Origin of the sequence: Neisseria sp. P0014.S002 (assembly GCF_051958295.1) — a bacterium.
GTDB classification, from domain to species: Bacteria; Pseudomonadota; Gammaproteobacteria; order Burkholderiales; family Neisseriaceae; genus Neisseria; species Neisseria flavescens_B.
In genome coordinates, this window is sequence record NZ_JBQCVO010000010.1 from 1 (window position 1) to 51,065 (window position 51,065).

General features: G+C 48.8%; 50 protein-coding genes and 1 pseudogene. 28 read left to right on the forward strand and 23 right to left on the reverse strand.

Annotated elements, in window-relative coordinates:
• Positions 1-264 precede the first annotated feature (264 nt).
• The 4 genes from gyrA to ACTHSX_RS09200 all read left to right on the forward strand — a co-directional run bounded on the left by gyrA (position 265) and on the right by ACTHSX_RS09200 (position 6,423).
• Positions 265-3,036 carry a DNA gyrase subunit A gene (gene gyrA / locus ACTHSX_RS09185; RefSeq protein WP_440377463.1) on the forward strand — a complete coding sequence of 924 codons (2,772 nt, stop codon included), beginning with the start codon at positions 265-267 and terminating at the stop codon, positions 3,034-3,036.
• Between the two features lie 64 nt (positions 3,037-3,100).
• Positions 3,101-4,942, forward strand: a complete 1,842-nt coding sequence (uvrC, locus tag ACTHSX_RS09190; protein ID WP_440377464.1) for an excinuclease ABC subunit UvrC — start codon at positions 3,101-3,103, stop codon at positions 4,940-4,942.
• Between the two features lie 27 nt (positions 4,943-4,969).
• Positions 4,970-5,719, forward strand: a complete 750-nt coding sequence (gene aroD / locus ACTHSX_RS09195; protein ID WP_440377465.1) for a type I 3-dehydroquinate dehydratase — start codon at positions 4,970-4,972, stop codon at positions 5,717-5,719.
• Positions 5,720-5,853: 134 nt separating this feature from the next.
• Positions 5,854-6,423 carry an acetate uptake transporter gene (locus tag ACTHSX_RS09200; protein ID WP_204787980.1) on the forward strand — a complete coding sequence of 190 codons (570 nt, stop codon included), beginning with the start codon at positions 5,854-5,856 and terminating at the stop codon, positions 6,421-6,423.
• Positions 6,424-6,499: 76 nt separating this feature from the next.
• Here ACTHSX_RS09200 and yfaE read toward each other — a convergent pair whose 3' ends face one another.
• The 5 genes from yfaE to nrdA all read right to left on the reverse strand — a co-directional run bounded on the left by yfaE (position 6,500) and on the right by nrdA (position 11,800).
• Positions 6,500-6,799, reverse strand: a complete 300-nt coding sequence (yfaE, locus tag ACTHSX_RS09205) for a class I ribonucleotide reductase maintenance protein YfaE (protein ID WP_003686421.1) — start codon at positions 6,797-6,799, stop codon at positions 6,500-6,502.
• A gap of 61 nt (positions 6,800-6,860) precedes the next feature.
• Positions 6,861-7,238: a DUF6979 family protein gene (locus tag ACTHSX_RS09210; RefSeq protein ID WP_440377466.1), complete on the reverse strand. Its 378-nt coding sequence runs from the start codon at positions 7,236-7,238 to the stop codon at positions 6,861-6,863.
• A 75-nt stretch (positions 7,239-7,313) separates the two neighbouring features.
• Positions 7,314-8,447: a class Ia ribonucleoside-diphosphate reductase subunit beta gene (nrdB, locus tag ACTHSX_RS09215; protein ID WP_107831932.1), complete on the reverse strand. Its 1,134-nt coding sequence runs from the start codon at positions 8,445-8,447 to the stop codon at positions 7,314-7,316.
• A gap of 213 nt (positions 8,448-8,660) precedes the next feature.
• Positions 8,661-9,341, reverse strand: coding sequence for a hypothetical protein (locus ACTHSX_RS09220; protein WP_293276420.1), 681 nt, complete (start codon positions 9,339-9,341; stop codon positions 8,661-8,663).
• 179 nt (positions 9,342-9,520) lie between these two features.
• Complete coding sequence (gene nrdA, locus ACTHSX_RS09225; protein WP_440377467.1) at positions 9,521-11,800, reverse strand: class 1a ribonucleoside-diphosphate reductase subunit alpha; 2,280 nt, start codon at positions 11,798-11,800, stop codon at positions 9,521-9,523.
• 403 nt (positions 11,801-12,203) lie between these two features.
• Here nrdA and ACTHSX_RS09230 point away from each other — a divergent pair, with 403 nt between their 5' ends.
• On the forward strand, positions 12,204-12,536 hold the full coding sequence (locus tag ACTHSX_RS09230) for a stress response protein (protein WP_315112858.1): 333 nt from the start codon (positions 12,204-12,206) through the stop codon (positions 12,534-12,536).
• Positions 12,537-12,587: 51 nt separating this feature from the next.
• Here the strand turns inward: ACTHSX_RS09230 and ACTHSX_RS09235 are convergent, their stop codons facing one another.
• Together ACTHSX_RS09235 and ACTHSX_RS09240 are read right to left on the reverse strand one after the other, a co-directional pair.
• Entirely contained in the window at positions 12,588-13,322 is a 735-nt protein-coding gene (locus ACTHSX_RS09235; protein WP_004520363.1) for an epoxyqueuosine reductase QueH, read from the reverse strand.
• 113 nt (positions 13,323-13,435) lie between these two features.
• A complete protein-coding gene (locus ACTHSX_RS09240; protein ID WP_440377468.1) occupies positions 13,436-14,878 on the reverse strand; it encodes a patatin-like phospholipase family protein in 1,443 nt (480 codons plus the stop codon).
• A gap of 140 nt (positions 14,879-15,018) precedes the next feature.
• Between ACTHSX_RS09240 and recO the strand changes: the two genes are divergently transcribed.
• The 10 genes from recO to ACTHSX_RS09290 all read left to right on the forward strand — a co-directional run bounded on the left by recO (position 15,019) and on the right by ACTHSX_RS09290 (position 27,005).
• Complete coding sequence (gene recO / locus ACTHSX_RS09245; RefSeq protein ID WP_440377469.1) at positions 15,019-15,762, forward strand: DNA repair protein RecO; 744 nt, start codon at positions 15,019-15,021, stop codon at positions 15,760-15,762.
• A 67-nt stretch (positions 15,763-15,829) separates the two neighbouring features.
• Positions 15,830-16,558, forward strand: a complete 729-nt coding sequence (gene pdxJ / locus ACTHSX_RS09250; RefSeq protein ID WP_440377470.1) for a pyridoxine 5'-phosphate synthase — start codon at positions 15,830-15,832, stop codon at positions 16,556-16,558.
• An 89-nt stretch (positions 16,559-16,647) separates the two neighbouring features.
• Entirely contained in the window at positions 16,648-17,025 is a 378-nt protein-coding gene (acpS, locus tag ACTHSX_RS09255) for a holo-ACP synthase (protein ID WP_440377471.1), read from the forward strand.
• Positions 17,026-17,179: 154 nt separating this feature from the next.
• The gene (locus ACTHSX_RS09260; protein WP_440377497.1) at positions 17,180-17,980 is read left to right on the forward strand and encodes an NUDIX domain-containing protein; all 801 of its coding nucleotides are present in this window, start codon (positions 17,180-17,182) and stop codon (positions 17,978-17,980) included.
• 1 nt (position 17,981) lies between these two features.
• Entirely contained in the window at positions 17,982-18,404 is a 423-nt protein-coding gene (locus tag ACTHSX_RS09265) for a hypothetical protein (RefSeq protein ID WP_440377472.1), read from the forward strand.
• A gap of 765 nt (positions 18,405-19,169) precedes the next feature.
• Positions 19,170-20,045, forward strand: a complete 876-nt coding sequence (gene prpB / locus ACTHSX_RS09270; RefSeq protein WP_039862334.1) for a methylisocitrate lyase — start codon at positions 19,170-19,172, stop codon at positions 20,043-20,045.
• An 84-nt stretch (positions 20,046-20,129) separates the two neighbouring features.
• Positions 20,130-21,284 (forward strand): bifunctional 2-methylcitrate synthase/citrate synthase, encoded by a 1,155-nt coding sequence (prpC, locus tag ACTHSX_RS09275; RefSeq protein WP_440377473.1) that lies wholly within the window; start codon positions 20,130-20,132, stop codon positions 21,282-21,284.
• Between the two features lie 402 nt (positions 21,285-21,686).
• The gene (gene acnD, locus ACTHSX_RS09280; RefSeq protein WP_440377474.1) at positions 21,687-24,293 is read left to right on the forward strand and encodes a Fe/S-dependent 2-methylisocitrate dehydratase AcnD; all 2,607 of its coding nucleotides are present in this window, start codon (positions 21,687-21,689) and stop codon (positions 24,291-24,293) included.
• 117 nt (positions 24,294-24,410) lie between these two features.
• Positions 24,411-25,580, forward strand: a complete 1,170-nt coding sequence (gene prpF, locus ACTHSX_RS09285) for a 2-methylaconitate cis-trans isomerase PrpF (RefSeq protein ID WP_440377475.1) — start codon at positions 24,411-24,413, stop codon at positions 25,578-25,580.
• Positions 25,581-25,793: 213 nt separating this feature from the next.
• A complete protein-coding gene (locus tag ACTHSX_RS09290; RefSeq protein WP_311457626.1) occupies positions 25,794-27,005 on the forward strand; it encodes an acetate kinase in 1,212 nt (403 codons plus the stop codon).
• A gap of 74 nt (positions 27,006-27,079) precedes the next feature.
• Here the strand turns inward: ACTHSX_RS09290 and purM are convergent, their stop codons facing one another.
• On the reverse strand, positions 27,080-28,114 hold the full coding sequence (gene purM / locus ACTHSX_RS09295) for a phosphoribosylformylglycinamidine cyclo-ligase (RefSeq protein WP_314460774.1): 1,035 nt from the start codon (positions 28,112-28,114) through the stop codon (positions 27,080-27,082).
• Positions 28,115-28,318: 204 nt separating this feature from the next.
• On the opposite strand from purM, the gene ACTHSX_RS09300 reads away from it, so the two are divergent.
• Entirely contained in the window at positions 28,319-29,389 is a 1,071-nt protein-coding gene (locus ACTHSX_RS09300) for an AI-2E family transporter (RefSeq protein ID WP_440377476.1), read from the forward strand.
• 66 nt (positions 29,390-29,455) lie between these two features.
• The gene (locus ACTHSX_RS09305) at positions 29,456-30,172 is read left to right on the forward strand and encodes an S-methyl-5'-thioinosine phosphorylase (protein WP_440377477.1); all 717 of its coding nucleotides are present in this window, start codon (positions 29,456-29,458) and stop codon (positions 30,170-30,172) included.
• A gap of 46 nt (positions 30,173-30,218) precedes the next feature.
• Here the strand turns inward: ACTHSX_RS09305 and ACTHSX_RS09310 are convergent, their stop codons facing one another.
• The 3 genes from ACTHSX_RS09310 to ACTHSX_RS09320 all read right to left on the reverse strand — a co-directional run bounded on the left by ACTHSX_RS09310 (position 30,219) and on the right by ACTHSX_RS09320 (position 32,593).
• Positions 30,219-30,713, reverse strand: a complete 495-nt coding sequence (locus ACTHSX_RS09310) for a hypothetical protein (RefSeq protein WP_223168681.1) — start codon at positions 30,711-30,713, stop codon at positions 30,219-30,221.
• Between the two features lie 145 nt (positions 30,714-30,858).
• The gene (locus ACTHSX_RS09315) at positions 30,859-31,293 is read right to left on the reverse strand and encodes a hypothetical protein (protein WP_049322347.1); all 435 of its coding nucleotides are present in this window, start codon (positions 31,291-31,293) and stop codon (positions 30,859-30,861) included.
• Complete coding sequence (locus tag ACTHSX_RS09320; protein ID WP_440377478.1) at positions 31,286-32,593, reverse strand: homoserine dehydrogenase; 1,308 nt, start codon at positions 32,591-32,593, stop codon at positions 31,286-31,288. Before ACTHSX_RS09320 ends, ACTHSX_RS09315 begins: the two co-directional genes overlap by 8 nt.
• Positions 32,594-32,799: 206 nt before the next feature.
• Here ACTHSX_RS09320 and ACTHSX_RS09325 point away from each other — a divergent pair, with 206 nt between their 5' ends.
• Positions 32,800-33,174 (forward strand): Mth938-like domain-containing protein, encoded by a 375-nt coding sequence (locus ACTHSX_RS09325; RefSeq protein ID WP_440377479.1) that lies wholly within the window; start codon positions 32,800-32,802, stop codon positions 33,172-33,174.
• A gap of 254 nt (positions 33,175-33,428) precedes the next feature.
• Here ACTHSX_RS09325 and ACTHSX_RS09330 read toward each other — a convergent pair whose 3' ends face one another.
• The 5 genes from ACTHSX_RS09330 to ACTHSX_RS09350 all read right to left on the reverse strand — a co-directional run bounded on the left by ACTHSX_RS09330 (position 33,429) and on the right by ACTHSX_RS09350 (position 37,046).
• Positions 33,429-33,695, reverse strand: coding sequence for a zinc-binding dehydrogenase (locus tag ACTHSX_RS09330; RefSeq protein ID WP_440377480.1), 267 nt, complete (start codon positions 33,693-33,695; stop codon positions 33,429-33,431).
• Positions 33,658-33,909: a hypothetical protein gene (locus tag ACTHSX_RS09335; protein ID WP_440377481.1), complete on the reverse strand. Its 252-nt coding sequence runs from the start codon at positions 33,907-33,909 to the stop codon at positions 33,658-33,660. Before ACTHSX_RS09335 ends, ACTHSX_RS09330 begins: the two co-directional genes overlap by 38 nt.
• A 156-nt stretch (positions 33,910-34,065) precedes the next feature.
• The gene (locus ACTHSX_RS09340; protein ID WP_440377482.1) at positions 34,066-35,583 is read right to left on the reverse strand and encodes an ABC transporter permease/substrate-binding protein; all 1,518 of its coding nucleotides are present in this window, start codon (positions 35,581-35,583) and stop codon (positions 34,066-34,068) included.
• A gap of 102 nt (positions 35,584-35,685) precedes the next feature.
• Entirely contained in the window at positions 35,686-36,510 is an 825-nt protein-coding gene (locus tag ACTHSX_RS09345; protein WP_440377483.1) for an ABC transporter ATP-binding protein, read from the reverse strand.
• A gap of 80 nt (positions 36,511-36,590) precedes the next feature.
• Complete coding sequence (locus tag ACTHSX_RS09350; RefSeq protein WP_440377484.1) at positions 36,591-37,046, reverse strand: MarR family winged helix-turn-helix transcriptional regulator; 456 nt, start codon at positions 37,044-37,046, stop codon at positions 36,591-36,593.
• A gap of 231 nt (positions 37,047-37,277) precedes the next feature.
• Here ACTHSX_RS09350 and ACTHSX_RS09355 point away from each other — a divergent pair, with 231 nt between their 5' ends.
• From ACTHSX_RS09355 to ACTHSX_RS09370, 4 genes are read left to right on the forward strand one after another with little or no spacing between them, the layout of a single operon-like run.
• A complete protein-coding gene (locus ACTHSX_RS09355) occupies positions 37,278-37,715 on the forward strand; it encodes a cytochrome b (protein WP_440377485.1) in 438 nt (145 codons plus the stop codon).
• Positions 37,716-37,743: 28 nt separating this feature from the next.
• Positions 37,744-38,193, forward strand: a complete 450-nt coding sequence (locus tag ACTHSX_RS09360; protein WP_440377486.1) for an antibiotic biosynthesis monooxygenase family protein — start codon at positions 37,744-37,746, stop codon at positions 38,191-38,193.
• 37 nt (positions 38,194-38,230) lie between these two features.
• A complete protein-coding gene (locus ACTHSX_RS09365) occupies positions 38,231-38,749 on the forward strand; it encodes an alpha/beta fold hydrolase (RefSeq protein ID WP_440377487.1) in 519 nt (172 codons plus the stop codon).
• 15 nt (positions 38,750-38,764) lie between these two features.
• Positions 38,765-39,466, forward strand: coding sequence for a glutathione S-transferase family protein (locus tag ACTHSX_RS09370; protein ID WP_159068464.1), 702 nt, complete (start codon positions 38,765-38,767; stop codon positions 39,464-39,466).
• A gap of 106 nt (positions 39,467-39,572) precedes the next feature.
• Here the strand turns inward: ACTHSX_RS09370 and ACTHSX_RS09375 are convergent, their stop codons facing one another.
• Complete coding sequence (locus ACTHSX_RS09375; protein WP_440377488.1) at positions 39,573-40,424, reverse strand: MBL fold metallo-hydrolase; 852 nt, start codon at positions 40,422-40,424, stop codon at positions 39,573-39,575.
• Between the two features lie 97 nt (positions 40,425-40,521).
• Between ACTHSX_RS09375 and ACTHSX_RS09380 the strand changes: the two genes are divergently transcribed.
• Both ACTHSX_RS09380 and ACTHSX_RS09385 read left to right on the forward strand, forming a co-directional pair.
• Positions 40,522-41,508: a GlxA family transcriptional regulator gene (locus ACTHSX_RS09380; RefSeq protein WP_440377489.1), complete on the forward strand. Its 987-nt coding sequence runs from the start codon at positions 40,522-40,524 to the stop codon at positions 41,506-41,508.
• A 94-nt stretch (positions 41,509-41,602) separates the two neighbouring features.
• Positions 41,603-42,364 (forward strand): annotated as a pseudogene (locus ACTHSX_RS09385) (ATP-binding cassette domain-containing protein); the annotation flags it as partial.
• An 88-nt stretch (positions 42,365-42,452) separates the two neighbouring features.
• Here ACTHSX_RS09385 and ACTHSX_RS09390 read toward each other — a convergent pair.
• The 6 genes from ACTHSX_RS09390 to ACTHSX_RS09415 all read right to left on the reverse strand — a co-directional run bounded on the left by ACTHSX_RS09390 (position 42,453) and on the right by ACTHSX_RS09415 (position 46,175).
• Entirely contained in the window at positions 42,453-43,664 is a 1,212-nt protein-coding gene (locus ACTHSX_RS09390) for an NADH:flavin oxidoreductase/NADH oxidase family protein (RefSeq protein ID WP_440377490.1), read from the reverse strand.
• Between the two features lie 73 nt (positions 43,665-43,737).
• On the reverse strand, positions 43,738-44,049 hold the full coding sequence (locus tag ACTHSX_RS09395; RefSeq protein WP_250590030.1) for an ArsR/SmtB family transcription factor: 312 nt from the start codon (positions 44,047-44,049) through the stop codon (positions 43,738-43,740).
• A gap of 267 nt (positions 44,050-44,316) precedes the next feature.
• Positions 44,317-44,652 carry a thioredoxin family protein gene (locus ACTHSX_RS09400; RefSeq protein WP_440377491.1) on the reverse strand — a complete coding sequence of 112 codons (336 nt, stop codon included), beginning with the start codon at positions 44,650-44,652 and terminating at the stop codon, positions 44,317-44,319.
• Positions 44,653-44,744: 92 nt separating this feature from the next.
• Positions 44,745-45,245 (reverse strand): OsmC family protein, encoded by a 501-nt coding sequence (locus ACTHSX_RS09405; protein ID WP_440377492.1) that lies wholly within the window; start codon positions 45,243-45,245, stop codon positions 44,745-44,747.
• Between the two features lie 46 nt (positions 45,246-45,291).
• A complete protein-coding gene (locus tag ACTHSX_RS09410; RefSeq protein ID WP_440377493.1) occupies positions 45,292-45,597 on the reverse strand; it encodes an aldo/keto reductase in 306 nt (101 codons plus the stop codon).
• On the reverse strand, positions 45,597-46,175 hold the full coding sequence (locus ACTHSX_RS09415) for an NAD(P)H-dependent oxidoreductase (RefSeq protein ID WP_039862395.1): 579 nt from the start codon (positions 46,173-46,175) through the stop codon (positions 45,597-45,599). The genes ACTHSX_RS09410 and ACTHSX_RS09415 overlap by 1 nt, the downstream gene beginning before the upstream one ends.
• A 178-nt stretch (positions 46,176-46,353) precedes the next feature.
• On the opposite strand from ACTHSX_RS09415, the gene ACTHSX_RS09420 reads away from it, so the two are divergent.
• The 4 genes from ACTHSX_RS09420 to ACTHSX_RS09435 all read left to right on the forward strand — a co-directional run.
• Entirely contained in the window at positions 46,354-47,244 is an 891-nt protein-coding gene (locus ACTHSX_RS09420; protein WP_440377494.1) for a LysR family transcriptional regulator, read from the forward strand.
• A 164-nt stretch (positions 47,245-47,408) separates the two neighbouring features.
• Positions 47,409-47,825, forward strand: coding sequence for a hypothetical protein (locus ACTHSX_RS09425; protein WP_223168683.1), 417 nt, complete (start codon positions 47,409-47,411; stop codon positions 47,823-47,825).
• A 146-nt stretch (positions 47,826-47,971) separates the two neighbouring features.
• Positions 47,972-50,524, forward strand: coding sequence for a DUF4132 domain-containing protein (locus ACTHSX_RS09430; protein ID WP_440377495.1), 2,553 nt, complete (start codon positions 47,972-47,974; stop codon positions 50,522-50,524).
• A gap of 263 nt (positions 50,525-50,787) precedes the next feature.
• Positions 50,788-51,065: transposase (locus ACTHSX_RS09435; RefSeq protein ID WP_440377496.1), on the forward strand; the 278-nt coding region annotated here is incomplete at its 3' end.

The following is a 51,065-nucleotide window of genomic DNA, read 5'->3' on the forward strand; positions in this document are numbered from 1 at the left end:
AAGCCGCCAACAGGCTAAGTGCGCCTGTTGCCGCCTAAAAAGCGGCCGGATGCCTGATTATCAGGTATCCAAGGGGGGATTAAGGGGGTATTTGAGTAGGATCAGTGGATCTTTGAAACAAAAACAGCCGAAAATCTTTATTTAGGTTTCAGCTGTTGGGGAAAAGGAATTTTGCAAAGGTCTCGGCCTTCACGCAAAAGCCATAAACTGCTTGTTTTGTGGTAGAATCAACAAGATTTTTGCCATACGAAATTACAGATAATCATGACCGACGCAACCATCCGCAACGACCATAAATTTGCACTTGAAACCCTGCCTGTCAGCCTTGAAGACGAAATGCGCAAGAGCTACCTCGATTACGCCATGAGCGTGATTGTGGGTCGAGCCCTGCCGGATGTCCGCGACGGTCTCAAGCCGGTACACCGCCGCGTGTTGTACGCGATGCACGAGTTGAAAAACAACTGGAATTCCGCCTATAAAAAATCGGCGCGTATCGTCGGCGACGTTATCGGTAAATACCACCCCCACGGCGATATAGCTGTTTACGACACCATCGTCCGCATGGCGCAAGATTTTTCCATGCGTTATGTACTGATCGACGGTCAGGGCAACTTTGGTTCCGTTGACGGATTGGCCGCGGCAGCCATGCGTTATACTGAAATCCGCATGGAAAAAATTTCCCATGAAATGTTGGCGGATATTGAAGAAGAAACCGTCAATTTCGGCCCCAACTATGACGGCAGCGAACATGAGCCGCTGGTATTGCCGACCCGTTTCCCTGCATTGTTGGTAAACGGTTCGTCCGGTATTGCCGTCGGTATGGCAACCAATATCCCGCCGCACAATTTGGGCGATACCATCAATGCCTGCCTGCGCTTGTTGGATGAGCCTGAAACTGAAATCGACGAGCTGATCAACATCATCCAAGCGCCCGATTTCCCGACCGGCGCGACTATTTACGGCTTGAGCGGCGTGCGCGAAGGCTATAAAACCGGCCGCGGCCGCGTGGTCATGCGCGGTAAAACCCATATCGAGCCTATTGGCAAAAACGGCGAGCGCGAAGCCATTGTAATTGATGAAATCCCATATCAAGTAAACAAAGCCAAGCTGGTTGAGAAAATCGGCGAATTGGTGCGCGAAAAAACGTTGGAAGGCGTATCCGACCTGCGCGACGAGTCCGACAAATCCGGTATGCGTGTTGTAATCGAATTAAAACGCAATGAAAATGCCGAAGTCGTTTTGAACCAACTCTACAAACTGACCCAGCTGCAAGATAGCTTCGGTATTAATATGGTGGCCTTGGTTGACGGCCAGCCGCGTTTGCTGAACCTGAAACAAATCCTGTCCGAATTCCTGCGCCACCGTCGCGAAGTCGTTACCCGCCGTACCCTGTTCCGCCTGAAAAAAGCGCGTCATGAAGGCCACATTGCCGAAGGTAAAGCGGTAGCCTTGTCCAATATCGACGAAATCATCCGTCTGATCAAAGAATCTGCCAATGCGCCGGAAGCCAAAGAAAAATTGCTGTCCCGCCCATGGCGCAGCAGCTTGGTTGAAGATATGCTCAGCCGTACGGATTTGGACCTGCAAATGATGCGTCCTGAAGGCTTGCCTGAAAATTTGGGTCTGCACAGTCAAGGCTATTATCTGAGCGAATTGCAAGCCGATGCCATCCTGCGCATGAGCCTGCGCAACCTGACCGGCCTCGATCAGGAAGAAATTGTCGGCGAATATAAAAATTTGATGAGCAAAATCATTGATTTCGTGGATATTCTTTCCAAACCTGAACGCGTTACCCAAATCATCCGCGAAGAATTGGCAGATATTAAAGCCAACTTCGGCGATGAACGCCGCAGTGAAATCAATCCGTTTGGCGGTGATATCGCCGATGAAGACCTGATTCCGCAACGTGAAATGGTCGTTACCCTGACTCATGGCGGCTACATTAAAACCCAGCCGACAACCGATTATCAGGCGCAACGTCGTGGCGGCCGCGGCAAACAGGCAGCGGCAACCAAAGACGAAGACTTTATCGAAACCCTGTTTGTTGCCAACACGCATGATTATTTGATGTGCTTCACCAATTTGGGCAAGTGCCATTGGATTAAAGTGTACAAACTGCCGGAGGGCGGCCGCAACAGCCGCGGTCGTCCGATTAACAACGTCATCCAATTGGAAGAGGGCGAAAAAGTCAGCGCCATCTTGGCCGTCCGCGAGTTCCCGGAAGACCAATACGTTTTCTTCGCCACTGCACAAGGCATGGTGAAAAAAGTCCAGCTGTCTGCGTTTAAAAACGTCCGCAGCCAAGGCATTAAAGCCATCGCGCTTAAAGAAGGCGATTACTTGGTCGGCGCAGCGCAAACCGGCGGTGCGGACGACATTATGTTGTTCTCCAACTTGGGCAAAGCCATCCGCTTTAACGAATATTGGGAAAAATCCGGTAACGATGAAGCAGAAGATGCTGATATCGAAACCGAAAACGAAGATTCAGACGGCCTGGATGATGAAAATGCCGAAAACGCATTGCCAAGCGGCAAACATGGTGTCCGTCCGTCCGGTCGCGGCAGCGGCGGTTTGCGCGGTATGCGCCTGCCGGCCGATGGCAAGATTGTCAGCCTGATTACCTTCGCCCCTGAAGCCGAGCAAAGCGATTTGCAAGTATTAACCGCTACCGCCAACGGCTATGGCAAACGCACCCCGATTGCCGATTACAGCCGTAAAAACAAAGGCGGCCAAGGCAATATCGCCATCAATACCGGCGAGCGCAACGGCGATTTGGTTGCCGCGACTTTGGTCAGCGAAACTGACGACCTGATGCTGATTACCAGTGGCGGCGTCCTGATTCGTACCAAAGTTGAGCAAATCCGCGAGACTGGCCGTGCTGCCGCAGGTGTCCGCCTGATTAATCTGGATGAAGGCGAAACTTTGGTCAGCTTGGAACGCGTGGCTGAAGAGGCTGAAGATGAATCCCCTTTAGAAAGCGATGCAGCTGAAAACCAAGTGGTAGAAACTGAAGATACTCCATCTCAAGAATCTTAAACGTCAATGAAAAAGGCCGTCTGAAAAATTTTCAGACGGCCTGCTTATTCCAAAAGAAAATCCCGTGAGCGCAACCGAACCGTTCGATTTACCTCTTTTTCTGAAAAATCTGCCTAATCTGCCGGGCGTGTACCGTTTTTTTGACGAAGACAATAATGTTTTGTATGTCGGCAAAGCGGTCAATCTCAAGCGGCGCGTTTCCAGCTATTTCCAAAAAAATGACCATTCGCCGCGCATCGCATTGATGGTAAAACAGGTTCACCATATCGAAACCACCATCACTCGTTCTGAAGCCGAAGCGCTGATTCTCGAAAACAACTTCATCAAAGCCCTGTCGCCGAAATACAATATTCTTTTCCGCGATGACAAAAGCTATCCATATTTGATGCTCAGCGGCCATCAATATCCGCAAATGGCGTATTACCGCGGCACGCTGAAGAAGCCTAATCAATATTTCGGTCCGTATCCAAACAGCAACGCCGTGCGCGACAGTATTCAAGTGTTGCAAAAAGTCTTTATGTTGCGTACCTGCGAAGACAGTGTGTTTGAACACCGCGACCGTCCTTGTCTGCTTTACCAAATCAAACGCTGTACTGCTCCTTGTGTCGGCTACATCAGCGAAGAAGATTATCGCGACAGCGTGCGTGAAGCCGCGACTTTCCTCAATGGCAAAACCGATGAACTGACGCGCACCTTGCAACACAAAATGCAAACCGCCGCCGCCAATCTACAATTTGAGGAAGCCGCCCGTTACCGCGATCAAATTCAAGCGCTCGGTATTATGCAGAGTAATCAGTTTATCGACAGTAAAAATCCGAACAATCCCAACGATATCGATTTGCTCGCGCTGGCGGTTTCAGACGGCCTGGTATGCGTACACTGGGTCAGCATCCGCGGCGGCCGGCACGTCGGCGACAAAAGCTTTTTCCCCGACACCAAAAACGATCCCGAGCCCAACGGACAAGATTACGCCGAAGCCTTCGTCGCCCAACATTATCTGGGCAAAAGCAAACCCGACATCATCATCAGCAACTTTCCTATTCCTGATGCGCTGAAAGAGGCTTTGGAAGGCGAACACGGCAAGCAGATGCAGTTTGTCACCAAAACCATAGGCGAACGCAAAGTCTGGTTGAAAATGGCGGAACAAAACGCGCAAATGGCGATTGCACAACGCCGACTGCAACAAAGCAGCCAGCAACACCGTATTGATGAATTGGCCAAAATCCTCGGCATGGATTCAGACGGCCTCAACCGCCTTGAATGTTTCGATATCAGCCACACGCAAGGCGAGGCCACTATTGCGTCCTGCGTTGTGTATGATGAGCAAAACATCCAGCCTTCGCAATACCGCCGCTACAACATCACAACCGCCAAGCCCGGCGACGACTACGCCGCTATGCGCGAAGTGTTGACGCGCCGTTACGGCAAAATGCAGGAAGCCGAAGCCAACGGCGAAAGCGTCAAATGGCCGGATGTCGTGTTGATTGACGGCGGCAAAGGGCAAATCGGCGTAGCCGTATCGGTATGGGAAGAGCTCGGGCTGCATATTCCTTTGGTCGGTATCGCCAAAGGCCCCGAGCGCAAAGCAGGTATGGAAGAACTCATACTGCCTTTTACCGGCGAAGTTTTCCGCCTGCCGCCCAACAGCCCGGCGTTGCATTTATTGCAAACCGTACGCGATGAGTCGCACCGCTTTGCTATTACAGGCCACCGCAAAAAACGCGACAAAGCACGTGTTACTTCCTCACTCAGCGAAATCCCCGGTATCGGCAGCAAACGCCGCCAAGCATTGCTCACCCGATTCGGCGGTCTGCGCGGCGTGATTGCGGCCAGCCGCGAGGACTTGGAAAAAGTGGAAGGCATTAGCAAAGCATTGGCGGAAACCATTTACGAGCATCTGCACTGATTGGCTTGAATAGCAAAAAGGAACAATATGAAACCTGTCATCATCAAAAATATCGAGATCGGCAAAGGCCTGCCTAAAATTGCCGTACCGCTGGTGGCCGCCAATACGCAGGAATTGGAGCAGGCTTTGCGCGTATTGAAAGAGACGGCTTTTGACATTATTGAATTTCGTGCGGATTTTTTCCAAGAGGCGCTTGATGCCGATTTTATTGCCGAGCAATTAGGCATTGTCCGACAGGCTTTTCCTGACAAGCCTTTACTGTTTACGTTTAGAAGGGCGCAAGAGGGTGGCAATGCACCTTGTTCTGACGACTATTATTTTGAATTATTGGAAAAAATCATCTGTTCCAAACAAGCCGATATGATCGACATCGAGCTTTTTGCCGAGGAAAGCAGCGTAAAACAAGCCATTGCTTGGGCGCATGAGTATCAAACTGCCGCTTTACTTTGCAATCACGATTTTCAAGCTACGCCATCTTTGGCAGACATTACAGGCCGTCTGAAAACAATGGCCGAGTGGGGAGCGGATATCTGTAAAATTGCCGTGATGCCGCAATCTCCGCAAGATGTATTGACTTTATTGCAGGCAACGTATGAAGTTTCACAAAGTATAAACTGCCCGATTATTACTATGTCTATGAATAAAATCGGTGCGATCAGTCGTCTGGCCGGCTCGGCTTTCGGCTCAGCCGTAACCTTTGGTGCAGCAGGAAAAACGTCGGCTCCCGGTCAAATTGATGCCAATGAATTGAGGAAAATCCTGGCTATTTTAGGATAATTTAATTATTAACATTTAAGTCCATTTGAAAAATATTTTTCAGATGGACTGATTTTTTATCATTTTTTTCTTTCAATTCTAAATAAAATAGGTAACAATAGGCTTCCTATTTTAATAACTAGAGGAGAAATAAAATGACTACTACTAAAGAAAACCTGGCGAACCCAGGTCCAGTAGGCCTGTGTGGCTTTGCATTGACAACTTGGTTGCTCAGTCTGATTAACGGCGGCTTTTTTACTGCTCAAGAGGGTGTCGGCTTAGTTTTGGGCATGGCTCTCGCCTTTGGTGGTATCGCCCAAGTTATTGCCGGTATGTTTGAGTTCAAGAAAGGCAATACGTTTGGCTTTACCGCTTTTATCAGCTATGGTGCCTTCTGGTGGACATGGGCTTTGTTTACCATCTTTTTCAAAGGTGAAACAGCTCCGGCATTTATCGGCTGGTATCTCTGCGCATGGGGTATGTTTTCGCTGATGATGTTTGTGGCCACTTTGACCAAGCCTAAAGTATTGAGCGGTATTTTCTTTTGCTTGACGCTGACTTTCTTTGCTTTGGGTATTGGCGATGGTATGCAAAACCACAGCATCGTCCATATCGGCGGTTGCTTAGGCTTGGTAACTGCACTTGGCGCGTTCTACTTGGCAGCGGCAGAGGTCATCAACGAATCTTTCGGCCGTACTGTTTTGCCGGTTGGCGAGCGTAAATAAGCTTAACTATAAAAATGCCGTCTGAACGGTGGAAATGAAATCAAAGATTTCGACCGCAATGTTCAGACGGCATTTTTTATTTGTCTTCAAATAAATCGACATCAAATAAATCCGGCTCTTTGATGCGCTCTCGACAATCGAGCTTAATGTCTTCAGTAACCCGGCAGCAGCACGGCAAAATTTCTCCGGGCGCGACAAAAGCGAGTGGAAAATTATCATAAGAGACTTTTCCATCCAAGATTTTGACCCGGCATGAACCGCAATAACCGCTGCGACATTGGTATTCAACCTCGTGTCCGGTGCGCTCCAAGCCCTCCAATAAGGTTTCGCCTTGTTGGAGTTGGAAGGTTTTGTCGTGTGTGCTGATGAGTGCCATGTGTGTTTTAGGGCATAGAAGCCGTCTGAACAATGTTTCAGACGGCCTTAAATATATAAATTCAAATAATCAAGCCTTTTTCCCACAAGGCCAAAACGACATGAAGCTGGCTGTTATATTTTTTTTCATTACCCACAATTTCGCGCCAGAAAACGGATTTTTTCTGATTTGCCCATTCGGGATCATTTTTTAAAAGGCTGACCGCTGTAACGGCATATTCTCCGTTTTTGGAATGTTTGGTTTTGACTTTTTCCGGGTTGATTCCTTTAACCAACCCCGCACGACACAATCCCAAAAATGCATTCTTTGGGCATCCTTTTTTTCTAATTGACTCCTTGATGGGAAATGATGCCGCAATCTCTGTCCAAGCTTGTTCCATATCTTCATATTTAGAATATGATTCAGCTGCTTTTACCGCAATGTCGCCATAAATCTTCATTTTTGGTTATACCTTGAGGATTGAAAAGAGATTTTCAGACGGCCGGTTACGCCCAAAGGCCGTCTGAAACGCGGTTTACAGCTCGAAATCGCCCAAATCGTCGGCATTGACTTCCGAATCAATCTGACCAATCAGGTAAGAGGAAATTTCCACTTCTTGCGGCGCAACCTGTACATTGTCAGAAGACAGCCATGCGTTGATCCAAGGAATCGGATTTTGGGTCGCACCTTCAAATCCGGCAGGAAGACCAACCGCCTGCATACGCAGATTGGTAATGTATTCAACGTATTGAGCCAGAATTTCCTTGTTCAGGCCAATCATTGAGCCGTCTTTAAACAGATAGGCCGCCCATTCTTTTTCCTGCTCGGCTGCTTTTTTGAAGAGGTTGAAACACTCGTCCTGCAATTCATTCGCAATTTCAGCCATTTCAGGATCATCGGCACCGGCACGCATCAGGTTGAGCATATGCTGGGTGCTGGTCAGGTGCAGGGCTTCATCACGGGCAATCAGTTTGATGATTTTGGCGTTGCCTTCCATCAATTCGCGCTCGGCAAAGGCGAAAGAGCAGGCGAATGAAACGTAGAAGCGGATGGCTTCCAATACGTTGACGCACATCAGGCAGAGATAGAGTTTTTTCTTCAACTCGCGCAAAGATACGGTAACAAGCTTGCCGCCGACATTGTGCGTGCCTTCACCCAACAGATTGTAATACTGAGTGTATTCAATCAAATCATCGTAATAGCAGGCAATGTCTTCAGCTCGGGCGATAATGTATTTGTTTTGCACAATATCATCAAACACGACTGAAGGATCATTCACGATATTACGGATGATATGAGTGTAGCTGCGCGAGTGGATGGTTTCGCTGAAGCTCCACGTTTCAATCCACGTTTCCAGCTCGGGAATAGACACCAAAGGCAAGAAAGCAACATTCGGGCTGCGGCCTTGGATCGAATCGAGCAGGGTTTGGTATTTCAGATTGCTGATGAAAATATGTTTTTCGTGTTCGGGCAGATTGGCGTAGTCAATACGGTCGCGCGACACGTCGATTTCTTCCGGCCGCCAGAAAAACGACAGTTGCTTTTCAATCAGTTTTTCAAATACTTCGTATTTCTGCTGGTCATAACGGGCGACATTTACCGGCTGACCAAAAAACATCGGCTCTTTCAACGCGTCGTTTTTGGTCTTGGAAAAGGTGCTGTATGACATAGTTAGGTGTTCGCAGGACATGGGGTGGCTTTCTATTCGGTTTGTTTGTTTCGAGCTTGGCAAAAGGTCGTCGGTAACGGGGGAGGGAACGGCTTTCAGACGGCCTTTGCGGGTCTGTAGGTTGGGTTGCAAACCCAACATTTGGTTTGTGTTTTGCGGTTTTGTTGGGTCAAGCCCCAACCTACTTTGCTGTTAATGTGAGCCGTGGGTTTGTTAGTAAGTATTTAAGTTTTCTATTGTAACAACTGGAGGTTTAGGAACTTTTTTGGCCCCTCTACTAACAAAATAAACAAGGCCAGCAAAAAGAGCAGCACTCAAAGAGGAAAGAAAAGCGGGAACTAATAAGACTCCCATTGCTGATGAAAAATCAATAATTTGCTTATTAATAGGAAAAACTAGCCATATAAATACAATAATCCAAAATAGTATTCCCCAAACTGCTGCATTCTGTTTTTTTAGGCATTGATTTAATTTATCCCAATTATTCTTAGGCTCTAATGACAATAAGTTTAATTGAATTTTACTTTCTTGATAAATCGGTTCCGCGCTACTGAGGACACTTAATACTTTTTTTCCAGCATTGCTTCTTGCAGAATATCGACCATCCTTATTTTTACTGACATTATTTTTTATAGCATATAAATGTGCAGCCGCTATTATTTCTTTCTGTTTTTGAACTTCATTATTTAAATTGATAAATTGATTTTTTTCAAAATCATCTAGCCAAAAAGTAGAATCCCCAGTAAGCATTCCCCTCAACCTATATACACCTGATTTTGATTGGAAATAGATATACAAAAAAATAACTGGTACAGCAACAGCAAAAATAATACACATCAAGCCAAGTACAAACAGGGCTACTGCTGTTGCATCATCACTTTTCTTTTTTCCCATTATATTTATCTACTTTTCAGTTTGGTAATAACAAGATTTTCTATAAAACAGTACAGCTTCAACGCAAATTATTGGATGTCGGATACAAGTATCCAACCTACGAGCGACTAATTTAAGAAAATCCTTAAAGCCTTCTATTATCTAGAAGCCTTGGATATACTTTCAAAAATTAACCTGTTTTAAATCTTACAAGCCCCACCTGCGCAGCCATCATCTTGAATATCGGCCTGCGTATCGTCCGCACCGTCGCGGGTATTGTGGTAGTACAGGGTTTTGACGCCGTATTTATAGGCGGTCAGCAGGTCTTTCAGCATTTGTTTCATGGAAACTTTGCTGCCTTCAAATTTGTTCGGGTCGTAGGCGGTATTGGCAGAAATTGATTGATCGACAAATTTCTGCATTACGCCGACGAGTTTCAGGTAGCCTTCGTTGCCGGGAAGCTGCCACAAGGTTTCGTAGGCATCTTTCAGGGTTTCAAATTCCGGTACGACTTGTTTCAAAATACCGTCTTTTGATGCTTTAACACTGACCAGGCCGCGTGGAGGCTCGATGCCGTTGGTGGCGTTGGCGATTTGCGAACTGGTTTCAGACGGCATGAGTGCGGTCAGGGTAGAGTTGCGCAGGCCGTATTTGACGATGTCGGCGCGCAGGCTTTCCCAGTCGTAGTGCAAAGGCTCGCTGCACACGGCGTCCAAGTCTTTTTTGTAGGTATCGATAGGCAGTTTGCCTTGCGAGTAAACGGTTTGGTTGAAGAGCGGGCATGCGCCGTATTCTTTGGCAAGGTTTACCGATGCTTTGAGCAGGTAATACTGCATGGCTTCAAAGGTGTGGTGGGTCAGGCCGAGGGCGGAGTCGTCGCTGTAACGTACGCCGTTTTTCGCCAGATAGTAGGCGTAGTTGATGACGCCGATGCCGAGTGTGCGGCGGTTCATGGTTGCGGTGCGTGCTGCTGCAACCGGATAGTCTTGATAATCCAGCAGGGCATCAAGTGCGCGTACGGTCAAATCGGCAAGCTCTTCCAGTTCGTCCAAGTTGTTCAATGCGCCTAAGTTGAAGGCGGACAGGGTACACAAGGCAATTTCGCCGTTCGGATCATTGATATTGTCCAGCGGTTTGGTCGGCAGGGCGATTTCCATACACAAGTTGGACTGATGAACAGGCGCAACGCGCGGATCAAACGGGCTGTGCGTGTTGCAGTGGTCAACGTTTTGGATATAGATACGACCGGTACCGGCACGCTCCTGCATTAGAGTGGAGAACAATTCTGTTGCCGGCAAAGTACGTTTGCGGATATTCGGGTCTTGCTCGTATTGAGTATAGAGGCGCTCGAATTCATCTTGGTCGGCGAAGAAGGCATCATACAAACCCGGCACTTCATTCGGCGAGAACAGGGTAATGTTGCCGCCTTTGATCAAACGGGTGTACAGCAGGCGGTTGATTTGTACGCCGTAGTCCAGTTGGCGGATACGGTTGTCTTCTACGCCGCGGTTGTTTTTTAATACCAACAGGCTTTCGGCTTCAATGTGCCACAATGGGTAGAACAAGGTTGCCGCGCCGCCACGTACGCCACCTTGCGAGCAGGACTTAACGGCCGCTTGGAACATTTTGAAGAATGGGATACAGCCGGTGTGTTGTGCTTCGCCGCCACGGATTTCGCTGCCCAAGCCACGGATACGGCCGGCGTTGATGCCGATGCCTGCGCGTTGGGAAACGTATTTTACAATCGCGCTCGTGGTAGCGTTGATGGAGTCGAGGCTGTCGTCGCATTCAATCAATACGCAGCTTGAGAATTGACGGGTAGGCGTACGCACGCCGCTCATGATAGGTGTAGGCAGCGATACTTTGAATGTGGAAACGGCGTCGTAAAAGCGTTTGACGTAATCCAAACGGGTCTCTTTCGGATATTTGCTGAAGAGACACATGGCTACCAAAATGTATAAAAACTGCGGCGTTTCATAAATTTGGCGGGTAACGCGGTTTTGAACCAGATATTTGCCTTCTAGCTGTTTTACGGCAGCATAAGAGAAGGTCATATCGCGGCTGTGGTCGATATAGGCATTCAGCTCGTCAAATTCTTCGCGACTGTAATCTGCGATGATGTGGCGGTCGTATTTGCCTGCTTCGGTCAGTTTTTTAACGTGATCGTAGAGGTGAGGCGGTTCGAATTCGCCATAAGCGATTTTGCGCAGATGGAAAATGGCGAGGCGGGCGGCCAGATATTGATAATCGGGCGTATCTTGTGAGATCAGGTCGGCCGCGGCCTTGATGATGGTCTCATGGATGTCGTCTGTACGGATACCGTTGTAAAACTGAATATGTGATTTAAGCTCGACTTGCGATACGGAGACGTTTTGTAAGCCTTCCGCCGCCCAAGTAACAACACGGTGGATTTTGTCTAAATTGATATCTTCCAAGCGTCCGTCGCGTTTGGTTACTTTAATATTCGTTGCTGCATTCATTATTCAGTCTTCCCATTAAAAAACACAAGATACGGTATTTGATTGCTTTGAACGGCACAATATAATGTATTTTTTTTTGTTTAACTAGACTTGACAATGCGCTTTTTTCGGGGGCTGATTAAGAAGGGGGAAGGCTCAGACTAGGTTTCATGTGGCTTTGTGGCGATTCGGCATTATTTTGTATTTGCATCACATTTGGTTAAACATTGGCTAGAGGCTTATGAAATAAAGAAATTTATCTTCGGTGTCTGTCTAAATAGAAGGTGTGTTAAATTTTGCAAAGCAAGAAGGATAATGTCGTAATTGATGACAATCGCCTGTCATGCAACACATTAGGCGGTTTGTTGATGTATCAGCGAGGCATATAATTGAGAAACTATCCGACCTAAACCGGGAGCGAATCATGTTGACACTGAAAACTTTAGGTTCTGCACTGGCAGCGGTTGCCGTATTGAGCTTGGGTATTTATTCTGTCGAAGCAGCGGCCCAACCGCATGGCCATCATGTGAGCAAACACCAGCAGGTAAAGAAAAACAAATTGCATCCTGCTTGTAAGAGATACCTTGAACGTCGTGCCGCTTGGTATCGCTACAAAGGCAACAAGGCCGAGTTGAGGGAAAACCGTAAAGCGGCAAAAGCGTTCCGCGGTTTGCCTTATGCCGAGCAAAAAATTCAATGCCAAGCTGCTTATCAGGCATTTGATGATTTTGATCACGGCAAATTCCGCCGCCGTTAATCGTCTGATTTAAACAAAGGCCGTCTGAATGTTTCAGACGGCCTTTGATATTTATTTCTCAACAATGATTTTGTTTTCGGCTTGAGGCTCGTATTGGGTGGATTCATCACCGTAATACAACACGCCCAGCTTGATGGGGATGCGGCCTTGCGATTTGCGGTGGGCATTGGAGTCACGCAGGGAGTAGGCGCAACCGCAATATTCTTGTTGGTAGAAATGCTCGCGCTTGCTGATTTCAATCATGCGTGCGCTGCCGCCGCCTTTGCGCCAGTTGAAATCCCAATAAACCAAGTCATCGTACGGCTCGGCAGCGCGATGGCCGCAGCCGTTAATTTGTTTCATGTCTTTCCAGCGTGAAATGCCCAGTGAGCTGGTGAAGACATGAAAGCCGTTTTCATGGGCGTATTGCGCCGCTTTTTCAAAACGCATGTCGAAACACATGGTGCAGCGGATACCGCGTTCGGGTTCGAATTCCATGCCTTTGGCTTTGGCGAACCATTCTTTACGGTCGTTTTCGTAGTCATCGTCTTTATCGACAAAAGGGATGCCAAATTTGTCCGCAAAGCGCATATTTTCTTCTTTGCGCAACATATATTCTTTGTGTGGATGGATATTGGGGTTGTAAAAATAAATGGTGTATTCGATGCCGCTGGCAAGCATGGCTTCCATCACTTCGCCGGAACATGGGGCGCAGCAGGAATGCAGCAGGACTTTTTTATGGCCGCCGGGCGGAACGAGAATAGGGCGGTCAATATCGGTAACGATAGGCGTGGTTTTTTCGGTCATGGTTGTATTCTGTTTTTGATATTTTTTCAGACGGCCTTTATCTCTGAGGCCGTCTGAAGGGGTTGAAATCTATTTGTCTATTTTAACAGAGCAATACTTTATGGAACAGTTTGTTACTGCTTTTTCTTTTCGTTCAATGGCTTGAACTCTTGTTCATCCAGAGGCGGGGCTGCGAAGATGGTGTCTGGATTGGGGTGTGCCGCAAATTCTGCCAGCAGGTTGCGATAGTCCAGCGACTGCTTCATCAGTTCGGCCGCGGCGGTGCGCAGGTTGTCCACATCTTCTGGTGGCAGATAAAAACTGGTCGGAATGTTCAATACTTTTTCCCTCAACTCGGAAGGAGGGAGGTCTTTGAGGTTGAGGCTGACGAAGGAGAAGCTGATGCCGTCGGTTTGTTTGTCTTTATTCCACTGATCGACGAAGGCACGGAAACGGCGCAGGGATTCTTGCGAGTTTTGGTCAATGGGGATATTGACGATGGAGGAGACGACGTCGCGGAAACCGGGAACGGCCGCAGTTTTGTCCAAATTGCTGCTGACTTGGTTTTGCGCATTGACGTTGATGACGACGATATGGCGGATGTTGTTTTGCAGGATTTTGTTTGTCAGGATTTTTTCCGGGTACATTTCCGTCATATCCAAAAGGCTACGCATACCCAGATTGTCGGTCAGGCGGCCGTCTATCAGGTGGATGTAGGGTCGGTTTTTCCCGTCTGCGTATTTTTGGAAGCGCTCGTAAAATTCTTTTATGGTGCGGCTTTGTTGTCTGCCTGTTTCGCTGTCGTCTGCATCTTCGATTTTGATCGGCGGTGTGTAGTTGCAGCGTCCGCCGTTGTTGTTTAGGGTAATCGGTGCAAATACCATAGGCACGGAGCTTGAAGCTGCGACGGCGCGGGCAAGTCGCAAGTCGCCCAAGTCGATACACATCGGGTCGAAATATTCTTGCGTGAAATTAAAACGCTCGCCTATGCCCATATCGGTGGCGGAAATGATGGCAAACGGGCCTTTGCGGTTCATTTCCAAATCGCGGAAAGTGGTTTTGCCGAAAAGGTAGTTTTCAAACTGCTCCTGTAACAGATCACCGCGTCCGTATTCAGGCGAGGCCAGTCGGGGCAGGTTGGACATGGAAAATGCTTGTTTGACAACTTGGCGTTGGAAGTTTTGGTGTAGGAAACGTTTATAAAACAAGGGAATGGTTTCTTCGCCCTTGAGTGCAAAATAAGCCGCCAAAACCGAGCCTCCGGATACGCCGACCACCACATCGACATTCGACATCAAAGACTGTTTTTTGCCACCGATGGTAATCTGTTGCTTATGAAGCTGCTCCAACACGCCATAACCCAATGCCGCCGCGCGCGTACCGCCGCCGGAGAACATCAACACAACAAGCGTATCGTCTTCATCGTTGTGCTGAAGCCGGCTGGTTTCAAAGCGATAGCCGCGTTTCAGGTCGACCGTATCAATACCGGCGACAGGCTGATATTTCACCAGCGAGCAGGCGGATAATAGGGCTGCGGAGAGCAGGGAAATGGCGGATTTAAAAGGAAATTTTGGCATAAACACAGGAAAGTCGGTTGTTCATTCAAAATGGATTATAAAGGTTTTCAGACGGCCTTTATAGAAGGCAGATTTGCAGACGGCCTTTTTGCATCGATTTTCCGTTATAATCGACATACTCTTTATCTTTCCAAACCCTTATGGCGCAACCAAACCGCATCAACCACGAACCTATCTTTCTGCTTGCTTCTGCCCCGTGGCGCGAGAGCAGCTTGTGGGTGGAAGCTTTCAGCCGCCGTTATGGACGGGTGGCTTTGTTGGCAAGAAGCGCGCGTAAACGGCAAAGCGAGTTGCGTGGCGTGTTGGTGCCGTTTGTGCCGGTGAGCGCATCTTGGTATGGCTCGCAAGAGTTGAAGACCCTGCATCGCGCCGAATGGATAGGCGGTTGGCCGCAGCCGCAGAGCAGGGCTTTGTTCAGCGGATTGTATGTGAACGAGTTGATGCTGAAATTGACCGTCCGCGAAGACTCGTTGCCCGAGCTTTATGATGTTTTGGCAGAGACCATGAAAACCATCTGTTGCGAGGCCAACCATATTGCCGCTTTGCGCCGTTTTGAATGGTCGTTGTTGACACGCTTGGGCTTTGCCCCCGATTTGTTCCATGACGGCAACGGAAATGAAATCAACGGTGAAGAAACTTATTGGCTCACACCAGAAGAGGCTGTGGTGCCTTTGGCCGAGGCCGACCGTTTCCATACGCTCAATAAAGGCGTTGCCGTATCGGGGGCGACTTTAATCGATTTGAGGGAAGGTAGTTTCGTTCATCAGGAAAGTCTGGGGCAGGCTTTGAAAGTAACGCGGCTTTTGATTGACAACCTTCTCCCCGAGGGCATCAAATCAAGACAGGTTTTGCAGCAGTTGCAGCAGTTTGGTTTGGGCAGTTGAATTTTTTCAGACGGCCTTTGTAGGTAAAGGCTTAGGTCGTCTGAAACCTTAAAGAAAGGACATTATTATGTTGTTAGGCGTAAATATCGACCATATTGCCACCGTCCGCAATGCGCGCGGTACGATTTATCCCAGCCCTGTCGAAGCGGCGCTGATTGCGGAAACCCACGGCGCTGATTTAATTACCATGCACTTGCGTGAAGACCGCCGCCACATTAAAGATGCGGACGTGTTCGCCGTTAAAAACGCCATCCGCACGCGTCTGAATTTGGAAATGGCGCTGACGGAAGAAATGCTGGAAAACGCGCTCAACGTCATGCCGGAAGATGTGTGCCTCGTGCCTGAAAAACGTCAAGAAGTAACCACAGAAGGCGGTTTGGACGTATTGGCGCAACAGGATAAAGTGGCTGAGTTCACTAAAATCCTGACCGACGCAGGCATCCGCGTGTCCTTGTTTATCGATGCCGACAACGCGCAAATCCAAGCCGCTTATGATGTCGGCGCGCCCGTTATCGAGTTGCACACCGGTGCATATGCCGATGCGCACAGCCACGCCGAGCAAATGAAACAATTTGAGCGGATTCAAAACAGCGCGCATTACGCCAGCGATTTGGGTTTGGTCGTTAACGCCGGACACGGCCTGACCATTCACAACGTTACGCCGATTGCCCAAATTCTCGCCATCCGTGAGTTGAACATCGGCCATTCGCTGATTTCCCAAGCACTCTTCCTCGGCCTGCCTGAAGCTGTCCGCCAAATGAAGGAAGTCATGTTCAGAGCCAGAATGCTGCCTTAACGGCATCAGCCATACCGGCTAAGGCAATTTGCTTGGGCCGGTAGCCGCATTTTTCAGACGGCCTGACTATTTAAACAAGGAGCAGACCCATGATTTACGGAATAGGTACAGATATTGTTTCCCTCAAACGCATTATCCGCCTAAACAAAAAATTCGGACTGGCATTTGCGCAACGCATTCTCAGCCCGGAAGAGCTGTTGGAGTTTCCTCAGGCAGGCAAACCGGTCAACTATCTTGCCAAACGCTTTGCCGCCAAAGAAGCTTTTGCTAAAGCCGTCGGTACGGGCATACGCGGCGTGGTGTCTTTCCGCAATATCGGTGTCGGACATGACGCATTGGGTAAACCTGAGTTGTTTTTTGCACCGGCTTTGACCAAATGGCTGGAGGAGCAGGGCGTCCGAAGCTGTCATCTCAGTATGAGCGATGAAGAGGATACCGTCATGGCTTTTGTCATTGCGGAAAAATAAGGCCGGATTTAGGTATTCTGAAATAGAGCATCCTTTTCAGACGGCCTGAAGGGTTAGATATTTGTTGAAGGTCGGGCGTATAGGCCCGACATCGTTTTTTTTACGCATAAATTGGCAGGTATCTCTGCCTGTTGCATATAAGAATAAGCTCATGATGACTGAAGACACACGTCCATTGGTACAAGTGGTTGCCGGAATTTTGCTCGACCAAAACGGCCGCTACCTGCTCAGTTCCCGCCCAGAGGGTAAACCGTATGCCGGTTATTGGGAATTTGCCGGCGGCAAGGTTGAGGCAGGCGAAAGTGATTTTCAAGCCTTGCAGCGCGAGTTTGAAGAAGAACTCGGTATCCGTATCCTTGCTGCTACGCCGTGGCTGACGAAAGTCCATTCCTACGAACACGCACATGTACACCTGCATTTTTTATGGGTGGAAGCCGACCAATGGACGGGCGAAATCCAATCGAGGGAAGGGCAGAAATGGGCATGGCAAAAGGCAGGGGATTTTACCGTTGCGCCGATGTTGCCTGCCAATAGCGCATTATTACGTTCCCTCTCTATTCCGCGCCAGCTTCAAGGCCGTCTGAACAGCGGCTTGAGCGGTCAAAACAGCATGGGCGAATATCATGTTGCGCCATATGGATTGGCTCATCAAACCGCCTCTGCCGTATTGCTGGATTTTGCCGATTGGCAACAAGGCAAGCCGATAGAAGCGCCCAGCGTGTGGCCAATCATTGAAAATGCCGAACAATGGCAGCAGGTGCAAAATGCCGATGCTGTCGTATGGAAAGTAGCGAATGAAGCGGCAGCCAAGCAAGTTGTCGATATTTTGGCGCAAGGCGTGGCTATGCCGCTGATTGTGGCAGCTCCGGAAAGCATGGTTTCCATTTATCGCGAACAGTGGCAGAGCATGGGTGTGCATGCCGTTTTGACCGATAATGACATTGAGGCCGTCTGAAATGAGTAAAAATCAAAAACTACTGATTGCCGCTGTTTTACTGATTGTGTTTGCGGTGGCCAAACTGCTGCTTTTGGATTGGTGGCAGCGGCAACAGACAAAAGCGAATGTAGTCGAATGTAGTTTGACACAAGGCTGCGTCCTGCCTGACGGTTCAAAAGTGCGAGCGACCTCTATCAATACACACGAGCCTTTTGATATTGTGGTAGAAAATGTGCCGAAGAATACGGGCTCGGTTAGTATCAGTTTCAGTATGAAAAACATGGACATGGGCTTCAACCGCTACAACCTGACGCAACAATCGCCACAAAGTTGGCAGGCTGCGCAAATCCGCTTGCCGTTTTGCGTCGAAGGTCGCCATGATTACACTGCCGACATTACCATTGGCAAGCAGACTTTTCAGACGGCATTTAGTGCAGAGTAGTCATCATGCAAAGGCCGTCTGAAAATTTAAAGGCAAAAAATTTTAATTTTTTTAGACGGCATATTTAAAAGTTCTTTATAAATGAATCAATTATAAATTATTTTTAGATAGATTGTTTACAATTATTCTGACTATCAGCCAAAAACACAAAACGGACAGAAGCTAGGCCACACAAGGGTTTGATGTGGTACAGCCTGTCCGTTTTTTACATTTGTTGTGAAAAAATCGTTTATTAATAACTGAATTTTTTATAATTTTTTTGAAAAAAGTGTTTGACAAGACCGGTTTTATTTTTTAAATTTGTTTCCATAAATAAAAACTACATCGCACTACAAAGGAACATCATCATGAATCTGTATCAAACCACTCTCTCTTGTTATAGATTTTCTCCCATCTCTGCCGCTCCCGTCGCTGCCAGCTTATTGGCAGTCGCAACGGTCTGAAGGCTCTCGACCCGAATCCAGTTTCCGCATTCCTACAAACGTTTCGGGTTTTAAAATATCTGTATCTCCAATCGAATTCATATTTTGATTAATAAAAATTAAAAAACGTACGCCTCCGCTTCAGCCTTATTGTATTTATTGGTTTTGATAACTATTTGTATTTATTGATTTTAAATTTTCAGATGGTTGATGATTGAAATTTTACAGGCCGTCTGAAAACAGTTTTTAGAACGATTGTTTCTTTTTAAACGGGTCGTTTCAAGTTGTGAAAAAACGAGCCGTCCGATTAATACTGAAAAAAAGTCTATAAAGGAGAAATATGATGAGTCAACACTCTGCCGGAGCACGTTTCCGCCAAGCCGTGAAAGAATCGAATCCTCTTGCCGTAGTCGGTTGCGTCAATGCTTATTTTGCACGATTGGCCACTCAAAGCGGTTTCAAAGCAATCTATCTGTCTGGTGGCGGCGTGGCAGCCTGCTCTTGCGGTATCCCTGATTTGGGCATTACCACAATGGAAGACGTACTGATCGACGCGCGACGCATTACGGACAACGTGGATACGCCTCTGCTGGTGGACATTGATGTGGGTTGGGGCGGTGCATTCAATATTGCCCGTACCATTCGCAACTTTGAACGCGCTGGTGTTGCAGCGGTTCACATCGAAGATCAGGTAGCGCAAAAACGCTGCGGCCACCGTCCGAACAAAGCCATCGTTTCTAAAGATGAAATGGTCGACCGTATCAAAGCTGCCGTAGATGCGCGCGTTGATGAGAACTTTGTGATTATGGCGCGTACCGATGCGCTGGCGGTAGAAGGTTTGGATGCTGCTATCGAACGCGCCCAAGCTTGTGTCGAAGCCGGTGCAGACATGATTTTCCCTGAAGCCATGACTGATTTGAAAATGTACCGCCAATTTGCAGATGCAGTGAAAGTACCTGTATTGGCCAACATTACCGAGTTTGGTTCTACTCCGCTTTATACTCAAAGCGAGCTGGCTGAAAACGGTGTGTCACTGGTTCTATATCCGCTGTCATCATTCCGCGCAGCAAGCAAAGCCGCTCTGAATGTTTATGAAGCGATTATGCGCGATGGCACTCAGGCCGCAGTGGTTGACAGTATGCAAACCCGTGCCGAGCTGTACGAGCATCTGAACTATCATGCCTTCGAGCAAAAACTGGATAAATTGTTTCAAAAATAAGTAACCGCTTTCAGACGGCCTTTCAACAAATCCGCATCGGCCGTCTGAAAAATAAAACCCATAAAAATACAAAGGAGAAATACCATGACTGAAACTACTCAAACCCCGACCTTCAAACCTAAAAAATCCGTTGCGCTTTCTGGCGTTGCGGCCGGTAATACCGAATTGTGTACCGTTGGCCGTACCGGCAACGATTTGAGCTATCGCGGTTACGACATCTTGGATTTGGCACAAAAATGCGAGTTTGAAGAAGTCGCCCACCTGCTGATTCACGGTCATCTGCCCAACAAATTCGAGCTGGCCGCTTATAAAGCCAAGCTCAAATCCATGCGCGGCCTGCCTATCCGTGTGATCAAAGTTTTGGAAAGCCTGCCTGCACATACCCATCCGATGGACGTGATGCGTACCGGCGTATCCATGCTGGGCTGCGTTCATCCTGAACGTGAAAGCCATCCGGAAAGTGAAGCGCGCGACATCGCCGACAAACTGATCGCCAGCCTCGGCAGCATCCTCTTGTACTGGTATCAATATTCGCACAACGGCAAACGCATTGAAGTTGAAAGCGACGAAGAGACCATCGGCGGTCATTTCCTGCACCTGTTGCACGGCAAACGCCCAAGCGAATCACACATCAAAGCCATGCACGTTTCACTGATTCTGTATGCTGAACACGAGTTCAACGCTTCTACCTTTACTGCCCGCGTGATTGCCGGTACAGGCTCTGATATGTACTCCAGCATTACCGGTGCAATCGGCGCGTTGAAAGGTCCGAAACACGGCGGCGCGAACGAAGTGGCTTACGATATTCAAAAACGCTACCGCAATGCCGACGAAGCCGAAGTCGACATTCGCGAACGCATCGGCCGCAAAGAAATCGTGATCGGTTTCGGTCATCCGGTGTACACCATCTCCGACCCTCGCAACGTTGTCATTAAAGAAGTGGCACGCGGTTTGAGCAAAGAAACCGGCGATATGCGCCTCTTTGACATTGCCGAACGTTTGGAAAGCGTGATGTGGGAAGAGAAAAAAATGTTCCCGAATCTGGACTGGTTCTCTGCCGTTTCCTACCAAAAATTGGGCGTACCGACCGCTATGTTCACACCGCTGTTCGTGATTTCCCGTACAACCGGTTGGAGCGCACACGTTCTCGAGCAACGCAAAGACGGCAAAATCATCCGTCCGAGCGCAAACTACACAGGCCCTGAAGATTTGGCATTCGTGGAGATTGAAAACCGCTAATACGCGTAACAGCAGGGTGGGCCGCCAGCCCGCCCCATCTCGAAATGCCGTTTGAAAACAATGAATAAATGATGTTTTCGTTTTTCGACGGCCTAGTGCAGTATGCGAGAGAGAGAGCCGGCCGTTTGGAAAACATGCTGCTCTGCTGTCGTCATTCCCATACAGGCAGAAATTCAAAAGTTGAAATGTTCTGCTGTAAAGAGTACTGAAAGATTTGAGTTTGGATTTCCGTCTATACGGGAATGATGGTAGCAGAGCAGCAATTTTTTTTCATACCGCGAATAGATTTTTAGACAACAAGCAATAAAACAGAATTTATGGTTTCAGACGGCCTAAAGGTCCGAATCAACAGGCCGTCTGAAACCCCAAAACCAAAAAAATAATAGATTTAGGAGAACCGACATGACTGCCAACCAACGTTACCGCAAAGCTTTGCCCGGTACGGATTTGGAATATTACGACGCACGTCAGGCGTGTGAAGACATCAAACCAGGCTCTTACGATAAGCTGCCTTACACAAGCCGTATCTTGGCTGAGAACTTGGTCAACCGCGCAGACAAAGTCGACCTGTCTACGCTGCAAAGCTGGCTGGGCCAGCTGATTGAGGGAAAACAGGAAATCGACTTTCCTTGGTATCCGGCACGCGTGGTGTGTCACGATATTCTGGGTCAGACAGCGTTGGTGGATTTGGCAGGCTTGCGCGATGCGATTGCAGAAAAAGGCGGCGATCCTTCCAAAGTGAATCCTGTGGTGCAAACCCAGCTCATCGTCGACCACTCTTTGGCCGTTGAATGCGGCGGCTACGATCCTGATGCCTTCCGCAAAAACCGCGAAATCGAAGATCGACGTAACGAAGACCGTTTCCACTTCATCAACTGGACAAAAACCGCTTTTGAAAATGTGGACGTGATTCCTGCGGGCAACGGCATTATGCACCAAATCAACTTGGAAAAAATGTCGCCGGTTGTCCAAGTCAAAAACGGTGTAGCGTTCCCTGATACCTGTGTCGGTACAGATTCACATACGCCGCACGTCGATTCACTGGGCGTGATTTCCGTAGGCGTGGGCGGTTTGGAAGCCGAAACCGTAATGTTGGGTCGTGCATCCATGATGCGTCTGCCTGATATTGTCGGCGTTGAGCTGACCGGCAAACGCCAACCGGGCATTACTGCCACCGACATCGTGTTGGCACTGACCGAATTCTTGCGTAAAGAGCGCGTGGTTGGCGCATTTGTCGAATTTTTCGGTGAGGGCGCAAGAAGCCTGTCTATCGGCGACCGTGCCACTATTTCCAACATGACCCCTGAGTTCGGTGCGACTGCCGCGATGTTCGCTATTGATGAGCAAACCATTGATTATTTGAAACTGACCGGTCGTGACGACGCGCAAGTGAAATTGGTAGAAATCTACGCCAAAACCGCAGGCTTGTGGGCAGATGCCTTGAAAACCGCCGTTTATCCTCGCGTTTTGAAATTTGATTTGAGCAGCGTAACGCGCAATATGGCAGGCCCAAGTAACCCGCATGCCCGTTTTGCGACTGCCGATTTGGCCAGCAAAGGCTTGGCTAAACCTTACGAAGAGCCTTCAGACGGCCAAATGCCTGACGGTGCAGTGATTATTGCCGCGATTACTTCGTGCACCAATACTTCCAATCCGCGCAACGTTGTCGCCGCCGCGCTGTTGGCACGCAATGCCAACCGTCTTGGCTTGCAACGCAAACCTTGGGTGAAATCTTCGTTTGCCCCGGGTTCAAAAGTAGCCGAAATCTATTTGAAAGAAGCAGGCCTGCTGCCTGAAATGGAAAAACTCGGCTTCGGTATCGTTGCCTTCGCATGTACCACCTGTAACGGCATGAGCGGCGCGCTGGATCCGAAAATCCAGCAGGAAATCATCGACCGCGATTTGTACGCTACCGCCGTATTGTCAGGCAACCGAAACTTCGACGGCCGTATCCATCCGTATGCAAAACAGGCTTTCCTCGCTTCGCCTCCGTTGGTCGTTGCCTACGCGCTGGCAGGCAGCATCCGTTTTGATATTGAAAACGACGTACTCGGCGTTGCAGACGGCAAAGAAATCCGCCTGAAAGATATTTGGCCTACCGACGAAGAAATCGATGCCATCGTTGCCGAATATGTGAAACCGCAACAATTTCGCGACGTTTATATCCCGATGTTCGATACCGGCACAGCGCAAAAAGCACCAAGCCCACTGTACGACTGGCGTCCAATGTCCACCTATATCCGCCGCCCACCTTACTGGGAAGGCGCGCTGGCAGGGGAACGCACATTAAGAGGTATGCGTCCGCTGGCGATTTTGCCCGACAACATCACCACTGACCATCTCTCGCCATCCAATGCGATTTTGGCCAGCAGTGCCGCAGGCGAATATTTGGCGAAAATGGGTTTGCCTGAAGAAGACTTCAACTCTTACGCAACCCACCGCGGCGACCACTTGACTGCCCAACGCGCAACCTTCGCCAATCCGAAACTGTTTAACGAAATGGTGAGAAACGAAGACGGCACCGTACGCCAAGGCTCGCTTGCTCGTGTTGAACCTGAAGGCCAAGTGATGCGTATGTGGGAAGCCATCGAAACCTATATGAACCGTAAACAGCCGCTCATCATCATTGCCGGTGCGGACTACGGTCAAGGTTCAAGCCGCGACTGGGCTGCAAAAGGCGTACGCCTCGCCGGCGTGGAAGCGATTGTTGCCGAAGGCTTCGAGCGTATCCACCGTACCAACTTAATCGGTATGGGCGTATTGCCGCTGCAGTTCAAACCAGGTACCAACCGCCACACCCTGCAACTGGATGGTACGGAAACCTACGACGTTGTCGGCGAACGCAGACCGCGCTGCGACCTGACCCTCGTGATTCACCGTAAAAACGGCGAAACCGTCGAAGTTCCGGTGACCTGCCGCCTCGATACCGCAGAAGAAGTGTTGGTATATGAAGCCGGTGGCGTGTTGCAACGTTTCGCACAAGACTTCTTAGAAGGAAATGCAGCGTAAGGTAAATCGGGTATCGTCAAAATGCCCAGGCTACGCTCAAAAAGGTTTTCAGACGGCCTCGAATGTTTGAGAGGCCGTCTGAAAAAACCATACTAAAAATACAAAGGAGAACCCGAAATGCCGCAAATTAAAATTCCAGCCGTTTACTACCGCGGTGGTACATCTAAAGGCATTTTCTTCAAACGTACCGATCTGCCGGCTGCTGCGCAGGAAGCAGGCGAGGCACGCGACAAAATCCTCTTGCGCGTACTCGGCAGCCCCGACCCTTACGGCAAACAGATTGACGGTTTGGGTAACGCCAGTTCGTCCACCAGTAAAGCCGTGATTTTGGACAAATCCGAACGCGCCGATCACGATGTCGATTATTTGTTCGGACAAGTTTCCATCGACAAACCTTTTGTCGATTGGAGCGGCAACTGCGGTAATCTGACCGCCGCCGTGGGCGCATTTGCCATCGAACAAGGCTTGGTCGATAAATCCAAAATCCCTTCAGACGGCCTGTGTACCGTCAAAATCTGGCAGAAAAACATCGGCAAAACCATTATTGCCCATGTACCGATGCAAAACGGCGCAGTTTTGGAAACAGGCAATTTTGAGCTTGACGGCGTAACGTTTCCGGCAGCCGAAGTGCAAATCGAATTTCTGGATCCGGCCGATGGCGAAGGCAGTATGTTCCCGACCGGCAATTTGGTCGATGAAATTGATGTGCCGAATATAGGCCGTCTGAAAGCCACGCTTATCAATGCCGGCATTCCAACCATTTTCTTGAATGCCGCAGATTTGGGCTACACAGGCAAAGAGTTGCAAGACGACATCAATAACGATGCCGCAGCTCTGGAAAAATTTGAAACCATCCGCGCGTATGGCGCGCTGAAAATGGGCTTGATCAGCGACGTATCCGAAGCTGCCACCCGCGCCCATACTCCGAAAGTTGCTTTTGTCGCCCCTGCGGCCGATTACACCGCCTCAAGCGGAAAAACCGTCAAAGCTGCCGACATCGACTTATTGGTACGCGCGCTGAGCATGGGCAAATTGCACCACGCCATGATGGGCACCGCTTCAGTTGCCATCGCTACCGCCGCCGCCGTGCCCGGAACGCTGGTCAACCTTGCAGCCGGAGGCGGAGCGCGTAAAGAAGTCCGTTTCGGTCATCCGTCAGGCACACTGCGTGTCGGTGCCGCCGCCGAATGTCAGGACGGACAATGGACGGCCACCAAAGCGGTCATGAGCCGTAGCGCACGCGTGATTATGGAAGGACAAGTCCGAGTGCCGGAAGATTGCTTTTAAGTTTTCAGACGGCCGCAGCATTAAACAAGGCCGTCTGAAAACCAAATAAGCAGATTTTAGTCGGGTAGCGATACCTGCAATGGAGATTAGGATTGGGCATTAAGCCTGACTAAACACCAAACCAAAGGCAAACTGGAAAGCTCTCAAATGTTTTTGCTCTTTTCAGACGGCCTGAAACCAAAAAAACAATCAAAAATTCAAAGGAGAAACACCATGTCCAACCAACTCATTCTTGTTCTGAACTGCGGCAGCTCTTCACTCAAAGGCGCCGTTATCGACCGTAAAAACGGTAAAGTTCTCTTAAGCTGTCTCGGCGAACGTTTGGGTACGCCCGAAGCAGTCATTACATTCAGCAAAGACGGTAAAAAATGCCAAACAGCCTTGACCGGCCGTAACGACCACGCCGGTGCGGTGGGTATGCTGTTGAAAGAACTTGAAAAACACGGCCTGCACGACCGCATTAAAGCCATCGGCCACCGCATCGCCCACGGCGGCGAAAAATACAGTGAGTCTGTTTTGATCGACCAAGCAGTAATGGACGAACTCAATGCCTGCATTCCGCTCGCTCCGCTGCATAACCCTGCCAATATCAACGGCATTTTGGCTGCGCAAGAGCACTTCCCAGGGCTGCCCAATGTCGGCGTGATGGATACCTCGTTCCACCAAACCATGCCGGAGCGTGCCTACACTTATGCCGTTCCGCGCGAATTGCGTAAAAAATACGCTTTCCGCCGCTACGGTTTCCACGGTACCAGTATGCGTTACGTTGCCCCTGAAGCAGCACGCATCTTGGGCAAACCGTTGGAAGACATCCGCATGATTATTGCCCACTTAGGCAACGGCGCATCCATTACCGCCATCAAAAACGGCAAATCCGTTGACACCAGTATGGGCTTCACACCGATCGAAGGCTTGGTAATGGGTACGCGCTGCGGCGATATCGACCCGGGCGTATACAGCTATCTGACTTCACACGCCGGTTTGGATGTTGCCCAAGTTGATGAAATGCTGAACAAAAAATCAGGTTTGCTCGGTATTTCCGAACTCTCCAACGACTGCCGTTCTTTGGAAATCGCTGCGGATGAAGGCCATGAAGGCGCACGTTTGGCTCTGGAAGTAATGACTTACCGCCTTGCCAAATACATTGCTTCGATGGCTGTGGCTTGTGGCGGCGTTGACGCACTCGTGTTCACCGGCGGTATCGGTGAAAACTCGCGTAACATCCGTGCCAAAACCGTTTCCTATCTTGATTTCTTGGGTCTGCACATCGACACCAAAGCCAATATGGAAAAACGCTACGGCAATTCAGGTATTATCAGCCCGACCGATTCTTCTCCGGCTGTCTTGGTGGTGCCAACCAATGAAGAGCTGATGATTGCCCACGATACTGCTCAGTTGGCCGGCTTTATGGAAGAAGCAGGCTAGGGCGGAGATTCCCCTAGATCATAAACAATAAAAAGTGCGGATTCATCATCCGCACTTTTTTAATTACATCTCAATCAAGCCACTTGGGTTTGATGTTCGTCGCCGTTGCGCTCACGAATTGCGCCCAAACGGTAAACGGTTTCACCTTGTTCGCTCAAGAATGCTTGTACTGCATCGGCATCTTCTTTAGCAATGATAACAACCATGCCGATACCGCAGTTAAATGTACGGTACATTTCTTGGGTTTCCACATTGCCTGCTTTTTGCAGCCATTGGAACAGTTTAGGTAATTCCCACGCTTTGGCATCGATTTGTGCGACGGTATTTTCAGGCAAAACACGAGGTACGTTTTCGGTAATGCCGCCGCCGGTAATGTGAGCCATACCTTTAATAGTGAATTTTTCCAAAGCGGCCAGGATAGGTTTCACATACAGACGGGTAGGGGCGATGATGGCTTCGCGCAGGGTTTTGCCGTTGTCGAATTCCGCATCCAAATTAGGATTGTCGCGCTCGATGATTTTGCGTACCAAAGAGTAGCCGTTGGAGTGTGCGCCGTTGGAAGCCAAGCCCAAAACAACGTCTCCGGCCTGAATACTGCGGCCGTTGATGACGCGTTCTTTTTCAACCACGCCGACGGCAAAACCGGCCAAGTCGTATTCGCCTTCGGGATACATGCCCGGCATTTCGGCAGTTTCACCGCCAATCAAAGCGCAACCGGATTCTTCGCAGCCTTGGGCAATGCCTTTAATCACATCAGTCGCGCGGGCAACATCCAGCTTGCCGCAAGCAAAATAGTCCAAGAAGAACAAAGGTTCTGCACCTTGAACCAAAATATCGTTGACGCTCATGGCAACCAAATCGATGCCGACGGTATCGTGTTTGTCCCAGTCGAATGCCAGTTTCAGCTTGGTGCCGACGCCGTCCGTACCGGAAACCAATACCGGATTTTTGTATTTTTTGCCAATTTCGACCAAAGCGCCGAAACCGCCCAAATCACCCAACACTTCAGGGCGCATAGTACGCTTGGCAAAAGGTTTGATGTTTTCGACCAGTTGATCGCCTGCGTCGATATCCACGCCTGCGTCACGATAGCTCAAAGAAGTGCTCATTGGATTTCCTTATTCGGGTATGGGTAGATTGTCGGAGCGTATTTTATCTTAAATTCGAGGATTCAGGCTGAATTTTTTTGGCATTATTGTCAACAATTTTTATTTTATCTTAATAGCCGTCGCGCGTTCAGACGGCCTTTGTGAATCTGTTATACTGCTTATTTATTTTGAAAACCTTAAGCATCAACTGGGGAACACCTTTTTATGTATCAAAAGAAAACGCGCGGCGCAAAACCGTGGATTATTATGGCTTGCGTCATCGCAGCCTTTATTTGGCTTTTATATGCTTTGGGCGATGTTTTGACGCCGTTTATTGTGGCCGCCGTTTTGGCCTATGTTTTGAATCCATTGGTCGAGTGGCTGCAATTGAAGCGTATCCGTCGCGCGCCGGCCTCTATGATTATTATGGCACTGGCTTTGCTGATATTGCTGTCGTTGGTGCTGATTATCGTACCTATGTTGTTGAACCAGTTTAATAATTTGGCCGAACGCCTGCCGCAAATCGTGGGCTTTGTTCAAAACAAACTGCTGCCATGGCTCAACAGCGTCAGCGGGGATTATATTCAAATCGATCAAAAATCAATCATCGCATGGTTGCAGTCGCATACGGATGAGTTGAGCAATACGCTTAAAGCATGGATTCCGACCTTGATGCGTCAAAGCGGCAACATCATCAGCGGCGTCAGCAATTTGGTGTTACTGCCTTTGCTGCTGTATTACTTCTTGTTGGATTGGAAACGTTGGTCTTCCGGAATCAGCAAATTGGTTCCACGCCGTTTTATCGAGACCTACACGCGTATCAGCGGCAATATGGACGAAGTTTTGGGCGAGTTTCTGCGCGGCCAGCTGATGGTTATGATGATTATGGGCTTGGTCTATGGCTTGGGCTTGATGCTGGTCGGTTTGGATTCCGGCTTTGCCATCGGTATGATTGCCGGTATTTTGGTATTTATTCCGTATTTGGGTGCATTTACCGGCCTTTTGCTGGCAACAGTTGCCGCACTTTTGCAATATGGCTCATGGCAGGGCTTGTTGATGGTCTGGGCTGTATTCGGTGTCGGACAATTCTTGGAAAGCTTTTTCATTACGCCCAAAATCGTCGGCGATCGCATTGGTTTGTCTCCGTTCTGGGTGATTTTCTCATTGATGGCTTTCGGGCAACTGATGGGTTTTGTCGGTATGCTTGCCGGCCTGCCGCTTGCCACTGTGACGCTGGTTTTATTGCGTGAAGGCGCATCTGCCTATTTCGGCAGCCATTTCTACAAACATAAATAAATCGATAATATTAAGGCCGTCTGAAATCTAAGTTTCAGACGGCCATTGATAACAAAGGAAGTCTATATGTTAGCCATTATCGGCGGCAGCGGTTTGACCAAACTGCCGGAACTCGAAATTACTGAACGAAAAATCGTGCGTACCCCATACGGCTTAACCAGCAGCCCTATTTTGTTCGGCAGGTTGGGGCGCTTGGATATTGTTTTCCTTGCCCGACACGGCTTCAGCCATACCATCGCGCCGCATGAAATCAACTACCGCGCCAATATCTGGGCGTTGCACTCTTTAGGCGTTGCAAACATCATTGCCATTTCTTCAGTCGTCGGTATCAATCCTGATTTTGAAAACGGCAGTTTGGTGTTGCCGGACGATTTGATCGACTATACCTATGGCCGTAAAGATACTTTTTTTGAAGGTCAAGAATGCCCGGTTGTCCATACCGATTTTTTCAACCCTTATTGCGATGAATTACGACAAGAATTGTTGAATATCACTCAAGCGCACAATGTACCGATTTACGATTCCGCCGTTTATGGCTGCCTGCAAGGCCCGCGCCGTCCAACCCGTGCCGAAATTACCCGTTATCGCCGTGACGGCGTAGATGTACTCGGTATGACCGGTATGCCCGAAGCTGTTTTAACCAGAGAGTTGAAAATGGCCTATGCCCACTTTTGCAGCGTCAGCAGCATTGATTGCTTTGATAATGGAAAAGGAAATGACGGCTGTAACGAACAGGTTTCTATGACAATGACCAAAATCCGACAATTACTGAATGGTTTGTAACTGATAATGCCGTCTGAAATGATGTTTTCAGACGGCATCGTTTTATTTAAGAAGCTGTTTCCCGCGCCCAATGGGGCAGGGAGGCTTTTTGTTTGCGGAACGAGGCAAGTTTCATACCCCGACATTTTTCAAAAATCAATTCAACCCCGCTTTGCAGCTGCAAAATTAAATTGGTATGCGTTTCCGTTTTAATAAAGTCAATATTGCGTTGCACCAAGCGCTGAATGACAGCATATACATCAAGGCAGCCATTTGCAAAAAACCACGGATTCAACTTTACCCAACGGCCGCCGCTTAATGCAACATCAGGCTGAAAATCAGCACGAATCTGTGTCAAACGATTGTCGGAGAAATGCAGTTCAATGTCGCCATAAAGCCAAATATTCCAGCCTTTTTGCACCAACAAGCCTTTAGGGACGCAATCAGGCGCAGGAAACATCTGCAAAATAGACTCTGCAGATTGTCCGATTTCCAAATAGTCAAATCGGCCAGTATACAAAAAATCATAAATATCAACGGCAATAGGAAAGTGGTAACGCATGGCAATAACCATAGAAAAGCAATTAACCAAGCTATCTTAAACTTAAAATATAATGAAATCAATTCTTATTACTATTTATTCAATATAAGAAAGGCCGTCTGGAATTTCAGACGGCCTTGTAGCTTTGATTTAAACCAATATTGGTTTACTCAGCCTTTAAATCAGCCACGCATTGCTTATCGCGTGCCTCAAAAGCTTCCGCGCCACCCAAGAGCTTGAGTTGCTCCTCAGGGCTGATTTTGCCGAAGTTTCGGATTTGCTCGTCAGAGAGTTTGCTTAAAGGCTGATCCCACATGCAGACACAATAGTCTTGAGCCAATTTCTCGTTTTGCGCATCCAAACCTTTTGCCTTCAAATCAGCTTGCCATTTTTCGGCAAAAGGAATGTTTTTCACACAAGATTCCACCACATTTTGTTTCATCTGCGGCTTGTTCATCGCGCATTGTGAGAGCAGGGCGGTCAGAGCCAGCAAAGACAAAATAATCCATGCCCAAATGCGGATGGTGCGGATTTTTGCCTTGGCTTTCTTTCTGGCCGCCAGTTGCTCTTCAGACGGCCTTTCCGTTTGTTGCTCAGTCATGCAGGCTTTCCATGCGGATCATGGTGATTGGAGCATCCACGCAGCTCAGAGCTTCAATCGCTGCAATAGCGCGTTTGACGTTGTGCTCCACTGTGGTGTGGGTCAGAATCACGATTTCAGCAGTGCTTTGATTAATCACGCCTTTTTGAATCAGAGCCTCGATAGAAACATTTTCTTTGGCCAAGAGTGCGGCAATTTGACCCAAAGTGCCCGGTTCGTCAGTTGCTTGAACGCGCAGATAGTAGCTGCTGGTAATTTCATCCATAGGCAGAATATTTTGCGCTTGAACTTGTGAAGGCTGGAATGCCAAGTGAGGAACACGATGGTCAGTTTCCGCTTCAATCAGGCGGGCAATATCAATGATGTCGGCAACCACGGCAGAGGCAGTCGGCAATGCACCGGCACCTGCACCGTAATACAAGGTTTCACCAACCATATCGGCATTGATACGGACAGCATTCATCACGCCATTAACGTTAGCCAGCAGACGGCTTTCAGGAATCAGAGTAGGGTGTACACGCAACTCAATGCCTTTGTCGGTTTTACGGGTAATACCCAACAATTTGATGCGATAGCCAAACTCTTCAGCATATTTGATATCGCGACTATCGAGTTTGCTGATGCCTTCCAAATAGCAGGCAGAGAAGTTCATCGGGGTACCGAATGCCAATGCGCTCATGATGGTGATTTTATGGCCAGCATCATGACCTTCAATATCAAAAGTAGGGTCAGCTTCTGCATAGCCCAAAGCCTGAGCTTCTTTCAATACGTCTGCAAACGCGCTGCCTTTTTCACGCATTTCAGTAAGAATAAAGTTGCTGGTACCATTAATAATACCGGCGATACTGCGGATTTGGTTCGCAGCCAAGCCTTCTCGCAAAGCCTTGATAATAGGGATACCGCCGGCAACAGCAGCTTCAAACTGCACCATGACATTTTTTTCTTCCGCCAAAGGGAAAATTTCATTGCCGTATTCAGCCAACAGTTTTTTATTGGCAGTAACAATGTGTTTGCCGTTTTCAATTGCTTTCAAAACCGCATCTTTGGCAATACCGGTACCGCCAAACAATTCCACAACAACATCAACATCTTGATGTTGCACCAGCTCAAACGGATCTTTGATAAAAGCAGCATTCGGGCAAATTTGTTTGGCTTTTTCTTCGCTCAAATCACAAACAGCAGAAATACGGACTTCACGTCCCAAGCGGCGGCTGATTTCCGCAGCGTTGTCCTGCAATACAGTGGCCGTACCACCACCGACTGTACCCAAACCTAAAAGACCGATATTTACTGGCTTCATTGTGTCTCCTTTTGAGCCGATACTTTAAAATAATCACGAAAAACCAAGGCTTGTTATAATCGCTTGCAATCGTAAATTCAGAGCAAAGCATCAATGCACAAGGTCAAACATTGAATCCTACCTGATATTGCTTGATTTTGCACCTTTTTTTGCAAGTTTCCCAAGGCCGTCTGAAAAATCGTTCTTCCATAAAAACAGGAATTGCCATGAAAATCACAGAAAACCATATCGATGAAGCAGCATCATTTTTTTCATCCTCACAAGGCATATTGCAAATCGGCGAACAAACATACTCAGAACCCATTTGCTGGCAAGATGGCAAAGTGAGCATCATTCCTCAAACAACCATCGAAGAATTAAACGAACAAATTTTTATATCAGCAATTGAAACAGCAGAAAACCGTCCAGAAGTCATTATTATAGGTACAGGAGCAAAACAACAATTTCTGCATCCTAAAATTGCCGTAGCCTTATCAGCCTACGGAATCGGCTTCGAATGCATGAACACAGCCTCAGCTTGCCGAACTTTAGTTTTACTGCAAGGAGAAGGCCGAAGCACATGGGCTTGGTTGTGGCCATAATTTGTAGAAAAAACTATTGCATCATACTAGTCTAAGTTCGCATAATTTATATTATGTTAAATTAATAATGCTAGTATTTTAGCCTGTTAAATCCAGTTTATTCTAGTTGTACAATCACTTACAGAATTCAAATATAAAAGGCCATCTGAAGAATTTCAGACGGCCTTCTCTTTATCAATATCCATGAAACCAATTCAGATCACAGTTTTATTCCAAAGCATGATTAAATTTCTTTGATAGAATTTTAGATAGCCCTATTCATTGACTACCACCACTTTCCCAAATCCGTACGCGCTTTGCAAAAAACGGTGGGCTTCGGGAACTTGTTCCAATGTAAACACACGTTCAATTAAGATTTTCACATTAAATTGCCAGATCACATATATATTACCTAGCTGCCCTGTATTGCAGATGATGCCGTGTTCGTTGATGTGGGTGAAAGAATCACACAAAGTTGCCAGCCCGACCAATTCCAGAATTTTGTCATAGTTTTGGGTTTTGGTCGGTTTGTAGTTTGCCATCGGCTTTAGTAATCACTTCGTCAAATCCGACCGCTTGCAAATGGGTAGCTTTGGCAGGATTACGCGTTTCCAAATCGGTATGAATGGGGTAAATTTGCTCGTTTGACAGCAACACATATTCGGCGTAGCTGCCGTCAAAGGTGCGCCCCATTTCTCTCCCATAATAGAAGACAACCTTTTGTCCGACCGCCAGTGCAGGTGTGGAACTTTGCACCACTTCGCCTACACATTCAGCGCGGAAATTGGACAGACGGCGATTTACCTTCACGCGTGAAAATCTCGGAATGGTTGATGCCGAAGCCTTTGATTTTTACGGCTTTCATAATACCCCCCTAAGAATCTGATGCTTTCAGGTAGCCTACTGCCAATTTTACTTTCCTAACAACCCATTTTTCTCCAAATAATCCCGCGCTACGTTTTCCGCGCTTTCGCCTTGCACTTTCACGCGGTAGTTCATCTCGCTCATTTCCTCTTCGCTAATTTTTCCCGCAAGTCGGTTAAGTGCGGTCACAATTTGAGGATTTTTTTCAGCAAATTCTACTTTCATCAGCGGTGCGCCCTGATAGGCGGGGAACAGGGAAATATCATCTTTCAACAAGCGCAATCGATATTGTTTTAATTCTGCATCGGTGGAAAAGGCTTCCACTAGGTCGATTTTGTCATTCAACAATGCCGTATAGCGTAAGGCAGGTTCCAAGCTAACAATATGTTTTAGCGTGATACCGGCTGCCTGCATGCCTTTATAGCCATCCGCTCGGTCGACAAATTCCAGTGAGAAACCTGCTCGGATATCGGGCGCTACCTGCTTCAAGTCGCTGATTGTCTTCAGTTGGTGCGATGCACCGTAGCTTTCTTTGACTGCCAACGCATAAGTGTTCTGATAAGACATTGGTGGCAGAAACTCCAACTGATATTGTTCCGCCAATAATTGTTTGCCCCGTTGATAGGTTTCATCTGGCGATAGATGGCGGTTCTTCTGTTCAGTTGGTACTTGTACTAAGGCTTCCAGCACTGTACCGGTGAATTCAGGATAAATATCAATTTCGCCACTATTCAGTGCGCTAAACAGGAAAGTAGTTTTGCCAAAATTAGGTTTGACTGTGACTTTCACGTTCGAATTCTCATGTTCAATCAATAACTTATACATGTTAATCAGAATATCCGGCTCACTCCCCATTTTGCCGGCAACCACCACGTTTTTTGTAGCAGGTGTAAATGAAATCTGCGACATACCGAGTGCGCCGAAGCCCACCGCCAATGCAAGAATAATCGCCAACTTGCGTCGCGATTTCTGCAATAGCCCGATAATGCCGCTTACGCCGACAGCCAGTAATGCGGAGAGCAATGCGCCGGTAAACGTCATTGTCATGTTGTTGCGGTCAATGCCGAGCAGAATCAGGTTACCCAAGCCGCCTGCGCCAATTAGCGCCGCCAGAGTTGCCGTGCCGACAATCAGCACTGCCGCCGTGCGAATGCCTGAAATCATGGCAGGCAAAGCCATCGGCAGCTCAATCCGCCACAATGATTGCCAGCGCGATAGTCCGAATGCAGTGTATGCATCTTGAATCGATTGGTCGATTTGGGTCAGCCCCAAATAGGTATTTTGAAAAATCGGCAACAATGCGTATAGCGTGAGTGCAATCAAGACGGGCGGCGAACCGATACCGACAAACGGAATCAGCAAACCCAGCAGCGCCAAAGACGGAATGGTTTGCAATATATTGGTGAACTGTAATACCACTTCCGCTGCCCGCTGTCTGCGCGCAAACAATACGGCGGCAGGCACCGCAATTGCCACTGCCGCGAGCAAAGCCAGTCCGGAAAGCCATAAATGTGTGAGCAGCATTTGCCAGAGTTCTTCAAGGGTAACGTTTAGGGATGAGAGCATAGTTTTAATTGTTATGGTTAGTATGTTGAATAATAGATGTTTATGTTTGCTTTACAGCAAAGGTGTTAGCGCCTTGAAAGAGGTTTCAGACGGTCTTCACCATCATAACACTGCCCTTCTCACAGCTTCCTGTCCCTGTTTATCCAACCGTAAGAATTGGTGGATGATGCGTTCGGCATCGGGTGCATCGGCGGTGGAAAACAGCGATTGCACATAATCATTTGCCGGCTGCTTTTTGATTTCTTCAGGTGTGCCGATTTGTACCAGTTTGCCGTTATGCATTACACCGATACGGTAAGCGAGTTTGGCGGCTTCCTGCATATCATGGGTAACAAAAACGATAGTGGTGTCAAATTTTTGGTGAATCATAGCAATTTGGTCTTGCAGCACGGTGCGCACCAGCGGGTCAAGTGCTGAAAACGGTTCGTCCATCAGCAGAACTTGGGGCTTGGCTGCAATGGCTCGCAAAATACCGATGCGCTGCTGTTCACCGCCGGAAAGTTCGTGCGGATAGCGGTCGCGGTAGTGCGCAGGGTCAAGTTCCACCAGCTCCAATAATTCATTCACACGCGTTTTGCGTTCTGCTTTCGGCCAGCCCAGTACGTCAGGCATGAGTTCGATATTTTCCGCGACGGTCATGGTGGGAAAAAGCGCGATTTGCTGCAATACGTAACCAATTTGGTGGCGGAGCTGGCGGATGTCGTAGTCTTTAATCCGTTTCCCGTGCAGATAAACGTTGCCATCAGTCGGTTCAATTAGCGCGTTAATCATGCGTAAAGTGGTAGATTTGCCGCTGCCCGAGCCACCTACCAACACGAAAAATTCACCCTGATAAATGGTCAAATCCAAATCGCGCACAGCATATTTGCCGTCATAATGCTTGCCTGTGCCACGAAATTCGATAAATGGGATGGGGTTGTTTTGCATGGATGTGATTCCTGTATTAAGCAGGCTGATTTTTTGGTTTGCAGGCTGCCTGAAAGCAGAGCTTCAACGAAGTTAAACCCTCAATCCGTCTTCGCGACTGCAATCATCTCTTGCTGTCGCGCCACAATTTTTGCCGCCATTTCCAAAAACAACTTTTGTTCGTCTGCCGACAAAGCCGACAAAGCCGTTTGGTTGATGGCTTTGGCAATTTCCGTAGACTGCTGTTGCAAGGCACGAGCTTGCTCCGTCAGCATAATCAGGCGGCTGCGTGCATCGTCGGGATTCGGTTCGCGCGTAATCAGCCCGTCGCGCTCCATCCGCGCCAAGGTGTTGGCAATCGTTGCCTGCTTCAAATCAGCGCGTTCCACCAATTCCTGCTGGCTCAAACCGTCTTTCTGCCACAGTTCCAGCAATATCGGAAATTGCGCGGGGGCGATGCCCAAAGGCTTTAAACCTTCGCCCAATAAAATGGCAAATTGGCGGGCAATGTGGTTCATCAGATAGCCTGCCGATTCAGTTTTGAAAACTTCGTTCACTTTGTTTCCTTTAAAATCAGATTGTTGCGGATTATATCACAACTATAGCTTGCTATCTTAAATCATAGCACGCTATAGTTGTTGCAACTCGATAGCTTGCTATCTAAACGCTTTCAGACGACCTATCTTAAATGTTCAAGAACGCTTATGAACTGCAATACTTTAAAGAAGGTTTTCCTATCTGCAAGCCATACCGAAATTCGACTAACCCTTTATTCAAGAGAAAGCATCATGAAACCCGACACTTTGCAAAGCTACGGCTCAACAACCCGCTTCCTGCATTGGACAATGGCAGCTTGCTACCTGTTTATGTTCGCTACCGCCATTGCGTGGAATATCGACGAAAACCTGAAATTTCTAATCAATCCGCACAAAGCAGTCGGAATCCTGCTGCTGATATTGTCTGTTTGGCGCGTAGGGAGGGGAATCCGCCAACGTAAAAACCGCCCCACCAACACCGCCGTCACCAAATTGGGGCATTGGGCGATGTATGCCCTGATGCTCGCTGTTCCCGCCGCAGGCATTGCCCGTCAAATCGGCAATGGCGGAGAAATTCACAGCATGCTGGCATTTTCATTGCTGTTTTTGTCGCTAGGACACATTGGAATGGTTGCCTACCACTACATCAAAGGCGAATCCGTGTTGCCTCGAATGCTCGGAAAATCTTAATATCCTATACAAACAAGGAGTTACTGATATGAATACTCGTAAAAAAACCATCATCGCCGCTGTTACTGCTGCTGTTTTGCTTTGTGTTGCAGGCTGCACCGCCAAAGCGGAACAATGGCGCGCACAACGCGAAGCCATGCAGAACAGCGTTGTACTCATCAACACCTTTGAAGTGCCGCAGGGCAAAGAAGCCGAAACTTTGGCTGCTTGGCAGAAATCACGCGATTTCCTGAAAACTCAGCCGGGCTACATCGGCACACGTCTGCATCAAAATATTGACCCGAACGGCAAATACCATTTCGTCAATGTTGCCCGTTGGCGCAGTGCGGAAGAATTTAAAGCCGCTACCGCCAAAATGCGCCAAGCCCTGCCGGACAACATGCCGGAGGGCGTAACTGCCAGCCCGGGTTTGTTTAAAGTGATCGAAAGTGATATGACGCACGGCTTCGGTAGATGCGGCGGCAAGTGGGGTAAGTAAGCGGCGGAGCTGTGCGCCAAAATAAAAAGCAGCCGATGTGCTTGCCGTATTAAAAGCCGCACAAATTAACGGCAAAGTAGATTTGCTCGGCTTTTCAGACGGTGCTTATACCGCCCTCACCTTTGCCGCCGCTTATCCCGAACAGGCTGCCGAAATTATTGCCATCAGTACCGGCGAATGGAAACGTGGTTTTATTCAAGGTGGTGGAAATAAACGTGCAAGTTATGAACAAATCCGCCAGTTAGATCCAAGCTATTGGGAAATGCAACAAACCATTCGCCCCAACCCACAACAAACGGCAGCATGGTTTGACAATGCACAGAAAAATTATGACAACACCCAAGTTGGCAAAGAGACGTTCGGTAAGCTCCAATCGCCGGTGTTGTTTGTGGTTGGTGAAGACGATACCAATGCACCCTTGGATACGGTCATCAATGCCTATCGTATGACTCAGAATGCCAATTTAGCCGTTATCCCTAATGCGCTACATCCGGTATTTGTCTTGAACTTCCCGGCTGTTTGGACTATAGTCGAACCATATTTGAATAACAAATAATGAAAGGAAAACAAAATGCTTAAATTATTTACTTTACCTGGTGAAGGTAAAATTCGCAGTTCATCACCTTTCGCTTGGAAAACTGAAGCGATGCTGCGTTTATCCGGCTTAGATTTCGAAAAAGAATATGTTGCCGATCTCAGCAAAATGCCTAAAGGCAAAGTTCCGGTATTGCAAGATGGCGAGAAGTTGATCCCTGATAGCTCTCTCATTCAGCGTTATCTAACCGAAACCTACGGCATTGATTTAGATAAACATTTAACGCCTGAACAAAAAGCGATTGCTGAAGCCTTTCGCCGTATGACAGAAGAACATTTATATTGGATGGTCGTATATAACCGTTTTGTCGATCCTCTCAGCAAACCATTTATGATGAAGGCAATGTTTGATGGCATGCCGACCGAACAAGCCGAAGCGATTTTTGCTGTGTTACAGGAAAACGCGAAAAAAGAAATGTACGGACATGGTATCGGAAGACACACGCAATCCGATATTTACGCCTTCGGAAAAGGAGATTTAGATGCCATTAGCAACTACTTAGGCACAAAATCCTACTTTTTCGGCGAAGAATTAACCTCCGTTGATGTGTCCATCGTGCCTGTTGTTGCAAACCTGATTCTTACCCCCATCGACACTGAAATTGCGCTATATGCAAGAACCAAAGCAAATTTAGTCGCCTATATTGAACGTTTCGATCGGGCAGTATTTGGAGAATAAAGCAAGAAATCAAAGGCCGTCTGAAAATTCAGACGGCTTTTTTATGTGAAAGTGCGGTCAGGTTTTCAGGTATTTTTACAAATTCTCTTTAAAAGATGACCGCTTATCAATCTAGCCTCACAGTCTCTCCGTCTTCCGGAACGTTCACACGGCTTTCAATGCCTTGACCGCGTATAAATTTACGCATATCGGCGCGGCTGACGGCGGTATGATTCACGGTATCCATGTGTACGGTGATGATTTTGGCTTTAGGCATGACTTGGCTGGCTTTTAATACATCAGCCGTCCCCATGATAATGCCGTCTGAAATGCCTGAAATCAGCGCGTAGCCCGTGTTCATAATCAGATAATCGGGTTTGTAGCGGTTCAATGCTTTGTTTACATCTGCCGTCCACACAGTATCACCCATAATATAAGCGGTTTTGTGTCCGTTGCTTTGGAATACCACACCCATTGCATCACCTAAGATTTCGGCTAGCTGAGGGTTGGCATACATGGCTTCTGTACCATGTACGCCGCCGGTTTTGCTGATGGTTACGCCGTTGAAGACAGCGCTGCCGTTCAACACGCGTACATCAGTAAAGCCTTGGCTGCGGATTTTTGCCGCGTCGGCTTGGTGCTGCACATATACGGGCAGGTTTTTCGGAATGGAACGTGCGGCGGTTTCGTCCCAATGGTCTTCGTGAGTATGGGTAACGATAACTGCATCCACACCGTCCAAAATTTTATTCACGCTCATCGGCAGCCCGACCAGCGGCATTTTGGCTTGGCTGTTGAACGAGCCGGCAAAACCGTTCATGGAGTGCTTGGGTGCGAAAAACGGGTCAACCAAAAACGTCTGTCCTGCGTATTCGACCTTGGCGGTAGCATTACGGATATGTTGGTATGAATCCTCTGCCCAAGCAGAAAAGGCAGTTGCACTTAAAACGACTGAAAGAATAAATTGCTTTAATTTCATGATATTGCTCCTTAGAAAATCATGGAGCGTATTTTAAGCTGCAAGTGTATCGGCTAAAATAGGCAATATTGCCAATAAACGTAAGGATAGTGCCAAAATGTCGTCTGAAAACGAGCGTAATGAGTTTCGCCAAAATCAAACTGTCCCAAAAATCGTGCTATATGCTCAATCGGGCATGAATGATTTTGTCTTCAACATTCCCTTTTCTGTTTTTCAGACGACCTATCGGGACAATCCACTCTTTGACCTGAAAATCTGTTCCGATGACAGCAAAGACGTCATCACGGCACTGGGCGCAAGCATTCCCGTACACGGCGGCTTGGATTTGACGGAAGAAGCCGACATCATCGTCATCGCAGGCTGGCGCAATATTGAAGAAGCCCCGACACCTGAGTTGAGCGCACATTTACAGAAAGCAGTACAACGTGGTGCGCATATCACCTCCCTATGTTACGGCACTTACGCCCTTGCCTACACAGGACTTTTAGACGGCAGAATCGCCGCGACCCACTGGCTGGCCGAAGACGACTTTGTCCGCCGTTTCCCTAAAATTCATCTGGATACCAACCGCCTATATGCGGAAGACGGCAACTTTTTAACATCGGCAGGTGCGGCGGGCGGGCTGGATTGCTGCCTGTACCTCATCCGCAAAATCCACGGTGCAACCGTTGCCAACGACCTTGCCCGTACCTTGGTTGCGGCACCACACCGCGAAGGCGGGCAGGCACAGTTTATCCACCGACCTGTCGAACGTCGTACCGCCGATGACAAAATCAATCACTTATTGGACGAACTGCGCCAAAACCTTGCGACCCCATACCGCTTGGACGATTTGGCAAAAAAATTAGCCGTTTCCCGTCGTACCTTTATCCGCCATTTTTCTCAAGCCACAGGCATGAATTTCGGTGAATGGTTCACCACAGAGCGGCTATGGCAGGCGCAGGATTTGTTGGAAAATACGGATTTGCCGATAGAACGCATCGCCGAACAAAGCGGCTTCGGCAGCGCGGCAAACCTACGTTTGCAGTTCAAAGCCAAGTTTAAAATCAATCCGAATGCTTGGCGGAAAGTATTTAGCAGATAGCTAAACACAATACCCCCCTCTATGTGCAGGCTGCTTTTGAGGCCGTCTGAAACCCTAAAAAGCAGCCTGCACCCCAACAAAACAAGGACTTACCATGACTATCCTCCAAGCCGAAAACCTATCTTTCGCCTTCGGGCACGTCGCGCTGCTCGACAAAGCGTCTTTCCAACTGGCCGCGGGCGACAAAGTCGGCCTGATCGGGCGAAACGGCGCGGGCAAATCCAGCCTGCTAAAAATCCTCGCCGGCGTGCAAAAGCCCGACGACGGCCAGCTCATCCTGCAAAACGGGCTGAAAACCGTGTATGTGCCGCAGGAGAGCTTTTTCGACGGCGCGGCCACCGTGTTCGACATCGTGTCCGAAGGGCTGGGCAGCCTGCGCGATGTGCTGCGGCGTTGCCACGAAATCGGCCGCGAGCTGGCGAACGAGCAAAACGACAGCCTTATCAAAGAATTGAACGAACTGCAAAACCAAATCGAAGCGCAAAACGGCTGGCGGTTCGATGCGCTGGTGAGCCAGACCATCGGCGAGCTGGGGCTGCCTGAAAACGAAAAAATCGCCAATCTGTCCGGCGGGTAGAAAAAGCGCGTCGCGCTGGCGCAGGCGTGGGTACAGAAGCCCGACATCCTGCTGCTGGACGAGCCGACCAACGATTTGGACATCGACACGCAGGAATTGCTGGAAGAACTGCTGCGCGACTACGCCGGTACCGTGTTCCTCATCAGCCACGACCGTATGTTTTTGGATAACGTGATTACTCAAAGCATTGTATTTGAAGGAGAAGGCCGTCTGAAAGAATACATCGGCGGCTATCAGGACTATGCCGATGCCAAAGCGAGCGAAGAGAAAGTGCAGGCTGCCTCCCCCCCCCCGCCGCCAAGCCCGAAAGGCCGTCTGAAAAAGACCTTTCAGGTAGCCCATACCAAACTGTGTTTCAAGTGGTTTATCAAGCCCTGCCCGTGCTCAAACCCGCCTTGCCGTTTTCCCACAAGCTTTTCAGCAATACTTTCCACGCTGACAATTTAGGATCAGGCTGTTTGCCTTGTCCGATCAAATCCATTTGCGTCATATACCAGTTCATTTCCAGCATCGCGCCCGCTTTTTTATCAACCAACGCCACGCCTGTTTGAATGCGGTCAGTTTGCACGGTTTGGTAGGTGCCGTTTTGCATTTGGTTCGCCAAATCAGGCACTAAGGCAAACGGGCGGGCGACGCCGACCAAATCCAAATGGCCGCTGGAGAGCGCTTCTTCCATGGCGTTTTGCGAACGGAAGCCGCCGGTGATAATCAGCGGAACTTGGCTGACTGCACGGGCTTTTTCGGCGTAATCGATGAAGAAGGCTTCGCGTTTGCGGGTGCTATCTTTAGCCGCGAGCATTTGCGGGCTTTCGTAGTTGCCACCGGAAACTTCAATAAAATCAATGCCCATTTCCGATAACTTTTGTACCACCTGCACCGATTCGCTTTCGTCAAAACCACCTTTTTGGAAATCTGCCGAATTGAGTTTTACGCCCACCAAGAAATCTTTGCCCACAGCGGCGCGAATGGCGGTGTAGGTTTCCAAAAGGAAGTGCATACGGTTTTCCAAGCTGCCGCCCCATTGGTCTTGGCGGCGGTTGTGGTGCGGCGAGAGGAATTGGCTGATGAGATAGCCGTGCGCGGCGTGAATTTGTACGCCTGAAAAGCCTGCCTGTTCGGCAATTTTGGCGGTTTGCACGAATTGCTGAATCAGCCCGTTGATTTCATCGGCACTCAATTCGCGCGGCGGATTGATGAAGCCGTCCATGCCCACCAACGGCACGGCGCTCGGCGCAAGCGGTGTTTTATTGACCACCGCAGGCGACTGCTTGCCCGCATGGTTGATTTGCATGATAAGCAACGTGTCGTTTTGTGTGCCGGCTTTCGCCCATTTTTTCAGCATCTCAAAACTGCGGTCGTCTGAAATCACCACATCGTTTATCGAACCTTTGCCGCTTTCGGCAACCATCACATTGCCCGTCACCAAAACGCCCGCGCCGCCTTGCGCCCAAGTGCCGTACAGGCGGACGAGTTTTTCAGACGGCTGGTCATTCTGGGCAAGTTGCTCTTCCATAGCGGATTTGAAGATACGGTTTTTAGCGGTTTTGCCGTTTTGAAAAGTGAATGGCGTGAATAACATAATCGTTCCTTTAAGTTGATAAGTTTAAAAATGTAAACGTATTTGGGTAAAAATAAAGGGTTAACGGATAACCCTATTTCGAAAGCGGGCAATTTTGAGCCATCAAATCGGCAAGCTGTTTCAACTTCGCCACCGCATCCGCCATAGCGATACTGTAAAACCGCTCTTTGCCGACCTGCTCCACCGCCACCGCACCGGCTTGCAACATGATTTTCAAATGATGCGACACCGCAGGGCGCGACAGATGCAGATGCTCGGTCAGCTCATTCACATTCATCTTGCCGTGTTCCCACAGCACGCGCAGGATTTGATGGCGGTTTTCATCGCTCAACACAGTAAAGATGGGAATGCACTCGTGCATTAAATTCATAGTTTGTTGCGGCATATTCGGCTTCTTGAGTTTATATGTTTAAAAACTTGAACTCATTTTAGAGGAAAAGATGGGGAATGTCAAAGGGAATTTTCAGAAGATGGTTTTAGCGTACAAATCACAGTGTCTCATCAATCATTATCTCAGTCTGCAAGCCGTTTCAGACGGCCTTTTTCGTAATAAAGAGCGGTCAAATTTTTAAGTGTTTTGCAAATCATCTTAAAAATTTGACCACTTGCATCATTATCAAGGCCGCAGCCGTCTGAAACATTGATAGACCGGTTACTGATGTTTGCTTTCTGCCACTTTTGTCCATTTTGCCAATGTCTGCTTCATCTGTGCCTGAGGGATGAAGCGGGCCATCCGTTCTACTTCTTTGCCTTGATAAAACAGCAGCCATGCAGGTACGGTCAGCACGTGGAAACGTCCAGCCATTTCGGGTATTTCAGCAATATCTGCTTTTACGGCATACACATTCCCCTCCACCGCCAAAGCTGAATCAAGCTGGGCGGCCACGACCATACAAACACCGCAGATTGGGGCTTTGATGTACAGTGACACTAAAGGATGTGTGGCGATGGCCTGTTCGATGTCTTTCAGAGTGTGCAGTTCTTGCATGTCATGTACTCCTTTGAGCGATTAAACCCTTTTCTAGTTGTCCAGAAAAGGGGCTTTCAACGAAATGAAAACGAGAAAACGTTTTAAGTCGTCTAGATTTTTTCGACAACCACTTTTACCCGCGCTTTCAGGCTGTTCAACACTGGCGAGCTGGCGGCGGAGCGGTCGGCGAAATTTTGCAGGGTAGGAAGGTCGGCGTCGGCTTTTACTTTTACGGTTAGCACCAGATTATCCAGTCCGCCGTAGCCATCTTCCATGCCGAACAGTTTGGCCATGTCGATACCGCCGCTTGCGGATATTTCAAACTGTTCCAGTTTCACGCCTGCTTGTGCTGCTTGCAACTCGAAACCTATGGAGCAGCAGCCTGCAGCAGCGCCGATCAGGTATTCCATCGGACTTGGGGCGGCGTTTTCACCGCCCATGTTTTTCGGTTCGTCTGTGGTAAAGGCAGGGAAGCGGCGCACGGAGATTTCATTCTTCGTGCCGGATACCCAGCGCGAATCGGCGCGTAATGCTGCCTTGCCTTTTGTATGGTCGTTTTCAACCGCTGCCATGGTAGTTCGGAAACGTTCGATATCTAACCCGTTAATCATGTTTTGTCCTTTCATATGATGAATTGCAGATGGTTTTTCGCTACACTTACACGCCCATTTTCCACGCGGAGATGCGTTTCAAATTATCCACCGTGTCGTGATTGACGATGGCGGCGAATGTGCCGTCCAGTTTGGCAATTTCGGCTTTGTCTTCATCGCTGAGGGCAAAGTCAAAGACGTTCAAGTTTTCCGCCATGCGTTTGGGTTTGGTGGATTTTGCCAACACGATGATGCCACGTTCCACCAGCCAGCGGGTAATCACCTGCGCCATGGATTTGCCGTATTTCGTACCAATTAGCGACTGACAAAATGGTGGGCAAAAGCCCACCGCTTCAAGTTGATGTTTTATCATTAACCGAACACTTTTTTCAAATGTGCTTGGTAGTCTGCGAAGTATTGTTCTACTTGTGGATTTTTAACTACATCGTTACATGTAAATGTCGGTAGACGGGTCAAACCGATGAACTCGTTGAGTTTGTGGAAAGGCATGTACACAGCATCCACATCTTTGCCTTCAAAGAAGTCGCCTTCACGGGTGAACGCTTCAATCGGCGCATTCCAAGTAAGCGAAAGCATGTGTTTTTTGCCTTGCAACAAACCACCTGTACCGAAGCCTTCAGTCGGGCTGACACGATGACGGCCATCACTGTGGTAAAGCTTGCCGTGTCCAGCGATAAATACTTCGTCTATGTATTTCTTCACTGTCCAAGGCTCGTGCATCCACCAAACAGGCATCTGCCAAATCACGGCATCCATCCACAAGAATTTTTCGATTTCTGCCTCAACATCATAGCCAGCATCAATCACGGTTTCTTTTACATTGTGTCCAAGTGCGGTCAAAACTTCTTTTGCTTTTTTGTGAAGCGTGTGGTTTAACTCACCATGTGAATGGCCGAAAGCTTTACCACCGTTTAATAATAAAATGTTCATTTTTACTCCTAAGAATAAATAATTTATAAAAAAAGGATGTGATGTTTACGGATATTGACTTCTGTTCACTCTCATGAAAGTGCAGTCATTTTATGATTTGTTTTTATTGAGATAAATATGGTTTAGCTTTATTATGTAATGAATTAAATTCACTAATAAAAGAGAGTTTAAAGAGAAAATGCAGAACTTTAACGAGCTGAATTATTTTTTGACACTGGCGCAAACGCAGAGTTTTGTGAAGGCAGGGCAACTTTTGGGGATTTCTTCTTCGGCGTTGAGCCATAGCATGAAAAATTTAGAAACGCGGCTGAACCTGCGTCTGTTCAACCGCACTACACGCAATGTGTCGCTGACCGAAGCCGGGCAACAGCTTTTCGACCAACTTTCGCCGCTTTATCAAGCCATAAACCAAGAAGTCGATGCACTAAATGATTTTTTAAATACGCCTTCGGGATTGATTCGTATCAACGCTCCGGCGGTGGCGGCGGAAGCGGTGTTGTACCCAAAATTAAAGCCGATTTTGAACCAATACCCGAAAATCCGCTTGGAAATCGTGGTGGACGATCGTTGGGCAGATATTGTGAAAGAAGGATTTGATATGGGCGTTCGGTTAGGTAACAAGGTAGCGAAAGAGATGATTGCCGTACCGATTTCTGCGCCGTTCAAAATGGCGTTGGTCGCCTCGCCCGATTATTTGGCGCAATACGGTTCGCCGAAAAATATTGATGATTTGCAGCAGCACCGTCTTATCGGCGCGAAGCTCTCCGCCGAACACGGCTCGGAAATTCAATGGGAATTCAAATACAAAAAAGAGCTGATTACGTTCACACCCAAATCGCAGTTTTCTATCAACAATCATCTGCGCCTGCAAGCCGTTTCAGACGGCCTCGGCATCACTTGGCTGCCGCATATCATCGCCGCAGACGCGCTCCATTCAGGGCAACTGGTCGAGCTTTTGCCTGAATACGCCATCACTTACGATCCGCTTTACCTCTATTACCCCAGCCGCCGCGGGCATTCGAATGTGTTTAAGCTGATTGTGGATGCGCTGCGGGTGGAGGTCGTCTGAAAACGTAAACTTCATGGAAGTTAAACAAAGTTCCTACATAACTAAAATGTAAACAGCATCCTGCACTTACCTCCATAAAAGTGCAGGATGCTTTGTTTTAGGCTGCCTGAACCGCTCAAAAAACAGTATGATATTCACTTGTTTTCTGTTTCGAGGAGTCATCCATGATTGCAGCTACCATCACCATCCAAGATCAAAACCTCGCCGGCAAAGTGCTGCACGAACTGTTTTTGAAGTTCCGAACCAACCACATCAGCGCGGCGGAGCTGATTGCTGAGCGCGTGCGACAGGAAGTCGCCGCCTACAACAACCGCGCCGCCGATGCCCTGCTGCGCCACAGCCTCGTTATCCCCACCGATCGCGGCGACATCGTAATTCAGGAACCGCGCGGCAAAAAAGGCGCGCACCCGCAGCCCGTGGACGCGGAAAAGCAAATCGCTATCGCCCTGAAAGCTTTTGAGCAGAACGCGTTTTTCATCCTTGCCGACAACCGCCAGCTGGAAACGTTGGACGACATGGTGTACCTGCATGACGGACTGGTCGTCAATTTCATCAAACTCACGCCGCTGGTGGGCGGATAAGCAGCCTGAAAACCGCCGCGCAACGCTACCGCGCCTTTGCCGAAACCACCCGATACAGCCTGAATAGTGCGGACAAGAAAACCCTTACCGACGTTGTTCGCCTTTACCGCAAAATAACCAACACATTGATACGCAAGGAAAGTCCCATGACCCAAAACCAAACCGTGCAGATTTCCGACAGCCGCCGTACCGAGTTCAATCAGATTCTCGACGTACTGCAAAAAGAATGGCGCCAAAAACGCTCGAACGAATACGACACGATAAATCTGAAACTCTGCCCCAGCTTTGCCGAAGTGGAGAAAGCCGCGCCTGAATACCGCGTCGATTTCCTGATCCACTGCATTGATTTGATACGCGGCTGGGGACGAAATAAAGTTTTTAACAACAAAGGCGGTGACAGGATACACAATTACGGCACCATCCGTGCGGCGGTGGCGATGGCTCTGGCGCGCAAAACGCTGCCGATGACGGAGCAGGATGTGCAGCGCATTTTTGCCGCCATGCTGGACGACAACGGGCTGTCCGAGCAGGAATCAGACTACTATCCACTCAAATATCTGATCAACCAAATCAAAAAACAGTTTCCCAATCCGAGCGAAACGCTTTCGGAATGCCTGAAAAACGCCTGCAGCCGTTACCGCGTCTTTGCGGAAAACTTGTGGGACAAGAAAGCCGCTACCGCCAACCTTGCCGCTCTGGCGGAACTGTCAGGCAGTTTCGCCGAAGCCTGCTTTCCCGCCCAAGATGACGCATTTGCCCGATACGCAAATCTCCAGCTTGCCGCGCTGCCGCCCGAACAGCAGGACGTATGGAGCAAGATCATTGCACTTGCCCTGTCCGCCAATGCGGGCAAGCCGAGCGAAAAATACCTGAAAGAAGCCAAAACGCTGATCGACGCGTTGGGGGTGGACAGGTTCAAAAAAATGCTGCACGGCTGGATAGAATTTGTCTGCAACAGCGAAGTACAGACCGAAACCGTCACCCACGGAGCATACAGCTACACCACCCATGTCCTGCCTGTTTGCAGCGTCAACCAGACTGTACTCAAAGGACTGGTGTGGATGTGCAGCCATTTCCACGATAGCGCCACCCTGTCCGCCCTTACCCAACTTGCGCTGCATTCATACGACAAAATCCCCAATCTCGGCGCACGCTATGCTGCTATGGGTAACGCCTGCTTCTATGCGCTGTTCCGCTCCAAAGGGCTGGACGGCATCGCCTGCCTTTCACGCCTGCGCCTGCGGATTAAGTTCAGCAATGCGCAGAACGCGATTGCCAACTATCTGGACGAAGCCGCCGCGCAGCGGGGTGTATCCCGCAACGAAATCGAAGACATGGCGGTGGACAGCTTCGGCTTGCAGGAAGGCTGTCGCGACTATGACTTCGACGGCTACACCTGCCGTCTGGCGGTTACGGGTGTAGGCAAGTCCGAACTGCGCTGGTTCAAACCTGACGGCTCGCCGCAGAAAACCGTACCCGCCTTCGTGAAAACCGACCATGCCGACAAACTGAAAAAGCTCAAAGCCACACAAAAAAACCTCAACACCACGCTCACCGCCCAACGCGACCGCTTGGACCAAATGATGCGCTCCGAACACCGCGTGCCACGGGAACACGCCGAACAGTATTACTGGCAACACGGACTGATGTCCTGCCTCACGCGTCCGCTAATATGGCAATTTTTTCGCGACGAAAACGACACGCAGGGCAAATCCGCGCTGTGGTTGGACGGAACATGGGTGGACGAAACGGGCGCGCAAACCGATGTTTCAGACTGCCTGCAAATCAGCTTGTGGCATCCCGCGCTTGCCACTCAGCAAAGCATCGCCCAATGGCGTCAACTGCTGTTGGACAAAGAAATCCGCCAGCCACTGAAACAGGCATATCGTGAAATCTATCTGCTCACCGAAGCCGAAATCAACACCAAAACATACAGCAACCGTTTTGCCGCCCACATCCTGAAACAACACCAATACATGACGCTTGCCAAAGGGCGCGGCTGGAGAGGCTCGCTGGCAGGCGCGTGGGACGGCGGCGACGACGCAACCGTCTCGTTAGAATTGCCCGAATACAACCTGCTCGCCCAATTTTGGGCAAACGCGGTGGACAGCGAAGACGCATGGACGGAAAGCTATATCTGGCAGTATGTCAGCACCGACCAAGTGCGCTTTCACCGGTTGGACGACGATTACCATGCCACCGCTCTGGACTTAATTGATATCCCGCCGCGCGTGTTTTCCGAAGTGCTGCGCGATGTCGATTTGTTTGTCGGCGTGGCAAGCGTGGGCAACGACCCGACTTGGGAAGACAACGGCGGAGAGGCACGTTTTTACAGCTACTGGCAGAGCTATTCCTTCGGCGATTTGGGCGAAGTCGCCAAAACCCGCAAAGCCGTATTGGAAACCCTGCTGCCACGCCTGAAAATCGCCAAGGTTGCCCACATAGACGGCAACTTCCTCGTCATACAGGGTAAGCTGCGTACCTACAAAATCCACATCGGCAGCAGCAACATCCTGATGCTGCCGGACGACCAATACCTCTGCATCGTACCTGACAGCCGCAAAAAAGACGCATCCGACAAGCTGTTTATCCCGTTTGAGGGCGACAACACCCTCTCGGTCGTCCTCTCCAAAGCCATGCTGCTGGCAGAAGACGACAAGATTACCGACAGCACGATTACCTCGCAGATTCAGCGGTAAATTGGGACAGCCTGGAACACGCAAATGCCTCCATCCTTGCGGTTTCAGGCTGTTTTGGAACACAAGACGCGTAGGCAGCACATGCCCGCCCTACCGCGAGAACACTAGGCATAGGTCGGGTTCAAACCCAACATTTCGGGAAGATTGACCGTTTTATTGAGGCTTGAGCCGACCTGTACTTGCTGAATATCCGCTGCCGAGAGACCTTTGCAAAATTCCCCAAAATCCCCTAAATTCCCACCCAGACATTTAGGGGATTTCCCATGAGCACCTTCTTCCAGCAAACCGCACAAGCCATGATTGCCAAACACATCGACCGTTTCCCACTATTGAAGTTGGATCAGGTAATTGATTGGCAGCCGATCGAACAATACCTGAATCGTCAAAAAATCCGTTACCTTCGAGACCACCGTGGTCGTCCCACCTATCCCCTGTTGTCCATGTTCAAAGCCGTCCTGCTCGGACAATGGCACAGCCTCTCCGATCCCGAACTCGAACACAGCCTCATCACCCGCATCGATTTCAACCTGTTTTGCCGTTT

Coding starts and splice junctions, on each gene's coding strand:
- ACTHSX_RS09345 (WP_440377483.1), bottom strand. CDS start 36,510: ATGCAAAACAACCCCATCCCATTTATCGAATTTCGTGGCACAGGCAAG.
- nrdB (WP_107831932.1), bottom strand. CDS start 8,447: ATGTCATACAGCACCTTTTCCAAGACCAAAAACGACGCGTTGAAAGAG.
- ACTHSX_RS09380 (WP_440377489.1), top strand. CDS start 40,522: ATGTCGTCTGAAAACGAGCGTAATGAGTTTCGCCAAAATCAAACTGTC.
- ACTHSX_RS09430 (WP_440377495.1), top strand. CDS start 47,972: ATGACCCAAAACCAAACCGTGCAGATTTCCGACAGCCGCCGTACCGAG.
- ACTHSX_RS09405 (WP_440377492.1), bottom strand. CDS start 45,245: ATGATTAACGGGTTAGATATCGAACGTTTCCGAACTACCATGGCAGCG.
- ACTHSX_RS09410 (WP_440377493.1), bottom strand. CDS start 45,597: ATGATAAAACATCAACTTGAAGCGGTGGGCTTTTGCCCACCATTTTGT.
- pdxJ (WP_440377470.1), top strand. CDS start 15,830: ATGTTGTTAGGCGTAAATATCGACCATATTGCCACCGTCCGCAATGCG.
- acpS (WP_440377471.1), top strand. CDS start 16,648: ATGATTTACGGAATAGGTACAGATATTGTTTCCCTCAAACGCATTATC.
- ACTHSX_RS09235 (WP_004520363.1), bottom strand. CDS start 13,322: ATGACCGAAAAAACCACGCCTATCGTTACCGATATTGACCGCCCTATT.
- ACTHSX_RS09265 (WP_440377472.1), top strand. CDS start 17,982: ATGAGTAAAAATCAAAAACTACTGATTGCCGCTGTTTTACTGATTGTG.
- nrdA (WP_440377467.1), bottom strand. CDS start 11,800: ATGAATGCAGCAACGAATATTAAAGTAACCAAACGCGACGGACGCTTG.
- ACTHSX_RS09395 (WP_250590030.1), bottom strand. CDS start 44,049: ATGCCGCAACAAACTATGAATTTAATGCACGAGTGCATTCCCATCTTT.
- ACTHSX_RS09230 (WP_315112858.1), top strand. CDS start 12,204: ATGTTGACACTGAAAACTTTAGGTTCTGCACTGGCAGCGGTTGCCGTA.
- ACTHSX_RS09375 (WP_440377488.1), bottom strand. CDS start 40,424: ATGAAATTAAAGCAATTTATTCTTTCAGTCGTTTTAAGTGCAACTGCC.
- prpB (WP_039862334.1), top strand. CDS start 19,170: ATGAGTCAACACTCTGCCGGAGCACGTTTCCGCCAAGCCGTGAAAGAA.
- ACTHSX_RS09360 (WP_440377486.1), top strand. CDS start 37,744: ATGAATACTCGTAAAAAAACCATCATCGCCGCTGTTACTGCTGCTGTT.
- ACTHSX_RS09220 (WP_293276420.1), bottom strand. CDS start 9,341: ATGGGAAAAAAGAAAAGTGATGATGCAACAGCAGTAGCCCTGTTTGTA.
- ACTHSX_RS09330 (WP_440377480.1), bottom strand. CDS start 33,695: ATGGCAAACTACAAACCGACCAAAACCCAAAACTATGACAAAATTCTG.
- acnD (WP_440377474.1), top strand. CDS start 21,687: ATGACTGCCAACCAACGTTACCGCAAAGCTTTGCCCGGTACGGATTTG.
- ACTHSX_RS09400 (WP_440377491.1), bottom strand. CDS start 44,652: ATGCAAGAACTGCACACTCTGAAAGACATCGAACAGGCCATCGCCACA.
- ACTHSX_RS09290 (WP_311457626.1), top strand. CDS start 25,794: ATGTCCAACCAACTCATTCTTGTTCTGAACTGCGGCAGCTCTTCACTC.
- ACTHSX_RS09370 (WP_159068464.1), top strand. CDS start 38,765: ATGCTTAAATTATTTACTTTACCTGGTGAAGGTAAAATTCGCAGTTCA.
- prpF (WP_440377475.1), top strand. CDS start 24,411: ATGCCGCAAATTAAAATTCCAGCCGTTTACTACCGCGGTGGTACATCT.
- ACTHSX_RS09305 (WP_440377477.1), top strand. CDS start 29,456: ATGTTAGCCATTATCGGCGGCAGCGGTTTGACCAAACTGCCGGAACTC.
- ACTHSX_RS09260 (WP_440377497.1), top strand. CDS start 17,180: ATGACTGAAGACACACGTCCATTGGTACAAGTGGTTGCCGGAATTTTG.
- ACTHSX_RS09210 (WP_440377466.1), bottom strand. CDS start 7,238: ATGAAGATTTATGGCGACATTGCGGTAAAAGCAGCTGAATCATATTCT.
- ACTHSX_RS09310 (WP_223168681.1), bottom strand. CDS start 30,713: ATGCGTTACCACTTTCCTATTGCCGTTGATATTTATGATTTTTTGTAT.
- purM (WP_314460774.1), bottom strand. CDS start 28,114: ATGAGCACTTCTTTGAGCTATCGTGACGCAGGCGTGGATATCGACGCA.
- gyrA (WP_440377463.1), top strand. CDS start 265: ATGACCGACGCAACCATCCGCAACGACCATAAATTTGCACTTGAAACC.
- ACTHSX_RS09315 (WP_049322347.1), bottom strand. CDS start 31,293: ATGACTGAGCAACAAACGGAAAGGCCGTCTGAAGAGCAACTGGCGGCC.
- ACTHSX_RS09390 (WP_440377490.1), bottom strand. CDS start 43,664: ATGTTATTCACGCCATTCACTTTTCAAAACGGCAAAACCGCTAAAAAC.
- prpC (WP_440377473.1), top strand. CDS start 20,130: ATGACTGAAACTACTCAAACCCCGACCTTCAAACCTAAAAAATCCGTT.
- ACTHSX_RS09240 (WP_440377468.1), bottom strand. CDS start 14,878: ATGCCAAAATTTCCTTTTAAATCCGCCATTTCCCTGCTCTCCGCAGCC.
- ACTHSX_RS09320 (WP_440377478.1), bottom strand. CDS start 32,593: ATGAAGCCAGTAAATATCGGTCTTTTAGGTTTGGGTACAGTCGGTGGT.
- ACTHSX_RS09300 (WP_440377476.1), top strand. CDS start 28,319: ATGTATCAAAAGAAAACGCGCGGCGCAAAACCGTGGATTATTATGGCT.
- recO (WP_440377469.1), top strand. CDS start 15,019: ATGGCGCAACCAAACCGCATCAACCACGAACCTATCTTTCTGCTTGCT.
- ACTHSX_RS09200 (WP_204787980.1), top strand. CDS start 5,854: ATGACTACTACTAAAGAAAACCTGGCGAACCCAGGTCCAGTAGGCCTG.
- ACTHSX_RS09415 (WP_039862395.1), bottom strand. CDS start 46,175: ATGAACATTTTATTATTAAACGGTGGTAAAGCTTTCGGCCATTCACAT.
- aroD (WP_440377465.1), top strand. CDS start 4,970: ATGAAACCTGTCATCATCAAAAATATCGAGATCGGCAAAGGCCTGCCT.
- ACTHSX_RS09425 (WP_223168683.1), top strand. CDS start 47,409: ATGATTGCAGCTACCATCACCATCCAAGATCAAAACCTCGCCGGCAAA.
- ACTHSX_RS09355 (WP_440377485.1), top strand. CDS start 37,278: ATGAAACCCGACACTTTGCAAAGCTACGGCTCAACAACCCGCTTCCTG.
- ACTHSX_RS09340 (WP_440377482.1), bottom strand. CDS start 35,583: ATGCTCTCATCCCTAAACGTTACCCTTGAAGAACTCTGGCAAATGCTG.
- ACTHSX_RS09420 (WP_440377494.1), top strand. CDS start 46,354: ATGCAGAACTTTAACGAGCTGAATTATTTTTTGACACTGGCGCAAACG.
- yfaE (WP_003686421.1), bottom strand. CDS start 6,799: ATGGCACTCATCAGCACACACGACAAAACCTTCCAACTCCAACAAGGC.
- ACTHSX_RS09325 (WP_440377479.1), top strand. CDS start 32,800: ATGAAAATCACAGAAAACCATATCGATGAAGCAGCATCATTTTTTTCA.